The organism is Bacillus sp. EKM208B (genome assembly GCF_011800725.1).
Lineage (GTDB): Bacteria > Bacillota > Bacilli > Bacillales > Bacillaceae > Bacillus > Bacillus velezensis.
This window is the reverse complement of the sequence record NZ_JAANHO010000009.1, coordinates 1-57,671: the sequence shown is the minus strand read 5'-3', so window position 1 is coordinate 57,671 and position 57,671 is coordinate 1. Positions and strand designations below refer to the sequence as shown.

Below are 57,671 nucleotides of genomic sequence, written 5' to 3'. Positions count from 1 at the left end.
ACTTTTGCACCTGCAGATCCGCAAAACGAAAATCGAAGAGCGGGGCCAGGAGTTTTTTTGGAAAATGCTGACCGGCCATATTTATCAGGAAGCCGAGATGGCCGAAGGGTTTCATAAGCTCGGAATGGCGCTGCCGTCCGTGTTCAGCGTCATGATCATCCGTTTACATGATGAGCTGACTGAAAAGACGGAACAGCAGCTGCAATATTTGCAGGAAACGACACAGCAGATTCATGTCATGCTGGCGACTGTTGATTCAAATGAATTAATCTTATTAGCCGCGCCGAAAACCGATCAGCCTTTTAAAGATTTAAAGCACTTCGCCCTTCATATTCAAAAACAGCTGAAGGAACGATATAAAATTGAGGATGCGTCGATTGCGGTCGGCGGTATTTACGAATCGATTTCTTATGTTTACCGCTCCTATCAGGAAGCGCTTTCCGTATTAAAAGCGAAAGAGCGGTTTGTGAGAGAAACCAAACACCTTTTCAGCTTTTCGGAACTCGGCATTTATCAGTACCTGGATGTGTTGGATGAAAAACGCAAGCACAGCGGCTATATGAACTATTCCCTCTCAAAGCTTGAGCAGTATGACAGGGAGCACCAAGCCGATATGGTAAAAACGCTCGAACATTTTATTGATGCCGACAGCAACGTCAACACCGCCGCTAAAGCGCTTAACATCCATGTCAATACATTGAATTACAGGCTGAAAAGAATCAGCCAGATCGCAGAAATCGACTTAAAAAATGCAAATGAAAAGTTTACGATTTACCTTGATATCAAACTTCGCAGCATGGGTTCGTGAAATTTCACAAATCCGTGTTTTTTTATTTTCTGTTTCAAACAAAGAATTTTCGCAAAAATCGCGCTACACTTGAAGCATCACACAAACATTGGGGGAAACAGACATGATTATCGGGGTTCCAAAGGAAATCAAAAACAATGAAAATCGAGTGGCATTAACACCTGGAGGCGTTTCACAGCTTATCGGAAACGGCCATCGGGTTCTTGTGGAATCCGGAGCGGGACTCGGAAGCGGCTTTACAAATGAAGATTACGTATCAGCAGGGGCGGAAATTCTGGAGGACAGAAAGCAAGTATGGGATGCGGAAATGGTCATGAAGGTAAAAGAACCGCTGGCTGAAGAGTATGCGTATTTCCGTCAAGGTCTGGTCTTATTCACTTACCTTCATTTAGCTGCAGAGCCGGAATTAGCTAAAGCGCTTACAGAAAAAGGCGTGACAGCTATCGCGTACGAAACGGTAACGGACGGACGTTCCCTTCCGCTGCTTACGCCGATGTCCGAAGTGGCCGGCAGAATGGCCGCTCAAATCGGAGCTCAGTTTCTTGAAAAACCAAAGGGCGGAAAAGGAATTTTATTAGCCGGCGTACCGGGTGTATCCCGCGGAAAAGTCACGATCATCGGAGGGGGCGGCGTCGGAACAAATGCCGCGAAAATGGCTGTCGGACTCGGTGCCGATGTGACAATGATCGATTTGAACGCAGACCGCCTGCGTCAGCTTGATGATATTTTCGGGCATCAGATTAAAACATTGATGTCAAACCCTGTAAATATTGCAGATTCCGTCGCGGAAGCGGATCTTCTGATCTGCGCCGTGCTCATCCCGGGAGCCAAAGCGCCGACTCTCGTTACGGAAGAAATGGTTAAACAAATGAAACCGGGTTCCGTCATTGTTGATGTTGCCATCGATCAGGGCGGCATTGTGGAAACCGTTGATCATATTACAACCCACGATAATCCGACTTACGAAAAACACGGCGTCGTTCACTACGCTGTCGCCAATATGCCGGGCGCCGTACCGCGTACGTCTACGCTCGCATTAACGAATGTAACCGTTCCTTACGCGCTTCAAATCGCCAATAAAGGCGCGGCACAAGCCATTGCAGACAGCCCTGCGCTTAAAGCGGGCTTAAATACGGCTAACGGACATGTCACGTATGAAGCCGTAGCCAAAGACTTAGGCTATGACTACGTGCCTGCTGAAAAAGCAATGCAAGGTTCGGCTGCAAAAGCTTAATAGATATTGAAGAGGACAGCCTGATCAGCGGGCTGTCCTTTTTTCTTTCTCATAAAAGGAAAAACGGCCCCCTGTCTCGAATATCAATTCATATCCCGGAAGAAAAAGGAGGATTCATATGGCTGTTCAGCACTATGGTGTATTAAAAGGCACTGTGTCAGATATGAAAAGGGAAACAGATGATGATTCTCCGCATTTTCAAGTCGAGGTGCTAGGCGAGCCTGATACGCGCTATCGCTGTGCGATCAATGTCATGTCAAGTTCAAAAGAATCAGAGGTTCTGTATGCGGCACGCGATCATTTTGACGCAAGCGCGATCACCCTGCTGCCCAACATTCCGTATGGATATACCCCAATTGATGAAACCAGCCGTGAGCTGGCGCTGGATTATGTCCGCGGCGGATTGTTTGATCCCCGGAACATGGTGCCCCTCCCGCATGAAGTCACCGGTCCGGATAATGACTTAAATGACTTTATTGAGACGTACATGCAAAAAGCCAAATCAGAAAAAGCCACCGTCTATATTTACGGCTCTAAATTCGGGCCGGAGCCGGGCGCTGATAAGATTTTCGGGTTCAAGCCGACAAACGGCATGCATAATATTCATATGAATCAGGGAAACCCAATTGATACACGCTGGAAGAAGGATAACGGAACGTGGCACGACGGCGGTATTTTAATCCAGTTTGCAGACCAGTGGGCCGCGGTCTTTTTGGCTTTTCTGTCTCAGTCATGGTGCACGAATGAAGAAGGCCACCCTTATACATTTTGTGATCATACACAGCTTAACGGCTGATGTCCGCATAAAAAGCCTGCCGAAATAACGGCAGGCTTTTCTTATTTTTTAGCGGCTTCGGCCTGTTTCAGGCTTTCCGGCCTCATATCACGCCAGTTTGTTTCAATATATTCGAGACAAACGGGGCGGGTTTCATTCGTGAGACGGGTTTCCCAGCCGTCCGGCACATCCAGATAGGCCGGCCACAGTGAGTACTGGCCTTCAGCATTGACGAGCACATGGTATGAGCCGTCTTCCTGTTCAAATGGATTTGTCATATCATCTCTTTCCTTTCTCTACCGGACTGTACGCCGTCCGTTTAATTTCTCTGCCAGAATCGCGCCGATGTCGGCAAGCGGGCCCGGCTGGCACATATCTTTATGGCGGCAGTCTAAGTCATACCGCTCGATTTTCCCCGTAATATACGGTTTCCAAGTATCCGGCTCAATCGGGTCAAACCACTCCGGAATAATCGTGGATCTGAAGAACAGCACATCTCCGTGGAACGGCTTCGGCTTGTATGTTCCTAACAGCCCGACAGAATTAACGTACGTGTCTTTCAGATTCATCATCACTGACTCGTCCAGACTGGCTAATGCGCTTCCCTCACGGCGGAGAATGGTCAGCGCGGTGTCAAAATCAAGCGGCTGATCCCCGAGGCTGTCCGGGTCGTACCCTCCCAGGGCAAGCAGCGCAATAACGGCTTCCTCGTCATCAGGCGCATTTTTTATCGGCAGAAAATGATTCGGATACGCGTCAAGCATCACCAAAAGCGAAACCTCTTCCCCCCGGCTCTGTAATTGTGTCGCCATGGCCTGAATGACATTCCCTCCGAGAGACCAGCCGAGCAGACGGTACGGCCCTTTCGGCTGCACGGTGCGGATTTTTTCAATATAATCCGCCGCCATGTCATCTAAGCTTTGCGGAAGCGGTTCTTTTTTTCCGATGCCTCTCGCCTGTAAGCCGTATATCGGATAATCAGCCTCTAAAGAAGACATCAGCCCGGCATAACACCAGCTGAGACCGCCGGCCGGATGGACACAGAACAACGGTGTTTCTTCTCCTGCCGTTCTGAGCGGAAGAAGAACATCAAGCGCGCTTGTGCCCGTTCCTGACTCAAGTCTTTCAGCAAGGCTTGCCACCGTAGGAGCTTCAAATAATGTTCCGATACTCAGCTCGGCTCCCATCGCTTCCCGAATACGGCTCATTAAATGAACCGCAAGCAAAGAATGGCCGCCTAAATCAAAGAATCTGTCATCAATACCGACACGCGGCAGGTGAAGCACCTCTGCGAACAGCTCACACAGCATTTCTTCCTGCGGCGTTCTCGGTCCCCGGCCGGTGACCTCCGTTTGGAAGTCAGGCGCAGGGAGCGCTTTTCGGTCAAGCTTTCCATTCGGTGTCAGCGGCAGTTCATTCATTTTGACAAAAGCTGACGGAACCATGTAATCCGGCAGGCTTTCTTCGGTAAACCGGCGCATGTCCCCCGTATCCAAGGTGCTGCCGGCAGATCGGACAAGGTAGGCGGCCAGCCGTTTATCTCCCGGCCGGTCTTCACGGACAACTACGGCAGCATCCTCGACATCCGGATGTTTGACGAGAACCGCTTCGATTTCTCCCAATTCAATCCGGAAGCCGCGGATTTTAATCTGGTGGTCCGCTCTGCCCATATAATCAAGAGAACCGTCCGTCCGCAGACGGGCTAAATCCCCTGTCCGGTACATTCTCGTTCCCGGCGGGCCGTACGGATCAGCCACAAAGCGTTCGGCGGTCAGGCTTTGCCGCCCTAAGTAACCGCGTGCCACGCCTCCTCCGGCCACATACATTTCGCCCGTGATGCCCGGAGGCACAGGCTCCAGCCGGTCATCAAGCACATATACGTTCAGATCAGGAATGCCGCAGCCGATGAGGCTGTTTGCCTTCAGTTCGGCAATGTTTTTGTCTAATTCAAGGTAACTGACGTGCACCGTCGTTTCCGTAATCCCGTACATATTCACGAGCACCGGCTGATTGTCTGCGTGGCGGCTGTACCAATCCTCAAGCCGGCTCAGCTCAAGCGCCTCGCCGCCGAAGATGATATATCTGAGTGCGAGCTGACGCCCCAGCTCTTTGTGTTCTTTTTCCGCATGCATCAGCTGGTAAAACGCTGACGGCGTTTGGTTAAGCACGGTCACCCGCTCTTTCACGAGGAGATGTAAAAACGCTTTCGGCGATCTGCTGATGTCATGCGGCACGACGACGAGACGTCCGCCGTGAAGCAGCGGCCCCCACATTTCCCAGACAGAGAAATCGAAAGCGTAGGAGTGAAACATCGTCCATACATCATCAGAATGAAAGTGATACCAATGCCGCGTCGACTCAAACAGCCTGATAACATTGCTGTGCGGAATGATGACACCTTTCGGCACACCTGTTGATCCCGACGTGTAAATGACATAGGCCGGGTGAAGCGGCGACAGCGGACGAATCCGGTCAGCGTCCGCAGGGTTCGTGACGGCATATCGCTCAAGTGTTTCTTTATTCTGCGGGTCATCCAGGATGAAGGCCGGCATGCCGCTTTCGATAGAGAGCTTACTTGCGCCTTCACGGTTGGTGAGCATAAATACAGGCTTGGCATCATGTAACATAAAAGCAATGCGGTCCGCGGGATAATCAGGATCAAGCGGCAAATACGCTGCCCCCGTCTTCAGGACGGCTAACAGCCCGACAATCATATCTAAAGAACGCGGCAGCGCCAGTGCGACAAACTGCTCCGGGCCGACGCCGCGGGCAATCATCATATGCGCGAGCTGATTGGCTCTTTCATTCAGCTCTTTATAAGTGAGCCCGCTCTCTTCAAATACTGCCGCCGTTTCATCCGCTTTTGCGGCGGCCTGTATTTCAAACAATTCAGGCAGTGTCTGCCGAGGCTGAATATGCTGTTTTGCCCGTTTAACCGGCAAAAGCTTCCGGCGCTCTTCATCAGAAAGAATGGTTAAGCTTCCGATCGATTTTTCCGGATGTGATGCAGCATCTTCGAGCAGAAGAAGCAGGCGTCCGGCAAGTGCTTCGGCCGTTTCTTTTCTGAATAAGTCCGTACTGAACTCCAGCAGGCCTTCAATACCGGCAGGCGTGCCGTCGTCATGGCGCTGTTCAGCCAATTCCAGCGTCAAATCAAATTTGGACGATCCGACACTGCTGATTTGCAGGCTTGTTTCCATATCAGGAAGACTGAGTACAGGGTCAGGCGTATTTTGGAATGCGAGCATCACTTGGAACAGCGGATGTCTTGACCGGGAACGAACCGGATTCAATTCTTCCACGAGACGTTCAAACGGCACGTCCTGATGTTCATATGCTGCGAGATTCATTTCCCTGACCCTTTCAAGGAGCTCACAAAAGCTCGGATCGCCAGAGGTATCGGTTCTCAGTACGAGTGTATTAATGAACATACCCACAAGGTCTCCCAATGCGTCATCACTGCGGCCGGCTATCGGACTGCCGATCGGAATATCGGTCCCTGCACCGAGCCGGGTCAGTAACGCGGAAAGCCCTGATTGAAGCACCATAAACAGGCTTACGCGCTGATTTCTGGCAAGTGAGAGAAGACGGGCATGAAGCTCTTGGCCAATGTTGACCGGAATGACGCCGCCCCTGTAGCTTGATTCAGCAGGACGCGGAAAATCAGACGGCAGCTCCAGCTGATCCGGTACATTTTCAAGCGTTTTCTTCCAGAAATCCAGCTGGCGCGCAATTAAGCTCTCAGAATCAGACGCGCTGCCTAAAAGCTGCTGCTGCCAAAGCGCATAATCCGCATATTGAACCGCCAGCGGCGCCCATTCTGCTTTTTTACCTGTTTGCCGGGCGATATAGGCTATGGATAAGTCACGCATGAGCGGATTCAAGGACCAGCCGTCACCTGCGATGTGATGCAGGAGAATCATCAGCGTATACTTGCCGCCACCAAGATCAAACAGCTCAGCCCGGACGGCCGGCTCTTTAGCGAGATCAAACCGATATCGTGCCGCAGCGGCAAGCATGTCTTGGAGCTCGTTTTTGTCCGCACGTGTCACTGTAAACACAGGGCGGGCTTCTTCAGCAGATAAAATGAGCTGATGAGATGATCCCTTATTTTCCGGAAAAACGGTGCGCAAGCTTTCATGACGGCTGACAACATCGTAAAAGGCGTGTTTCAGCGCTGATTGGTCAAGCTTGCCTGACATGCGGACAATCACCGGAATGTTGTAAGTCGGGCTTGGCCCTTCAAGACAGTAGAGAAACCAAAGACGCAGCTGCGCAAATGACAGCGGGATGTGCTCCGGCCGGTCAAACGGCTTGAGCTTAGGCCGCGCACTCTTTGCGGTGTCAAGCTGTGCGGCGAGCCCGGCAACGGTCGGCGTATCAAACAGACGGCCGATGCCAAGCTCTGCGCCCATCGTCTCCCGGACCCGGCTCATCAGGCGTCCGGCTAAGAGCGAATGTCCGCCCAATTCAAAGAACCCGTCATCAATTCCGACCCGCGCGAGACCGAGAACCTCGGCAAACAAATCGCATAATATTTCCTCCTGCGGTGTCCGCGGCCCTCTGTCAGACAGGACAGCGGAAAAATCAGGTGCAGGCAGAGCGCTGCGATCGAGCTTCTTATTCGGCGTCAGCGGCAATTCTTTCAGCTGTACAAACGCGCCCGGCACCATATAATCCGGCAGGCTTTCGGCCATATGTGCACGAAGTCCGCCGATATCAAGGGGCTGATCCGCGACAGTATAAGCCGCCAGCCGCTTATCTCCCGGCTGGTCTTCACGGACAATGACGGCGGCCTGCGAAATACCCGGATATTTCGACAGCACTGACTCAATTTCTCCTAATTCTATCCGGAACCCGCGGATTTTAATTTGGTGATCGGCTCTGCTGATATAATCAAGCGAGCCGTCCTCACGCCAGCGCACGAGATCTCCCGTCCGATACATCCTCGCGCCCTCGGGGCCGTACGGATCGGCAATGAATCTTTCAGCTGTTAAATCAGGACGGTTATAATAACCTCTGGCAAGCCCCTCACCCGCGATATAAAGCTCGCCCGCGATTCCCGGCGGGACGGGCTGCAATGCGGCGTCCAGCACATATACCCGCGTGTTCCAAATCGGCGTTCCGATCGGAGGCGCCCCCGTATGGTCTTTTGCAAGCGGCTGTGCGGCCGACCAGATTGTTGTTTCAGTCGGCCCGTACAGATTCGTCACCGTACAGCCTGATTCAAGCAGAGCATGCATAAGCGCGTTCGGAAGCGCCTCACCTCCGACAAGCACCCGCAGCGCCCGGAGAGAATCCGGTTCATTGGTGACTAATGAATGCCACAATGTCGGCGTTGCCTGCATGATTGAAATACCGTATGAGTGAATCATGTGCGCAAGCGCCCGCGGTTCCTGAATCGTCTCTTTACGTGCGATGACGCACCCCGCCCCGCTGATGAGCGGAAGGAAGAGCTCAAGTCCGGAAATATCAAACGCCGCAGTCGTAACGGCAAGCAGGCGGTCTTGTTCGCCGAGCGGGAACATTTCCCGCATGGATAAGAGGAAATTGCTTACGCTTTTTAATGTGACGACTACGCCTTTCGGTTTGCCCGTTGAGCCCGATGTATAAATGATATAAGCGGGGTGCAAAGGCGAACATTCCGCCTGAGCGGGACAGTCAGCATTTTGAGCGGCAACGGTTTTTACCGTATCCGGGTCATCGAGAATGATCCTTTTTGCATCACTGTCTTCCGGCATGCGGCCGGATAATTCCATCGTTGTAATCAGGCATGCAGGCTGTGCATCTTTGAGCATGTATGTGATACGCTCAGAAGGAAAATCAGGATCAAGCGGCAGGTATGCGGCTCCCGTTTTCAAAACGGCCAGCATGCTCACGGCCAACTCCTGTGACCGCGGAAGCAGCAAAGCGGCAAATTGTTCCGGTCCGAGCCCCTTTTCTTTTAGCATGCCGGCAAGCTGGTTCGCGCGCTTGTTCAATTCGGCATAGCTGAGCTCTTCGTTTTCGGTGATGATTGCCGGCCGGTCCGGTGTTTTTACGGCCTGTTCGTAAAACAGCTCCGGCAGACTTTTCTGCTTCTCGGCCTTGCGCGTGTCATTCCAGCTTTCCAGTACGCGGAGACGTTCACTTTCAAGCAGAAGGTTGAGTGTGCCGATTTTTTGTGTCTGGTCTTTCACAGCGGATTCCAACAGAAGCAGGAATCGTTTTTGATGGTTTTCAATATCTTCGGCGCTGTACACTTCCGGATTCGCATCAAAGTCCACACGCATTCCGCTTCCGTCCGCTCTGTCGTAAACGTTAATTGACAAATCATCAACGGGCCCGGCTGATAAGTTATGAACGGCGCCCGGCGCTCCGGCGAAATCAAGCGCGTAGTCAAACGGCATCACATTGACTTGCGGGCCGAACAGCCTGCGATTTTCTCCGAGCAATTTAAGGTCGCGGCGCATATCTTCATGGCGGTATTTCTGATGGCGCCGGATGTTTCGGATTTCTTTTGCCACTTGGCTGACGGCCTCATGAAAATTCATATCCGGGCGAAGAGAAAGCCGTAAAGGCAGAAGATTCATGACCATACTCGGAATATTCAGTGAAATCGAGCCGATCCGCCCCATCATCGGTAAGCCGAGCACGATATCCCCCGCGTTTGTCATCCGATGGACATATACCGCCGCTGCGGCCGTGACGGCTTCATGCCAGTTCGGAATCGCTTTTACATGCTGTAAAGACGTTTCAGAAAGATAAGCCGTGCTCCTGTGAAAGCTTGTTGACGTTCTCGGCGCTCTTTCCGCCAAACTGACGACATCAGGTTCATCCGCAAATTTCTCCATCCAAAATTCCCGATCTTTCAGGAATTGATCAGACGCGCGGTACTCTTGATCTTCTTTTACCAGATCCTCCAAAGAACCGAAGGAGCGCCCGTTATCCGGACGTCCCTCCCGTATTGCGGTGTACACTTGCGCCGTACGCCGTGCCAGCAGTGAAAAACCGTAGCCGTCTATCGCAATGTGGTGAATGCGCTGATACCAGAAAAAGCGTTCCGGTCCCGCCTGAAATAAAATGTCGCGGAACAAAGGCCCGGCCGCCATATCGACGGGCTCATCCAAATCTGTCTGCATGAGTCTGAGTGCGGCCTGCTTCGGATCAGCTTCTGAACTCACATCTATGACATCGATCGCAGCCTCAAATGGAGGATTGATGATCTGCTTCGGCCCGTCTGCCCCCTCCTCGAAGCGGGCGTGTAATGACGCGGCTTCTGTCAGCACGCGTTCGAGAGCGGTTTTAAATATGTTCACATCGATCGCGCCGTTTATCTCAACGTACTCGCCTGTATTGTAAATCGGATTATCAGGATCAAGCTGCTGCGCAAACCAGATACCGGCCTGTGCGCCTGTCAGAGGCAGCTGTTGTGTATCATGCATTCTATTCTCTCCCTTTATAAATAATCTGCGTTCGGCAAGACTTTTTGAGATCGGGAAGAAAGAAGTCTCCACCACTCTTCCAGCGTCGGGTTCTCCGCCAGTTCCACAAACGTCACTTCAGCTCCGTCACGGCGCCATTGTTCGACAAGGCTCATGATTCTGACGGAGTCAAGACCTCTATCCAGCAGGTCTTCATGATCCGGAATATCAGACGGTGATTCTTGAAGAATCGCCGCAATTTGTTCCCGCACCCGGTCTTTTGTCAATACGGCGGAAGCCTTCTCTTCTCCTTCAGAAACCGGCGCGCCGCCCAGCAGCTCCAGTACTTCGTTTGTCAAAGCCGTGTAAGCGCAGCGCTGAGACGCATATTCGATGGCCATCTTATGTTTTTCCGAAGAAAAATCAGCCACGGCGTCTCCGATAAAGAAGCTTTGGATATCATCCATAAATGCTTCACAGGCTGTGACGAGACAGCCGATGTGTGCATAAATTCCCGTAATCATGAGCTGGTCTCTGCCGCTTTCACGCATGATGTCAAGGAGATTCGTCCGTTTAAACGCGCTGTATCTCCACTTTGTGAGGACAATGTCCTGATCATCCGGGGCAAGCTCCGGAATGACCTTTTCTTCATAAGGCCCGCTTTTTAGCCCCGGCCCCCAAAAATCCGTCAGCAGCGCGCGGTCCGCCGGGTCTTGGCTGCCCGGCTGCGCGGTATACACCACCGGAATGCCGAGTGCTTTGCATTGCTCTTTTATTTTTTTGATATTCTGAGCCGCCTCCGTGATCGGAGCCTCACCTTTCGCAAAAGCATCGACGAAATAATTCTGCATGTCATGGATCAGAAGCACCGCGCGTTTCGGATTCAGCGTCCACGATACTTTATTTTCAGGCATATCTGACGCTGTCGGCAGCGCATATGCGGGAATAGACGGTATAGCCAATGTAAACACTTCCTTTTTTTAAGATTGTTTGATTTCAGCCGGCTTTACTTTTTGGGCGATCGTTTCGCGAAGATCCTTTTTACTGACCTTGCCGACGCCGGTTTTCGGGAAAGAAGCGATAAATTCAATCCGGTCGGGGATTTTATATGCCGCCAATCCGCGCTCACGTAAAAATGCTTTCAGCTCTCCCGGTTTCGGCGCTTCTCCTTTCGGGATGACGAACACACAGGATCTCTCCCCGAGAAAATCATCCGGCATTGAAACCATGGCCGCATCATGAACGGCAGGATGCGCAAGAAGGTGATTTTCCACCTCCTCAGCGGCTATTTTTTCACCGCCCCGATTGATTTGATCTTTCGCACGTCCTTCGACGATGATATAGCCGTCCGCCGTCAGTTTGACGATATCGCCGGTCTGATAAAATCCGTCGGCTGTGAATGATCTTTCATTATGTTCAGGCGCTTTATAATATCCGCGAATCGTGTAAGGGCCGCGTGTAAACAAATGTCCCGCTTCACCGGGGGCGACATCCCGCCCGTTATCGTCTAAAACCCTGACCTCATCAAAAGGTGACATCGGTCTGCCTTGCGTATTGACAATGATTTCTTCAGGATCATCCAGTCTCGTATAATTCACCAATCCTTCCGCCATTCCGAAAACCTGCTGAAGGGTGCATCCGAAAGCGCTCTTTACGCGGCGGGCCGCCTCAGCGCTGAATTTGGCGCCTCCCACCTGCAGCACTTGAAGGCTTGATAAATCATCACTTCGCGAACCGGATGCGTCCATCCACACCATCGCAAGCGGCGGGACGAGCGCTGTAATTGTGACACGTTCTTTTTCAATTAACGGGAAGCAGTCATCCGGACTCGGCGTCGGTGACAGAACAACCCGGCCTCCGGCATATAAAGTTCCCAACACACCCGGCGAGCTGAGCGGATAATTATGCGCTGTCGGCAGAGCGGCCAAATAAACGCTGTGATGATCCAAGCCGCATATTTCCGCGCTGATGCGCAAACTGTATATGTAATCGTCGTGTGTTCGCGGAATCAGCTTGGACAGCCCCGTACTGCCTCCTGAAAGCTGTAAAAAGGCGACTTCCGCCGGGCTTACTTCTTCCAGCTGAACAGGCTCTCTATGCAGGCTGCTCAGTTCTTGAAACTCTTCAGCTTCGCCGGCCACAATGACATGCGCCAAATCCGGAAGTTTGTCTTTCACCTGTCTGGCAAGCGCTCTGTAATCAAAACCTGAATGCATATCAGGAATGATGTATGCTTTCGCCTCTGCAAACTCGCAGAAATACGTAATCTCACTGCTTCTATGAGAAGGCAGTGCGAAAACGGGCAGTGCTCCGAGCCGGAACAGCGCGAAAATCACTTCAAAAAACTCAGCGATATTCGGCAGCTGAACGACAACGCGGTCTTCCTTTTGAATTCCGAGCTTATGCAGTCCCGCCGCTAAACGATCGGCCTTTTCATCTAATTCTTTGTAGCTCCAATGTACATCTTTACACGTCACGGCAGTTTGATTTCCGTATAAAGCCGCGCGCTCTTTCAGCATTCCTCCGAACGTCTCACCCTTCCAGCAGCCGTCTTTTCGGTATTTGTCAGCCCATTCTTCCGGCCATGGCGTAAATCCAGTCAGCACGATCCGTTCCCTCCTTTTTTACAACTCATCTTGGTAAAGCCCCATCGCCCGGAGCATGGTGCGGAATTTGGCCGAGGTCTCGTCCAGTTCATCCTGCGGCTTTGATCCGGCGACAATCCCGGCACCCGCAAAGAGCCGGAGAGACCTTGTTTCCGCTTCGGCGCAGCGGAGTGCGATAATCCATTCTCCGTCACCCTCAGCATCACACCAGCCCGCCATTCCCGTGTAGAAATTGCGGTCAAACGGCTCAATATCCTGAATCGCTTCTCTCGCCGCATCCGTCGGCGTTCCGCATACCGCGGGTGTCGGATGCAGGGCGATGGCCAGCTCAAGTGATGTCGTTGACGGATCACGCAGCTCTCCCTTTACCTCGGTGGACAGGTGCCACATCGCCTCAGTTTTAATGAGTGACGGTTTTTCCGGCACATCAAGCACACGGCAGAACGGTTTAAGGGCGGCGGCCACGGCGGCCACGACTACGGCATGTTCATGCAGATCTTTTGCTGATTGCAGCAGTTCTTCCGCTCTTCTCTGATCCTCGGCGGGATCTGTGCTGCGAGGTCTGGAACCTGCCAGCGGATTGGACAGAATTGATGTTCCGTTTTTGGACAGCAGCAGTTCAGGACTTGCGCCGAAAAGCGTTTTTCTTGTTTCTGACGTTCCCGTCACATCCGCAGCGAATGTATAGCCGCGCGGGTTGTGCTGCGCCAAATGCTTGACGGCCTGAGGAATGTCAATATCCTTTTCAGCGGTCAGATGAAGCGTCCTTGACAGCACGATTTTGCTGAGCGGACCGTCCGTAATGTTGAATACGCCTTGTTCCACACCGCTCATAAAGCCCTCAGGCTCCGGAACGGGACAGATGTCATATGTATTGGATTGCGGCTTTTCTGCGGAAGATACCGCAAACGAAAGCGGGCCTGCCGTATGGACATTCTTCGGTACAAAAAGCCGGGAAGCTTTTCTGCTGTCAAAAGGAATGGCGCCGGCCGCAATCGGATGTTTGATGCCGGCTTGCTTTGCCTCAAGAAGCGTCTGTCTCACGCGTTCAGGCAGTGAATCCAGCTGATTTTCCGCGTCTGTATCAGGCACTTCCGCAAACATTCCTTCCGCAAGCATCGTACTTTTCGGGGAAGCTAAAAAGAACGCCCCGGGCTTGTAAGCGTCCAGCACCTCTTTTGCTGACACTTCCGCCAATAAATGTTGATTTGTCATGTTTGTCCCTCCTTCTCGTTAAATCAAACGCCTAAAGTAGCGCCGCCATCAACGCATAAATCATGCATCGTAATATGGTTTGCCTGTTCAGAAGCCAGAAACAAAACGGCATTTGCAATATCAGAAGGCTTCGCCAGCTTTTGAAGCGGAATTCCCGTTTTATATGTATCAAGCGAACCTCTGATGACGTCCCGGGCTCCGTTCTCGTCCTGCCACAGCGCCCGCTGCATGTCGGTTTCCGTTGAACCCGGAGATACGATGTTGCAGCGGATATGATGGGCCGCAAGCTCCAGTCCGAGGCATTTCGTAAACATGACGGCAGCCGCTTTTGACGCCGCATAAGCCGCCATGGAAGCACGCGGAACGCCGGCTGCATTCGAACCGACCGTAACGATGGCGCCTTTTTGACGCTCAATCATGTACCGGCTTACAGCCCGCGATACATGAAAAACGCCGGTCGTATTAACAGAAAATGTTTGATCCCAATCTTCATCACTGAGGGATTGCACCGGACCCGGCCGCAGCACGCCCGCAACGTTCGCCAATATTTCAATAGGCCCCATGTCGCGTTCAACGGCGGCGATGATATCATTGACAGCCGCACTGTCAGATACATCTGCGGCAAACCCCTGCGCCTGCACGCCTTTTTTCCGAAGTCTGTCAGTAAGCCCGAGAAGCAAGTCTTCATTTGTATCTATAGCTGCCACATTTACGCCTTGTTCAGCAAGGGCAAGCGCTGTTGCTTCTCCGATGCCTTGAGCGGCGCCGGTGACAACGGCCGTTTTCCCTTTCATTCCCAATGCGTCCATATTATCATTCCCTTTCTTTATTGATAATGATTATCATTATCAATTATGATTCAAGACAATCATATCCAAATCAAAACACGCAGTCAATTAGAAAATTAGAATCAGCCGCATTTAGTTCGAAGGGCCTGTTTTTTCTCATACGGGAGAATACGGGGTATGCGGCCCTCCCGGATTCAGGCAGAAACGCAGGGCTCTGCTGATTAAAACGGGCAGGACAGAAATATGGCCTTCTCCTTCAAACTCGCTGTATTCAGCACGGACTCCATCATCTTCAAACCCGGATAATAAAGAGTACAGCGCCTCTGCGTGCTGCGGGATTCTGCTTTTATGTGTTTTTTCAATTTCTCCCGCAGCCAGCAATACGCTGACTTGAAGATTTTCCGCAGAGAGCCGGTCTGACAAACGTTCCGCTTTTTCCTGAATAAAACGCTTGTTCCAGTGAATTGACGGACTCCCGGCAACATAGGTCTGAAACATGTCCGGCCTCGTCAAAAGCACTTGCAGCACAAAAAGACCGCCCAGCGAATGGCCGAAAATCGTCTGCCTGCCTCTGTCGATCGGATAATCCCGCTCCATCGCGGGCTTTACTTCTTCTTCTATAAACTCCAGAAATGCTTCCGCCCCTCCCTGTTCGGGCCATGCCGCGCCGCGCGGATGCACCGGCAGTTCTGATTCAGAAAGCGGCATCGTAAAATCACTGTGACGTTCGGCGGAAAACGGCTGATCTGTCGGGTAGCCGATTCCGACAATCACCGCCGGAACAACGCCTGTTTTTTCAGGCCGTCTGCTTTGCACCCGCAAAGCTTCGGCCATTGTGCCGAATACGGAATTCGCATCGAGCAGGTATATGACGGGGAAACCGGATGCAGGCGGTTCTTCCTGAGGAAAAGAGACAAAGATACGATACGTACGGCCTCCTTTTGAGCGCATTTCTCTTACTTCTGTGCCCGGAACCGCGTATCGGCCGGCCGGCGCGAAACCCCGCTTTATTTGTTTTCCGTCCATTATGTGTTCATCCCCTTTGCGGCAATTGCTTTATTTATGCTTATTGATAATGATTTTCAATATCAAAAGACACCTCAAATAATAGGTTTTTTGCCAAACAAAGTCAATGGATTTTTGATATAAAAAAAGCACCTTATTTCAATAAGGTACCTAAGAACTATATCGTGATAGGAGGCTTAATCCCATGTAAAGCGCTCATTCTTCCATGGATCTCCCCTCATATGGTAGCCGTTTTTCTCCCAAAAGCCGGGGTGGTTTTCCTTTGTAAACTGAATGCCGCGCAGCCATTTTGCGCTTTTCCAAAAATAAAGATGGGGGAAAACGCCTCTTAGCGGATAGCCGTGCTCTGGCGTTAACGGCTCGCCGTTATGCGCATATGCCAGCAGGGATGTTTCCCGCGTAAAATCAGAAAGCGGCAGGTTGGCCGTCCAGCCCTCTTCAGCATGCAGAATGACGAATCCCGCTTCTTTGTGCACGCCCGCTTTCTCAGCGATGTCTTTGGCGCGTATTCCCTTCCAGATATTATCAAGACGGGACCAGCCCGTGACGCAATGAATATCATTTTTCACTTCGGCTTCCGGAAAGGCTTTGATATCTTCAAAGCTTAACAGCATAGGACGGTCAACAAGTCCGTACACTTGCAGATTCCATTTTGACATATCTTCATAATAAGGAACATTTCCGGCGTGAAGCACGGGAAACTTCGTTGTGACATTTTGGTTTGGCGGAATCCGTTCCGACTGTTTTGTTTGTTTCGTTTTCCCGAAAAACATATGGCTCCCTCCATTTAGTAAACCTGCATTAAATCTTTGTTGACAATCAATCACCCTTCGATTACGCTAATCTGGTACAAGTGTAAGGGGGAAAAACAAATGAAACAACGCAACCTTCGTGCGGGCGATATGGCGCTTATCGGCATGTTTGCCGCACTGATGGCCGTCGGCGCCAACATTACATCAATGGCTCCTTTTTTGCAAGTTGCGGGAATTCCGTTATCGCTGCAGCCTTTCTTTTGTCTGTTAGCCGCGATGCTTCTCGGCGCCAGACGGGCAGCCATTGCAATGACGGTATACGCATTGGCCGGACTCGCGGGGGCGCCTGTTTTCGCCCAATTCTCAGCAGGCTTTGCGCCGTTTATCGGAAAGAGCGGCGGATTTATTCTCGCTTACATCCCGGCGGCATTTGCAGCCGGATGGCTGCTGGAAAAAACAAAAAAACCCGGCCGCCTGCATTATGCATGGGCCTCTTTGATCGGTACCGCCGTCATTTATATCATTGGCACGACCTATACGTATATTGCGCTGAAATTATGGCTTCATGCTCCGATCAGCTACGGAATGGCCTGGTTTTACATGATATGGTTTTTCATAAAAGATATCGTTTTAGCACTGTTATTGGCATCAATCGCGCCTGCCGTATACAGGTCTATTCATAAAGCGACGGGGTTCAGCAGAAATCCGGCGTAAGATGTTCTCAGCATACAAAAAGGCTCCCCTTTCCGGGAGCCTTTTTTTTACAGGACAAGCGCGGCAATCCAGCCGAATATCACAAGCGGAATGTTATAGAAAATAAATGTCGGTACGCACGTATCCCAAATGTGGTGGTGCTGTCCGTCGGCGCTGAGGCCTGACGTCGGCCCGAGCGTACTGTCACTTGCAGGAGAACCCGCATCACCGACCGCGGCGGCCGCTCCGATTACGGCGATCGTCGCCATCGGGCTGAATCCGAGCTGAGCGCACAGCGGGACAAATATGGTCGTAATGACGGGTACGGTTGCAAATGATGATCCGATTCCCATCGTGATTAATAAACCGACCACCAGCATCAGGAGCGCGCCTAATGATTGGCTGTGGCCGATAAAGCCTGTTGATGCTTTGACCAAGGAAGCCACATCGCCCGTTTTATTCAATACATTTGAAAAACCGGCTGCAACAAGCATGACAAACCCGATAAAAGCCATCAGAATCATGCCGTCCGTGATCAGCTTATCCGCTTCATTGCGCTTCATGACTCCGCTGATAAACAGCGTAAACAAGCCGGCAAGCGCGCCCATGATCATACCTTCCACTCCGAGCACTTGTGACAGATAGAGCTGAACGGCAAGCGACACGGCAATGGAGATCAAGGCGATGGCAATGCTTTTTTTCGTATAAGGAGAAGACGATAGTCCGGCAATCTCCTTCGTCTCATATTTCTTCGGTTTCCGGAAGACGATGACGGCTAAAATTAAACCGACCGCCATCCCGGCCGTCGGGATGATTAAAGCATACGGGATATCACTGAGCGGCACCTTTAAACCGGCTGACGCCATATTATCTCTCAGCATCCCCTGGAAAATCTGTCCGAATCCGACAGGCAGAACGATATACGGCGCAGTCAGTCCGAATGTCATCACACACGCGATCAGCCTGCGGTCTATTTCAAGTTCGTTAAATATTTTTAAAAGCGGCGGAATCAATACAGGAATAAACGCAATGTGAACGGGCACCACGTTTTGCGAGAAACAGGATATGATTAAAATAATCAGTACGATTAACACTTTTGACAGTGCTTTTTTCCGCGAATCTTCCTTTTTTCCGATTAGTTTGACAGACGCTTCCACCATTGCATCGGGAAGCCCCGTCTTTGTCAGCGCCGCGGCAAATGCTCCGAGCAGCGCGTAGCTGACCGCGACGGTGGCATTTCCGCCGAGACCGTCCGTAAAAGCCTTCACCGTCTCTCCGAGGCCTAAGCCGCCGGTCAGCCCGCCGGCAAGCGCGCCGATCATTAAAGCTATAATAATATTGACACGCAGCAGGCTTAAGACGAGCATAAGCAGTACTGCGACAACAACAGCATTCATTGATGAGTCCCTCCAAAAATCCTTTAGTTTGCTAATGTAGTAGATAATTAAAGTTACCATATATTCTGCGCTTTAGTCAACTAAAGATTTTGGAAATCAAAAAACCCGCTGCATCAAGGCAGCGGGATGCTGTTATCTTTCGGGCGTAAAGCGCTCAGTCAAAACAGCCAACGTCCTTGCCATGACGCCTGTTGCACCGGCAGGGCCGAAGCATGTCGCTTTATTCGCCGTTGCGGTTCCCGCAATATCGAGATGAACCCACGGCGTGTTTTCCGCGAATTCACCAATGAATGCCCCCGCCATAATCGCGTGGCCTTCTCTTCCCGGAGAATTGTTCAAATCAGCCATCTGACTGTTTCTCACCCGTTTTTTATCCTTTTCTGTAATCGGAAGCTGCCAGATCGGCTCGCCGGATTCTTTCGCCGATTCCGCCACCTGTTCATAAAACGCGGCGTGATTAGTCATAGCGCCCGTCATTTCGTTCCCTAAGGCGACAATGACACCGCCCGTTAACGTTGCGACGTCTACGAGTACAGAGGCTCCGTGCTGCTTGGCGTATGTGATGCCGTCGGCAAGCACGAGACGCCCTTCCGCATCGGTGTTCAGGATCTCAATGGTTTTTCCGCTGAGCGAAACGATGACATCATCCGGCTTCATCGCATCGGACGAAATCATGTTGTCCGTAGACGGTATGACAGCGAGCACGTTTTGTTCAGGCCGCAGTTCGCCGATAATCTCCATTGCCCCTAATACCGAGGCGGCCCCTCCCATATCGCTTTTCATGCCGACAATGCCGGTTTTCGGTTTAATTGAATATCCGCCCGTATCAAAGGTAATTCCTTTACCGACCAGGCCGATGACGTCTTCCCACTGATCTTTGCCCTGATACTTCAGAACGATCATTTTCGGCGGTTCGGATGAGCCCTTGTTAACAGCAAGCAGCCCTCCCATGCCGAGCTCTTCCATTTCATCTTTTTCTAAAATTTCACACTCGAAATCGTATTTTGCCGCAAGCTCAGCGGCATATGACGCCAAATCAGTGGCCGTCAGCATATTACCCGGCATATTCACAAGCGTGCGGGCTGAATTCGTCCCTTGGCCGTATGCCGCGCCGACGTTCAGGCCGGCCTGCACTTCTCTCAGGTCTTCTTCGGTCACGGCGCAGACTGATTTCAGTTCCTGATCCGGCTCATTCGATTTATGTTTATAATCCTGCACTTCGTAAACCGCAAGCAGACAGCTTTCTGAAAGCGCATGAGCGGCATCGGCGGCAGGCACTTCACCGGAAACGAATGTATCGAGCAACACGGATACTTCCTGTTTTTTATCTTGATGAACCTGCTGAAATACTCGTGCAAAGCATTCTTTCGTATCTTCAAATGAATAATCCGCTTCTCTTCCCAGGCCGATAAAATAAATACGTTTCATACCGGTCGCAGCCGGAGGGTATACTTTTGATACACGATTGCGTTTGGCGGACACATCACCATCCTTCAACAGTTGGGTCAGATGACCGCCCAATTTATCATCCAATTCCTTCGTAAATCCGTTCAGCGTGCTTTTTTGAAAAAGACCGATGACCAGTGTTTCGGGATGCCGCAGTTGATCAGATGCATAAAACATGAGTACACACTCCTTATGTGGGTATTTGTTATGTAAAGTGGTATAATGAAAAAACATTTTTCATTGATTTTATTTTACCAAACTAAGGGCGTTTTCTGCAGTTTTTCGATACGATCGGAATCAGCAGATACAGAAAGGATGTCGCATATGGATGTACTTATGAATTTTCCTTTACTGGCGAGTTTTGCCGCCATTATTTTTGCCCAAGTTGTAAAAGTGCCTATTCAATTTATCGTATCCAAAAAACTTGACTGGTCTCTTGTGACGAGCACCGGCGGCATGCCGAGCTCCCATTCCGCCGCCGTCACCGCGCTGTCAACCGGAGTCGCTTTGGAACAGGGACTGGACTCGCCCCTGTTTGCAGTCGCCGCGATTTTCGCCGTCATTACGATGTTCGACGCTACAGGTGTCAGGCGGCATGCGGGTGAACAGGCGACGGTCATTAATAAACTGGTCATCGACTTTAATCGGTTTGTCAGCGAAGCGAAGGACTTTCAGAAAGCGGAAGAGAAGGAAAAACAGAAGAAACTGAAAGAACTGCTCGGCCATCAGCCGATTGAAGTGTTCTTCGGCGGCGTCACCGGTATTGTGCTGACATTGATTTTAGATTATTTCTTTATGTAAAAAACGCTTCAGCGGACGCTGAAGCGTTTTTATTCTTTTACCGTTTTGTATTGATTTCTGAACACTTGCAGCGACTTGGTTTCGTTCAGCTTTACAAGTTCGTCCTCGGTCACTGTGCCGTTCCCTTTTTTAACAATGTAGACCTCAAGTGTTTTTTTACCCCAATTGTTATAGACGTCCTTGACGGTGTCAAAGTAGAGGTCAAGGCGGCTGCCTTTAATTTTTGAGCCGGTATCGGCGACAACCCCGTAACCGTAATTCGGTATAAACAGGATCGTCCCGATCGGGAAAACAGACGGATCGGCCGCAACAGTTGAATATAAATCGCGTTTGACCTTCACGCCTGAATATGTAATTCCGTACTGCGGATGCCCGGGAGATTTTCCGGTAGATTCCGCTCCGGCGGTATAACCGGTGGCCGTCACCTTTTGTGACGGATAGCGTTCCCAGTCAAAAGCTTCTTCCAGCGGTTTTACCCTGCCTGATGCCTTCTGATCCGGATGATTCTGTAAGGATTGAAACGGAGTGCCGATGTTTTTCAAAACGGCGCCGCGATGTTCCGTCATCCAATTAGTCAGATCCTTTGCTTCAACACCGGTTATGGAAAAGTATGTCGCATGGCATGCGCCCAAAAAGAGCATGATCATGAATACGCGTCTGATTATCGTCAATCTGAAATCACTCTCCTCCGAGTCATTGTTCCCAACTCAGTGAGGTGCTATACAAAAAGCGCCGCGACACAAAAAAAGCTTTCTCGAATAAGAAAGCGGCTTAAAACATTTGATATCCTCTTTTTCTGAGCGCCTTTATGGCAATGCCTGACATGATGGCTCCCGCCAGTCCGCCCGCCAAAATCACGACATCCGCAACCGCTAATGACATGATGCGCTGAAACAGGCTTTGAAAGGATTCCCCCGGCGCCTGCACGTAACTGATCATCTTTTTATTGCTGATAATGAAAAGGCATACAATCGGATAGACAACAGCCATAATCCACGACATTCTAAGCAGCATGTTCAACAGAAAGCCTATGCCGAAAAACAGTACAAAAAATAGTACGATTGAGATCAGGACAACCGGCAAACTAATCACAAACATCCACCCCCTACAGCACTTTCAGTGTACCTCGGGGGCGGTAAAAAAGTCAACGTCTGGAAAAATCATTGTCTCTCTTTGCCGCTTCCCTGGCAGGAGGGACATGTTTCGGAGCCGCCAAGAAGCAATTGAAAATACCCTTTACCTGAGCAGAACGGACACGCCGCCGTGCTTTTTGCTGTCGTTTTCATGCGGATCACCCTTTTTCTTAATTTTCTGATAATATACCATATTTACTTGTCAAGCACCAAGTCAGAATATGTGACAAATCAACTCATGTAAGCGGAAACATTCATTTTTTTCTCTTACATGCTTTTTATAGCGCTCTTTTCTAAAAAAAGAGAAAACCCGCGGCCGCGGGTTTTCAGAAGAATTTAAACTTCCCTTTTTTCAGCGTCAGGCCCAGTCCGCCGATCATAAAGAGCGAGCGGTTGTCAATGACCTTTTTCATAAAGGACGCCGGCATGCCTTTGAGCTTCCTGCCGTATACGACTCCGACAGCGTTATGCTCACCGAGGGAGGCGACGGTTCCTTTAATGTCAGGCTTGAACTCTTCAAGCTGGCCTCCTTTAATCAAACCGCCCAGATTTTTGGCGACCGTTTCTCCTTGCTGCATCGCGATCTGAGCAGTCGGCGGGTACGGCCGTTCCGTCTCTTCATTGATAAAGAGCGAGCTGTCGCCGAGAATAAAAACGTCATCATGTCCCGGCGCCCGAAGATCAGGGTTGACCTTGACACGGCCGCGCATATTTTCAAAACCCGCTTCCTCCACGATCGGATGTCCGCGCACGCCCGCGGCCCAGACAACAGTCTGCGATTTGATTTCTTCCGGCTCTTCATCTTTCTTGCCGACTGTGACACCGTCTGCGCGGCATTCTTGAACCGCGGTGCCGATTTTAAATTCAACGCCTTTGCTCTCAAGGTATTGAACGGCGTAATCGACAAGCTCCGGATCAAATCCCGGCAAAACCGTCGGGGCGGCCTCGACACAGACGATCCGGACGAGACTTTCATCTATATCATAATATCTGCATAACTCCGGCTTGCGGTTCGCAAGTTCACCGAGAAATTCAATTCCCGTAAAGCCCGCTCCGCCGACAACGATGGTTAAGCGGTCAGGGCGTTTTTCAGCCTCCGTATTGTATGTCGCAAATTGGAGCTCAATATGGTCTTTCAGCTGGCGCGACGTATTAATATTCGCGATCGGAAAAGCGAATTCTTTTAAGCCTTTAATCCCGAATGTTTCAGGGACGGCGCCAAGCCCGATGACAAGATAATCATAAGGGATGTCCCCTTGTGAAAGCGTCACCTTTTTATTTTGCACATCTATCGCTTTTACGGTATCCTGCACAAATTTGACCCGTGATTCATTGATTACATCTTTTATTTGATATCTGCAGCGGTCATGATGCAGCGTTCCTGCGCTCGCTTCATGCATCCATGTCGTTTCATAATGATAATTGTGTTTATTGACCAAAGTAATGTCAGCGTCATTTGCCCCGATATGCTTCGGAAGCCTTGTTACTGTCATTAATCCACCATAACCTGCACCTAAAACCACGATTTTGGGTTTATTCAATGCCATCACATCCACCTTCTTTTTTTTGCTGTTAGACGCATAATCAAATCAACATTTGTATTAGCTTCAGCTTATTGGCGGGATTTTATGAAATGAAATATAAAATTTTTTAGAAAACCGCACATGTCTGCATATCACCATACTATCCGGAAGAATCAGAAAACATTCAGGAAAAAACAGATTGGAATTTGTCCCCATATTAGCGGCGGCCGCAATTTTTTTCAAGAATGAAGCGGCCGGGCGGTTTTCGGCACTCGTCATCCTTTTAAATTGTATGTTATAATTAATAACAATTTTCAATTAGGAGGCAATTTGGTATGCAAGAGGATTCAAAGGTTTATGATATTACGGTCATCGGCGGCGGCCCGGTCGGCCTGTTTACCGCTTTTTACGGGGGAATGAGACAGGCGAGCGTCAAAATCATCGAGAGCCTGCCTCAGCTTGGCGGCCAGCTCAGCGCGCTGTACCCTGAAAAATATATTTATGATGTAGCCGGATTCCCGAAAATCCGCGCCCAAGAACTTGTGAACAACTTAAAAGAGCAAATGGCAAAGTTCGATCAGACCATCTGCTTAGAGCAGGCCGTTGAATCTGTTGAAAAACAGGCGGACGGTGTGTTTAAGCTTGTCACGAATTCAGAAACGCATTATTCAAAAACGGTTATTATTACAGCGGGAAACGGCGCATTTAAGCCGAGAAAGCTTGAGCTGGAATCAGCGGAACAATATGAGGGCAAAAACCTGCACTACTTCATTGACGACCTCAATCAATTCGCAGGCAGACGCGTTGCCGTTCTGGGCGGCGGCGATTCCGCGGTGGACTGGGCGCTCATGCTTGAGCCGATCGCCAAAGAAGTCAGCATCATCCACCGCCGTGATAAATTCCGCGCGCATGAGCACAGTGTCGAAAACCTGCATAATTCTAAAGTCAACGTGCTGACACCGTTTGTTCCCGCTGAACTTGTCGGTGAAGACCGGATCGAACAGCTCGTTCTCGAAGAAGTGAAAGGCGACCGTAAAGAAATCATTGAAATTGATGACCTGATCGTAAACTACGGCTTTGTTTCTTCTCTCGGCCCGATTAAAAACTGGGGCCTTGAAATCGAGAAAAATTCCATCGTCGTCAAAAGCACAATGGAAACGAATATCGAAGGCTTCTTTGCCGCCGGAGATATCTGCACATATGAAGGCAAGGTCAAGCTGATCGCCAGCGGTTTCGGCGAAGCTCCGACAGCCGTGAACAACGCGAAGGCTTACATGGACCCGAAAGCGCGCGTCCAGCCTCTGCATTCTACAAGCATGTTTGAAAAATAATATAAAAAAGAGTCTGTGTCCTGCCGGCACAGACTCTTTTTTATTTAAACATCCAAATATAATTCATGACGGTTCCGACAACAAGCGCAATGACAAGCGCCGACACGACCCAAATCGTGCCTAAAATAATCCGGTCCTGAATTTTTTGGGCTTTCGGGCTGTGCCCGGGCTGTTTTTGTTCCACACCGGCCCCTCCCTTCTTCTGCAAATCTATCTATCGTAACAAATGTCTTACAACACCCAATACTACTATGATAACCAAACTGCAAATGGATGACAAGCTGACCGCATATGAGGCGGCATGAAATCATTTGACATTCCTGACAAAACAAAGTACATTATAAAAAGACGAACATTTTAATTTTATTTAATTCTATTATTCGCTTTTAGGGGTGTTATATATGGAAAATGTATTTGATTACGAAGATATTCAGCTGATTCCTGCAAAATGCATTGTTGAAAGCCGATCTGAATGTGATACATCAGTTACGTTGGGCGGACACACGTTTAAACTTCCGGTCGTACCGGCCAACATGCAGACGATTATAGATGAAAACATCGCGGCCTGGCTCGCGGAAAACGGGTATTTTTATATCATGCACCGCTTCGAGCCGGAAAAACGCCTGGCTTTTGTCCGGGATATGAAAGGGCGCGGACTGATTTCTTCCATCAGTGTCGGCGTGAAGGAAAATGATTATGAATTCATCCGGGAGCTGAAAGCACAGGAGCTTGTGCCGGATTATATTACCATTGATATCGCACACGGCCATTCCAATGCCGTGATCAGCATGATTCAATTTATTAAAGAACATGTCCCGGAAAGCTTTGTCATCGCAGGGAATGTCGGAACGCCTGAAGCCGTAAGGGAGCTGGAACGCGCGGGCGCTGACGCGACAAAAGTGGGAATCGGCCCCGGGAAAGTCTGCATCACCAAAATTAAAACCGGCTTCGGAACCGGCGGGTGGCAATTAGCCGCGCTTCGCTGGTGCGCAAAAGCGGCGAGCAAACCGATCATTGCTGACGGCGGCATCCGCACGCACGGCGATATCGCGAAATCCATCCGATTCGGCGCATCCATGGTCATGATCGGATCATTATTCGCCGGCCACGAAGAATCACCGGGACAAACGATCGAAATCGATGGAAAGCTGTACAAAGAATATTTCGGCTCCGCTTCTGAATTTCAAAAAGGCGAAAAGAAAAACGTCGAAGGCAAAAAAATGCATGTCGAACATAAAGGGTCTTTACAGGACACACTGATTGAAATGGAGCAGGATCTGCAATCTTCCATCTCTTACGCCGGCGGCAATACACTCGAAGCCATCCGCAATGTCGACTACGTGATCGTAAAAAACTCTATTTTCAACGGCGACAGATTTTAACACGCAGCATAGCCGCTCGAAGATAAAAAAAATGACATTCAATATGAATGTCATTTTTTTATTAAATACCGAAATAAAGAGCCGCACTGGCTAACAGATTAATCACAAAAATAAACAAAAAGATGTAACGAATGAATTTATTTTGCACCGGAGCAAATATAAAGAGATATAGTCCTGCCACCCCAAAAGTAAGAACAGGAAACAGCCACTCAAAGGATAAAGAAATGATATAACCGATAATCATAACAATCGGCACACCGATTAATGATAATTTACTTCTCATATGATTTCTGCCCCTTTTACTTAAAAATTGGTGTGATGTAAGCTTCAATAATGGCAGCGGCGATCAGCAGACAAATAATAAGCAGCACCAATATTCCAATATGCCTGAACATTGAAGCGATTATCTTTTTTTCCTTAGAAAAACACAGCCTGATGACCAATTCAACGCCCTTAAAACCAATGGCGCCACTTAATAATAACGCGGGAACTTCAAATATACCATGAGGAATTAGCAGTAAAAAAATCTGATAAAAAGGAACCCCGCTATGCACATTTTCTATAATAGAGCCGCTTAAAATAAACCCGTTGGTGAATAAATAAAAGATTGAGGTCAATCCAAAGGTAAAAAAACCCGCGGCTAAAAACAGACAAGCGATTGCATTGTTTTTCAGCAGTTCAACCGCGCCTGACGAGCCGTTGTAAGACGCTGATGAAACAAAGTGATCGGAAAAAAACGCAGCGATCACACCGCCTGAAAAAAACAGCAATGACGCGGTTAACGGAATGGCGGACGTCCTGATTGCCGGCAACATGCGGTTCATCATGTATAGATACTCTCAGCCAATTCTTCAATCTCTTCTAATGAATGCTCGGATGACTGATACTCCGCCGCAAAAACGCCCTCATGTATAATACCGATCGTATCGCACAGCGAATGTGCCAGCTCCAGCAGGTGAGTCGATAACAGGACCGTATTTCCCTGCTTGACGTACTCCTTTAATAACGTCCGTATCGTTTTACCGCTGATTAAATCAATGCCCGTCAGCGGCTCGTCAAGAATTAATATCTTTGGCTGATGAATGAGCGCGGCCGCAATTGATAATTTTTGTTTCATTCCGTGTGAATATGTTTTAATCAGCTGATTTCCGTCTTGAGCAAGCTTCAGCGTCTCTAACATATTCTTTATATAATCATTTGTCCGCTGAGACGGCACTTGAAACATCTCCGCTGTAAAACGCAAGTATTCGACTCCCGTTAAGTAATCATATAAAAAAGCATGGTCGGGCACAAAACCGATATCAGCCGATAGTTGCCCCCCCTCTTCTGAATCCAGTTCCTTGCCGTCAATCATGACGCGGCCTGAAGTCGGTTTAAGCAGGCCCGAAATGATTTTCAAAGTCGTTGTTTTCCCGACTCCATTAGTCCCCAGCAAAGCATAAATTGAGCCTTTTTTCACCTCAAACGAAATATCTTTCAACACCTGTTTTTCACTATAGTTTTTTTGTATATTCACTAATTTAATCATTGTTCGCAAACCTTTCCGCCATATTGATTCTGCGAAGAAACAGAAACATGACTCCATAGTTTAATAGTGTGAACAGGACAAAAATACCTGATGCAGAATGAATAAGCATCGTTTCAAGTTCCGGCTTTTTATAGATAAAATACGATGTGATCGCAGCGATTTGAAGCGACACAATGAAAATGAAAGAACTGTATAAGTTGTTATACGTCTTTGCTTTCCCCGCTTCTCCAATTTCGTACAGATGCTCCCAGTTTTTCTTAGGATACAGGGCGGTGCTTGAAATCTGGACAAGACTGTATAAAAAACCCGAACATAAAAACACAATAAACAAGTAGATCGTCAGCGCCGCAGAAGACGGAAAAAACACCGTAATCAAAATGGTGATGATGAACGAATAGATAAGAGCGGCGAGATTATAAATACATACTTTCGGAAACACCAGCTGCCACGCATGTTTGATATTCCGGTGAAACAAATGCTGATTTTTTATTTCCCCGTCCACTGATAATACTGTTTTGAGCGCATCTCCGACGAGCTGATACGAAAAGTTCGCAATGATAACCGCCGCAGACACGATGGCGGCTGCCGAATACCCGATAAAGTGATGCGATAAAAGCGGAATACAAAAACCTAAAAACAGCATGAACAAATACAGCATACTGCCGAAATTCCTGATAAAAAACCCGTCAATTCTCGATAAGAACAGGAGGTCCTTTTGAAAAACGGCATGAAATATTTTGTTATTTCTATATAATTTCAGCTTTGGCGCAAAATCTGCGTTTGTCAAAAACATATAAGGAATAAGGTCCATTTTCTTCAGGGTGGCCGACCACAGTTTAAACATTCCCGCCGTTAAAAGGACGCCGGCCGCAAACACCGCAGCGAAAACGAGCACGGAATGTGAGCGGAATGCTAACCATACATACGGCGTATTCATGAGGATGTTCCGGAAAGCCGGTGACTCCGTAAAGCTAGAAATATCCTTTGCGGTATACTCCCCAAACACGAGAAGATAAACGGCATACCCGACTGCAAGCGGAACCAGCAGGCTGACGCTGAATAAAATGCCTTTCATGATTTTCAAGTAAAACAATTTGCTCCACATATTTGTAAGAAGATAAACAACATAAGAAAACAGCATAGATAAAAATAAATTGAGAAGAAAATAAACGAAGCCCAAGAAAAATACGATGATCGCCGCAGACCCGGTCATGCCTGCGCTTGATAAAAACAAAAAGACCGGAAAAACAAAAAGATACCATACGAAAATGGTTTTTTTGATCGCCTGGCCGGCAAAAACAGAAAACAGCTGTAAAAAACGAACCTTTTTTAATTGATGAATAACCTTGCGCGTATCCAGCAGAAAGGCATTGTGATGTTCTTTAAAGAAGCCGGCAGCCCAAAAAAGCTGCTCAAGTGAAACGGCGATTAAAACAAATTGCCCCCATGCGCTGAGGGGCAGCTGAATCAGTTTTGTCCCGAATACAACACCGCATCCCAGGAAAACGAGATATAAACATAACAGAGAAATAATAATGGCAGACAGCAGTTTGCTGTTGAGTTGAGGAATGCCCCAATCTTCCTTTCTTTTTCGAAACGATGACAGGGTATTATATTTGATAAGAGCCGCAATTTGTTTGACTATCATACTTTCAATCCTTACATATGTATTTGGGAGAGAGGCTCTTTTTGCAGCTTGTACAAAAAGAGCAATTATTTATTGATCGATTTTACCAAGCAGCTGCGTATTTTTTGCCGTATTTCTTAATCATTGTTTTTGCTGTTGCAACGATTGCATAAGAAATCGCGCCTGCGCCTGTAACGATACCGATAAGAGAAATGATAGAAGCAATTGTTGATGCCGCATCAATAATATCAATTGCTTTTTTAGCTGCTGCTGTAGAGATGCCGAGAGTAGAAGCTAATTCAGCATTGGCTGAGAATGCATGAGCCGCCGCCACGTTTAATTCAGTTCCCGTTAATAATAGTGCATAAACCAATGTTGCTGCAGCAAGAGCCGCGCCAAACAAAATGAAAGACTTTTTATTAGATTTTACTAAGTTCATCATAACATCTCCCTACTCTGTTTTTTTAATTTATAATAAAATTCAGCTTAATTGACTCTCTCCCGAGCTAAATTTTATCCGCCATAAAATAGTTTAAAAAAATAGTAAAGAGTTTTAGTAAAACAAAACATCCAGTCAAAATGATTCTCTTGCCTTTACTGAGATCGGTCAGTTTTCCTGCGGCAGCATAAAGAGCCGCGATTGATATGAGCAGAAATGGGTCCAGCAGCTGCAGACTCAAGCTGGTGCCGCCGGCAGAATATATAAGCGAGGAATCAGCCGTTAAGTAGTTAACAACTGAAAGAATCAACATTTTAAATGCCGAGATTAAAGAAGTCAGCGTATATAGAAGCAAATAATTTTTTTTCGGTTTCTTTGTGCCGAGAATAAAAGCGGCAACGAATAACAGAAATCCGCCTATCAGAATTTCCACAAAAGTTGTGAAGATCATAAATCCTTGCAGAAACATGACAATCGTACGAACACTTTTCTCCCCGATATCGTAGGTACTTTCTCCGACGGAAGAATAATACGACTGCAGAACTTTATCTGAAATACTGAATTGGAAGAGTAATGAACAGATCAAAATGATGAAAAAAGAACTTAAAAATATTTTTTTATTGCTCAATTGACCTATCATATTATCATCCTTTTCTTACAAAATAAATTAACTATTCTATACTTTTACAATTTAGTTTAATCCTATCAAAAAATCAATATCCTTTCGAAAAATATGACTTTAGAACGTGTTGACAATGAGCACATCTTTCAGAGTTTTCAGTTCTATATACCCTTTATTTTTTTTTGAATTTGCAAATAGTATGATTCAAACAATTGATTTGAAGTTTTAGGAAGAACCTGTCGAAAGAGACGAAGGATATAAAAAAGGAGGATATCGTCATGTATCCTCCGGATGTATGATCGCCAGCACCTGATGATCTTCCCATTTTCCATTTATTTTTACATTTTTTCTCGCAATGCCTTCTTTATGAAAGCCAGCTTTTTCGAGCACCCGGATTGACGCCTTATTGTGCGGCATGACTCCGGCTTCTATCCGATGCAGTTTCAGCTCATTGAATGCATAATCGACTGCCAGCTTGACAGCCTTCGTCGCATAGCCTTTCCCGTTATGTTTGCCATCTAAAAAATAACCGATAAAAGCGCTTTGGAGGGAACCCCGAACCACCTGAAAAAGGCTGATCGTGCCAATCAGGGTCTGATCCTGAAGAAAAATGCCGAAGCTGTATTCTGTGTCATTTTCCGCATTCTTCAGTGATTGTTCAATTCGTTTTTTCCGGCCTTCCAGCGTATAAAAATCCTCTTGTCTCGACATGGCAAACCGTTCAAAAAACATGCGGTTTTCCGTCTGCAAAACCAGTTCCTGCTCTGCATCATTCAGGCTGAGCGGCCTGATATCAACGCTGTTTCCTTCCTGCACATGTATCGCCGTCCTTTTGTTTTGGTTTTTTAATTGCCTCTCACCCATGTGATACGGTACGCTTTATTGCATCAATAAAATTCCAAGACTTTACATTCACCTTTCCTTTCGTGACCTATGTCTGATGTGAGTAACCGAAACGGAATCACAAGGTTCTTTTGTTGACTTAAACCGTGCTTTAAGCCGTATCATCATATTGTGACGAGGAAAGAATAGTTTTGGCGGGTTTCCCGATGATCTAAAAATCAATTTTACAGAATCACTGCTGTCTTATTTCATGCCTATTTGCGGGATGAATATATTGATTGGATCAAAGCTGAAATGTTATCTAAGAAGTATGAAACAATCGGAAAAGAGGAGTTAATATGAAACTGACGGGAAATACAATACTGATTACAGGCGGAAATGCCGGAATAGGATTGGCTTTCGCAGAACGGTTTTTAAAAGCGGGAAATAAAGTCATTGTGACCGGACGGCGTGAGCACGCTCTTCAAAAAGCAAAGGAAACATTCCCGGATCTTATTACATATGTCAGTGATTTGAGCATTCCATCTGAACGTATATCACTGTTTGATTGGGTGAAAGAAAATTATCCGGAAGTGAATGTGTTAGTAAACAACGCGGGGATTCAACAACGTTTTCACGTGCTGAAAGCGGATGCGAAGGACAATTGGGACTATTTCAATAAAGAAATCACAACGAACATTGAAGCTCCCTTCCACCTGTCTATGCTGTTCGCTCCGTTTTTTGCCGAAAAAAAAGATGCGGCTGTCATTAACGTCTCTTCGGGATTGGCTTTTACACCGCTTGCTATTGCACCGATCTATTCAGCAACGAAAGCAGCGCTTCATTCATTTACAATGAGTCTGAGACATCAGCTTTCTGATTCATCTGTAGAAGTGATTGAAGTTGCGCCTCCGGCGGTGAATACAGATTTAGGCGGAGCAGGGCTGCATACTCAAGGAGAACCGCTGGATGAATTCGCTGATGGGATTTTTAAAGGACTGAAAGAGGGCAAACTAGAAATCGGATATGGTTCTTCAGCGGAACGGCTGCGCATGTCACGGGATAAAGCCGATGAACATACGGCAAATATGTACAATGCAATGAAACATACAATTGAATAACATCTTTAAAAAAGCAAAACCCGCTTCTGTTGAGCGGGTTTTATTTTTATTAAACAGATAAACGCCTTTCTTAACAATGGTGCAAGCGCCATCGAAAAGAAAGACGTCTTATTTTTTCATCCTAAGAATGGCGGGTTGACCCTTAGCACTCTTCCGGCGTACCGGCGTTTTTGGCCGTGCGGAAAGATGAACCGCAGCCGCAGGAAGCGATGGCGTTCGGGTTGTCAATGGTGAAACCGCCGCCCATCATGGACTGTTTGAAGTCAATGATCGTGCCGGTCATGATATCGAGGCTTTCGCTGTCGACCAAGACGGTGATTCCGTGCTGTTCAAACATGCTGTCTTTTTCGCCTTTTTCATGCTCAAATCCCATCCCGTAAGACAGGCCGCTGCAGCCGCCGCCTTTTACGCCCACACGAAGGAACGCGTTTTCTTCTTCATGCTCTTTCATCATATCTTTTATATGCAAAGCCGCTGCTTCAGTGATGGTTACTGGAACACTCATAGGTAGACCTCCTTTTTTAAAAACAATGCTGATATCTATTATAAACCTTGAGGAGAGTATTTCTCAAACGAGCTGTTTACAAATAAAAGACGCCGCTGCATACGGTTTCGGCGGGTCCCGTCATCAGCACGTGCCCGTTGTCCTGCCAATTAATCACAAGGTCGCCTCCCGCTAAATGAACGGTGATATCCCGGTTTCGTTCGGAAACACCGTTCAATACGGATGCGACAGCCGCCGCACAGGCGCCTGTTCCGCAAGCCTGCGTAATGCCGGAGCCGCGTTCCCATACGCGGAAATGAAGTTCATCGGCGCTGACGGTTTCCACAAATTCGACATTGACGCCTTCCGGAAATCTCGGGTCTTTTTCAATGACGGGGCCGAGCGTTGTAAGAGGCGCTTGATTGATATCCGCAACCGGAAAAACAATATGAGGGTTTCCCATTGATACGGCTGTTCCGGAAAGCTCCGTTTCTCCAAAAACAAAGGTTTCATCGATCGTCCGCTCATCTTCATTGCCGAGCATCGGCAGCTCTTTTTTGGTGAGGCGCGGTTCGCCCATATCAACGGCGACTTCACGCACAATCCCGTTGTCCTCTGTAATGTCTGCTTTCACAAGACCTGAAAGCGTCTCAATGAAAAAGGACGTTTTTTCTGTCAGCTTATGTTCGTATGCGTACTTTGCCACACAGCGAAGGCCGTTGCCGCAATTTTTCCCTTCTGAGCCGTCATTATTAAAAATCCGCATTTTGACGGGCGCTTTTTTTGACGGACAGATGAGGATCATTCCGTCAGAGCCGATGCCCGTGTGAATGCTGGACACTTTAACGGCAATCTCAGCCAGCCGTTCTTCCGGCAGCTGTTCTTCAAATTGATTTACATATATATAACTGTTTCCAAGACCGTGCATCTTGGTAAAACGGAATGAATTCATATCGGCCTCCAACTTTTTTTCTTTTACTTAGTATAAAAGCTCTTCTGCTCGGACACAATACAAATATCCCCCGTTTTTCATACATAAAAGCTCCCTGCATATGCAGGGAGCTTTTATCGTTTACTAAATAAACATGCCGGCAATCGCCGCGCTGAGAAGGTTTGCGAGTGTTCCCGCAATAACCGCTCTTAATCCGAGGCGCGCAATGTCCGAACGGCGGCTTGGGGCCAAACCGCCCAGTGTGCCGAGCATAATCGCAATCGAAGAGAAGTTGGCAAATCCGCACAGCGCAAAGCTGATAATCGTAGACGTTTTTTTAGAAAAGTCCGCAATATGCGGCCCGAAGTTTGAATAAGCGACAAACTCATTCAGCACAAGTTTCTGTCCGATATAGCTTCCCGCTCCGAGCGCTTCATGCCAAGGAACGCCGATTACAAATGCGATCGGTGAAAACACGTAACCGAGAATGGATTCTAATGTAATATGTTTGAAACCGAACCAGCCGCCGATTCCGCCGAGAATTCCGTTCACTACGGCGATGAGCGCGACAAACGCAAGCAGCATGGCACCGACATTTAGAGCAATCTGAAGGCCAGTGGACGCGCCTTTTGCCGCTGCATCAATCACGTTAGCGGCGCCTTCGCCTTCTTCGTCCATATTAAAATCGCCTTTTATCGTCTGCGTTTTTTCCGTTTCAGGTATTAAAATTTTTCCGAACACGAGACCGGCGGGAGCCGCCATAAAGCTGGCCGCCAGCAGGTATTCAATCGGAATGCCTAACAGGGCGTAACCGAAAAGCGTCGAACCCGCTACAGCCGAAAGGCCGCTCGTCATAATCGTAAACAGCTCGGAACGGGTCAATCCCGCAATCAGCGGTTTAATGGCAAGCGGTGATTCAGACTGTCCGACAAAAATATTCGCAGCCGCCGCAAGCGATTCCGTTCTGCTTGTCCCAAGAAGCTTTGACAGTCCGCCTCCGATGACGCGAAAGATGAGCTGCATGATTTTCAAGTGATACAAAACGGCAATCAGCGCTGAGAAAAAGATAATGACCGGCAGAACGCTCAGCGCAAAAGCCGGGCTGCTGCCCACTTTTAACAGCGGGCCAAAAATAAAGCTGATGCCTTCGTTCGCATAATCAATGAGAAGCTGCACACGGCTTGAGAACCATAAAAATACGGCCCGGCCGGCGTCCCACTTTAATACGATGAATCCGAAGGCCATTTGTAAACACAAACCGACAATGACGGTTCGCAGGTTAATTTTGCTTTTCTTCTCTGATAACAAAAAAGCAATGGCTAATATAGCAACTGCCCCGAGCAGCCCCCAAACGATATTCAATGAATCCACCTCTAAAATTTTATTTAAAAAAAGCCTTTATTAAGATAACAATATTTATTTTTGCTGTCTACAAATTTTTTATTTTGCCAAAACCCGGGGCGCAATAAAAAAGAGACCCCGTTCGGAGCCTCTGATTAAAACATCGGATTTTCTTCTATGAATGTATATATGTTGTCAACCAGTTCAGCAGGCGTGCCTCCCGTGACCACTTCGCCGTTAACCAGGGCGAACAGGGACTCCATGCATTTTCCGCAATAGCTTAAACAGCCGTATTCAAGCACGTCCAAGTTCGGATCCTTCTCTAAGATCTCAAGTGCTTCCTGGGAACCGCGCGCTAAATTGCTGACACAGAATTCAATCATCGGATTCATGCGGTTTCACCTCACATATGTACCTTATCCTAACGGAATTTCCTCTATTCGTCAAAGATCCGGTTTCACGCTCAATGTTATCGTAACATATTAATTCAGGTTAAAGGTTTTACTATTATGTGTTTTCTGGTCAATTTGTAGGTTATTTTAAAACTATTATTGTGGTTTTAGGTCAAATTCGATATAATTCTAGATGTTATTTTACATAGTTCGTTATTTTGTAACAACATTGACTACCATATTTTTCGGGCAAAAGGGGAATCATTATGAAAAAATTGGTCTTGATCGGCGGGGGTTACGGAAACATGCGGGTGCTGCACCGCTTACTGCCGAACCAGCTTCCGTCAGATATATCCATCACGCTGATTGACAGAAACCCGTATCACTGCTTAAAAACAGAATATTATGCGCTCGCCGCCGGCACGATTTCTGATCATCATATCAGGGTGTCTTTTCCTGAGCATCCGAATCTGGATGTTCAATACGGTGAGGTGGCTTCCGTCGACACGAAAAACAAACAGGTTCTGTTTCATGACCGCGAACCGATTTCTTACGATGACGCGGTGATCGGACTGGGCTGCGAGGATAAGTATCATAACGTGCCCGGCGCGCCGGAACATACTTACAGCATTCAGACCATTGATCAGTCACGCGAGGCCTATCAAAAGCTGAACAACCTCGGCGCCAATGCATCTGTCGCTATCGTCGGAGCGGGATTAAGCGGCGTGGAGCTTGCCAGTGAATTAAGAGAGAGCCGTGACGATCTGAAGATTATGTTATTTGACCGGGGCGACCTGATTTTATCAAGCTTTCCGAAAAGACTCAGCAAGTACGTTCAGAAATGGTTTGAAGAACACGGCGTCACCATTATCAATAATGCGAATATTACAAAAGTGGAAGACGGGATCGTTTATAATCATGATGAAGGAATACCGGCCGATGCCATCGTGTGGACGGCGGGAATTCAGCCGAATAAAGCCGTCAGAGAAATGGACGCTGAAAAAGATCCGCAGGGCCGCATCGTTTTAACACCGCACCACAATCTTCCGGGCGATGAGCATGTTTACGTCGTGGGTGATTGCGCGAGCCTGCCGCATGCGCCGAGCGCCCAGCTGGCTGAAGCACAAGCGGAACAAATTGTGCAGATCCTCCTGAAACGCTGGAACAATGAAGAGCTGCCGGAAACAATGCCGCAATTTAAGCTGAAAGGCGTTCTCGGTTCACTCGGAAAAAAAGCGGGCTTCGGTCTTGTCAACGACCGTCCGCTCATTGGGCGTGTGCCCCGTTTATTAAAATCAGGCCTTTTATGGATGTACAAGCATCATAACGGCTGATAAGAAAAAAGCCGCTGATTGCGATCAGCGGCCATTTTTAAGAGCCCGCCACATAGCCGCGCTTTTCCATTTCTTCATATATATCTTTTAAATGCGGATTCCCTTCCCCCACAATGACATCCTCCACCAGCACGAGCGGATAGAAAAATTCATCGTTTCTGATGCGCTCCGCAAGCTCTTCTGTCTCCTTTTGCTGAGGCGGTGCGTCAATATCAATATACCGCATGTTAAAAGGCTGCTCCGGATATTTCCGTTTCAGCGCCGCCTCCAGCCATTCAAACGTATCTTTGGCGCTCGGCATATTCACGCAGCTTGCGCAAAGCGTTTCAGCGCCGTAAACACTGAGCGTAACCGGCTTTGTCATGTATATCATCCCCTTTACACCAGTATACAAAGGACGGGGCAGCTTTTGTATAAAAAACGGTTTTTATGTTCAAGTTTAAATATGCTATAATGGAGAAAGCAGCTTTGCAAACCAAACATTAGATTTTTACCGTTACTGTGAATATAATGGTTTTATGTATATGAAAGGAGCGAATCTCATGACTGAGGTTGAAATGAAAGAGCAAGTACAGGAAGTATTGGATAAATTACGTCCGTTTCTGCTTCGTGACGGCGGTGACTGTGAGCTTGTTGATGTAGACGAAGGCATTGTAAAGCTTCGCCTCCTTGGCGCATGCGGCAGCTGCCCAAGTTCAACGATTACGCTGAAAGCCGGAATCGAACGCGCCCTTCTTGAAGAAGTACCGGGTGTCGTTGAAGTAGAACAAGTATTTTAATCATAAAACCAGGCTGCATGACAGCCTGGTTTTTTATTTTTTACAAATAGTCATCAAACCATGAACAAATATAACGGATGCGTTTCATCCGCTGTTCCGGATGGCCGCTTCTCGACAGCTCATGCGTGGCTTTCGGAAATCGGATGAACGACGTCGTTTTGTTCAGTTTCTTCAACGCGGTAAAAAGCTGCTCGGCCTGCTCTATCGGACAGCGGTCATCTCGCTCACCGTGCAGAATCAAAAGCGGCGTCGAAACGCGGGACGCATATTTTACAGGAGAACGATCCCAAAGCTTATCCGCTTCCTCAAACAAATCATGTCCGAGCTGCCAGTCGGTAAAAAAGAAACCGATATCGCTGACACCGTGGAAGCTGAACCAATTTGAAATGGAGCGCTGCGTGACGGCTGCTTTAAAACGGTCTGTCTGCCCGACAATCCAATTCGTCATAAACCCTCCGTAGCTTCCGCCCGTCACACCGAGACGGCCGCTGTCAATAAACGGATACGCCTGAACGGCTTCATCCACCGCCTGCATGACATCACGGTAATCTCCGCCTCCGTAATCACCCCTGACACGATTGACAAAATCCTGCCCGTAGCCTTGGCTTCCTCTCGGGTTGACATACACGACAGCATATCCTTGTGCGGCCAGCACTTGGAATTCGTGAAAATACGTATGGCCGTACATCATGTGAGGCCCGCCGTGTATGTATAGAATGAGCGGATAAGTTTGATCCTCTTCAAAAACGGCGGGCTTTAAAAACCAGCCGTTTACCGTCAGCCCGTCCTTTGTTTCATATTGCAGCTTTTCCGGCACGGATATGATGCGCTCCTCAATAAACCGATCATTGTTGAATGTCAATTGCTTCTCTTCCCCATCTTCGAGCGAAATGCTGTAAAGCTCGGAAGGCTGTGCGGGTTTGGCAATGACAGCGATACAGCTTTTCTGATCAGGATGAAAAGCAAAACCGTTCACATACTCTTCTTCTAATCGGATCGGATATACGAGGCCGTCAATCGAGATATAATAAATACCGGTGCTTCCCTGCTCGCTCCCGAGAACGTAAAATCCCTGCCCGTCGTTTGTCCATACCGGCCGGGGCGTCACTCCCCCTATGATTGAATCCGCAATCAGCGCATCGCTCAAATGAACATCCAGCATGTCGGTCAGGCAGGTGAGCCGCTCAGTTTTCACGTCGTACAGCCACGCTTTTTCTAAAGTCGCATTGCGAAATTCATTTTCATGGCCCAGCATCGCGATATAAGAACCGTCCGATGAAAACACGCAGGAACCGAAAGAACCGCGGTGCGGCGTAATCTGCTTCAGGCTTCCATCCGCCAGATTCATCAGATAGACATCGCTCGGCTTTCCGGCGTCACCCGGCTCGCATAAATTGGCGGTAAACGCAAGCTGCCTGCCATCCGGTGAAAAGGCCGCGTCATAATGATCCGCTTCATGATCCGTCAGCTGCTGAATCTCCCCCGTTTCAAGATGAATCAGCACAAGCTGGGCCCAGCTTCCGTTCAGCAGGCCTTTCCCGTCACGTTTATATGTTAATGACTGAATGTCAACCGGCTCATACTCGTCATGCTTCTTTTTTTCTTTCTCATCGGCGCGCTCCGCTGATGTCAGACTGACGGACACAAGCACGGATCTGCCGTCGGGCGCCCATATCGGATCTGATACGCCCCAAGGAATATCGGCCGCCTGTTCCGCCTCTCCGCCGGCAGCGTCGATGATGTACAGCTGAGGGACGCCGTTCTCCCTGTCAGAAACAAAGGCGAGGCGCCGTCCATCAGGCGACCACCGCGGACTTGTATTTCTATTGTCCCCGAAAGTCCACGGGTTTGAGATGCCGGATTCTGTGTCATATACCATAATGGCTGAGGAATAGGAATCACGCTTATGATTGACTGTTGTCCGGACGTAAGCGGCTCTTCTGCCGTCAGGGGCATATTGCGGGTCTGTCACGGATACGAGTGACGCAATGTCCTCCTCGGTTATGAGTTTTTTCAATCGTATCTCCTCCTTTTCTTTTTTATTTCGCTTCCCTAAATAAAAATCCTTCTCCAGAAAAAGAAAGCGTCCTTCTCTGATGGGAAGAACGCTTTTTTATCATTATACACTTTTCACCTGCTCTAAAGGATTCCGTTCAATTACGCTTCCTTCTGACGGGACGGTAAGCGCCGCAATCTCACAGTGAGGGAAATGCTCAGAAAGCTGTTTTCTCAGCTCTTCTCCCTTTCCTTTTTCAATCAGAACAAGAATCGTCGGTCCCGCTCCGCTCAGCGCCGTTCCGTAAGCGCCTTTCATTTCGGCCGCATGTTCCACCTTTGAAAGCTCAGGAACAAGCATGGCGCGGTACGGCTGATGGAGCATGTCTTTTCTCATCATTTTCCCGGCGAGCGCCCAGTCATTTGACATGATCGCAGCAACGAGAAGGTTGCTGACGGCGCTTGCTTTAACGGCGTGCCGGTACGGCAGCTCTTTCGGGAGCACGTCTCTTGCGTCCCTGGTCAGAACTTCGTAAAACGGAATCACTGCCACAACGTCGATATCCGCTTCGGCAACACGCACGATATGTGTTTCATCTTCTTCGTGAAGGCCGATCACAAGCCCTCCTGCAAGGGAAGCAGCGGCATTATCAGGGTGCCCCTCTTCAAGACTGGCTAAGTGCAGCTTGTCACTTTCCGACAGCTGCAGGCCGCATAACTCATCCGCAAGCTCAATGGCGGCGACGATAGCGGCCGCGCTGCTTCCGAGACCCCGCGCAAGGGGGATGTCACTCCACACTTTGACATGGGCGGGCGGCAGCTCTTTCTGATAGCGGTCAGCCGTCCGTTTGGCGACTTGGTAGATGAGGTTGTCCGTTCCTTGAGGGATGCCCGCGACAGTTTCGGTTTCCGCCGAGAACTGCCATTCATCGTTTCGGAAAACCGAAAGCTTCAAATATCTGCTGAGCGCCATCCCGACGGAATCAAACCCAGGCCCTAAGTTGGCGGTGCTTCCCGGAACCGTAATGGAAAACAGCATCTCCGCCTCATTCATACACGCGCCGCTCCATTTAAGTATTCCAGAATACTGTCCTCATCTGTCGGCAGCGTAATCGGTTTTATGTCAGAAACGTCCACAGCCGTGTTCGGATCTTTCAGGCCGTTTCCGGTCAAAACTGCGACAACCTTGCTGCCTTTTGGAATTTCACCGGATTTCACCTGTTTCAAAACGCCGGCGATGGATGCACAGGAGCCTGGTTCGGCAAACACGCCTTCTTCACGGGCAATCAGCTGATAAGCGTGAAGAATTTCTTCATCTGTGACTTCATCAATTTTTCCGGCTGATTCTTCCGCAGCGAGCACCGCTTTGTCCCAGCTGGCAGGATTCCCGATTCGGATTGCCGTCGCAACGGTCTCTGGATTTTTAATGACTTCGCCGCGGACGATAGCCGCAGAACCTTCCGCCTCAAAACCGCGCATCTTCGGAAGTCCGGTGCCGTTTTTCTCATGGTATTCTTTGAACCCTTTCCAGTAGGCCGTGATATTCCCGGCGTTTCCTACCGGGATCGCCAGAATGTCCGGCGCTCCGCCGAGCTGTTCGCATACTTCAAAGGCCGCTGTTTTTTGCCCTTCAATCCGGTAAGGGTTTACTGAATTCACTAATGCAATCGGTGATTTTTCGCAAATTGACCGGACGATGGCCAGCGCGTCGTCAAAGTTTCCGTCAATCGCAATGATTTCCGCACCGTACATGACGGCCTGCGCAAGTTTTCCGAAGGCGATTTTTCCGTCCGGGATGATGACGATGCATTTCATGCCGGCTCTCGCCGCGTATGCCGCAGCCGCCGCGGATGTGTTGCCTGTAGAGGCGCACATGATGGTATCATTGCCTTCTTCTTTCGCTTTGGCGACCGCCATGACCATGCCGCGGTCCTTAAAGGACCCCGTCGGATTAACGCCCTCTGTTTTCACATGCAGTTCAATTCCGAGCTTTTCAGAAAGCTTCGGCAGGTGAATCAGCGGCGTGTTGCCTTCATGCAATGTCAGGGCCGGCGTCCGATCCGTCACCGGCAGAAATTCTTTATATTGATGGATGAGTCCTTTCCACATTAGCTCCAACCGTTCCCTTCTACGCGATATGTGCTTTTTACTTCTTGTACGACTTCGAGGTCATTTAAGTTTTGCAGAATGTCGCTGAAATCTTCTTCCGATGTGTGATGCGTGACGATGACGATTTCCGCGAGGTCGTCGTGGCCTTTGATCGGCAGCTGCAGAATTTTTTCAAAGCTTACGCCGCGCTCTGAGAAGGCCGATGTGATTTTTGAAAAAGAGCCGACCTGGTCTTTGACGTGAATTCTTAAAAACTGCTGGGCATAGATATCAGACGGCTGCTTCAGATTTCTTTCAAACTGCGGGGCGACAAAGCTGTTTCCGTTTACGCCGAGACGCATGTTTTTCATGACCGCGACCAGATCGGAAACGACCGATGTCGCAGTCGGCATGCTTCCGGCTCCGGGGCCGTAAAACATCGTTTCGCCGACGGCTTCTCCGTACACGTAAACGGCATTAAACTCGTTATGCACCGCAGAGAGCGGATGATGATCCGGCAGCAGTGTCGGCTGAACGCTGACTTCGATTTTATTGTCATCACGCTGGGCGATGCCGATCAGCTTCATCGTATAGCCGAGCCGTTTGCTGAAGCTGATGTCTTCATCCGTGATCCGGGAAATTCCTTTTACTTTGACATCGTCCAGATCAACGTCCATAGAGAAGCCGAGACGGGCTAAAATCGCCATCTTGCGCGCGGCATCGAGCCCTTCTACATCGGCGGTCGGGTCCGCTTCCGCGAATCCGAGATCCTGCGCTTCTTTCAGCACTTCCTCATACGGGCTTTTTTCTTTAATCATTTTCGTTAAGATGAAGTTCGTCGTTCCGTTGACGATTCCCATCATTTTTGTGATCCGGTCAGAGGAAAGGCCTTCTTCGAGCGTGCGTAAAATCGGGATTCCGCCGGCGACACTCGCTTCATAATACAAGTCACAGCCATTTTCCTTTGCGGCGGCTAAAAGCTCTGAGCCATATACGGCGATCAGATCTTTATTTGCGGTCACAACATGTTTTTTCGCTTTCAAGGCATCAAGAAGATATTGCTTCGTCTGTTCGACACCGCCGATGACTTCAATAATCACGTCGACCTCAGGGTCATCGATTACATCATAGACTTCTGTCGTCAGCACTTCTTTCGGCAGGTCTGCGTCTCGTTTTTTATCAATATCTTTAACTAGCACTTTTTTGATCGTCACCGGACAGCCGACCTGGTGCATAAGCTTATCCTGATGATCTTGTATAATTTTGACGACTCCGCTTCCCACGGTTCCCAGTCCTAACAGTCCAATACGAATCGCTTCCAAAGAGAAACTCCACCTTTCTTCCTTTTGTCCACTAGAAAAGGACAATTGTTAACCCTTCACAGACATTTAAGTTACAAATATTATATAAGCCCGCATTTGTTTTGACAAGCGGCTGAATATTGTTTCTTCGGCTATGAAAACGCTTAACACACTGATATGACAAGATTCCCTATTTTCTAAATATTTTTACGTCATATTTTCTTACGAACTGATTCCTTTTCCGAGCCACGCCACAGGCGGGACAAAAACCTGCGCCGACCTGACATTCATCATGTCGTGACATGTCTGTAAAAACTGTTCATAGCGGGTGCAGTCGGCAAGAATGTAGTCAAGCTGCTGTTCGTAAAACTGTTTTTCAGAATCATGAGAAATGTAATAGCTCTCCACCGTCTCGAAGAAATGGAGCGGAAACAGCAGGCGGCTGTAAAACAGGCGCTTGGAAAAGGAGGATAACGGCGTAACTTGCTCATATTCCTGCAGAAACAAAAACCCATTTTTGAGCAGGTCGTCACGATGATACAAATATGTGCTGCGCATATATTCCGCAATATCACGGGCGGCATGGTCGAATACCCAATCGCCCGGAATGCGGATCAATGATTCCTCCGACCAGGTATCCCGTTCCATCCGCTGATGGCAGATTGTCCCCGAGTCCTCTGCGCCGGGATTGTCATCCAGCTCCGTATCCACTAAATATTGAATGGCGTTTTCCGCTAAGCCTGAATAATAAGGAAATGCTTCGATCATTTTCTTTTCGAACGGTTCAAGCGGAGACATATGAATTTTCTGCATCCAGAATGATTCCAGCTGATCCACCCGTTTTCCCCATAAGTCCTTCCATTGGCCGATCCTGCCCGCTTCTTTCACTTCGTACGGAAAACCCCGCCCTTTTCTGTGAAATTCGGCAAGCTCCCCTCCGACAGAAAACGACCGGTTTGAGACGGGAATCGGCGCTTTTAAGAGCGCATACGTTTTGCCTTCGTCCTCAAAGGTCAGTTCTCCTTCCTTCGTAAAGATAAACACTGAAACGTATGGGTCACTTTGTTCTTGTAAATACTGACTCATGTAGTAAAGCTCCGTCAGCTCTGATTGCGAAAACCCGGAGACGGGAATAATAAGAAAGAAGGAATTGGGCGTCTGGAAGCATTGGTATTTCTGATAAACGGAGAGCTGTCTGACGTGGATGCCGTACTTTTCTTTAATGATGCTTTTCATCATAATCACCTGCCTGAAAAATTAGAGCTATTCACATCGTAGTCATACGCCGGCGGAATTATGAATACATATTGTAATCCTTTGAATAAGTGGAGAAACATCGTACACATCGGAAGGATGTTGTATAAACTAGTAAAAAAAGATTGGGTGAAGCAAATGTCAGAAAAGGAACAACTGAATCAGGTGGAAGCTGTCGCCAGGGCGCGTTTAAAAGAACGGGGGGTTGAGACGGACGATATTGCCGAGCTGGTGTATTTCCTTCAAAAAAAATATCATCCTGATTTGACGATGGAGGTATGCAGGCTCAATGTGGACCGTGTCATCGCAAAACGCGAGGTGCAAAACGCCATTTTAACGGGAATAGAATTAGATGTGCTCGCCGAACAAAAAAAGCTGTCTGAACCGCTTCAGACCATTCTGGCGATTGATGAAAGCCTGTATGGGGTTGACGAGGTGCTCGCCTTCTCTATCGTGAATATATACGGCTCAATCGGCTTTACGAATTACGGCTACATTGACAAAGAAAAACCCGGCATTCTCGGGCGGTTAAATGATAAATCTACGGGCGAATGCCATACGTTTCTTGATGATATCGTCGGCGCAATCGCAGCAGCGGCTTCAAGCCGGCTTGCTCACAGCGCCAGAAATACAGAATAAGGACGGCCGTCATGGCCGTCCCTTTTTTTATAGATGTTCAATCCATTCGGTTAAAGAGTCAATCGCATATGTCGGCTTCTGGTCGTAATCTTCCATATGCTCACGCTTTGTCACTCCGGTATGAACCAGCAGCGTATCCATGCCCGCATTGATGCCGGCCATAATATCCGTGGCATAGTTATCGCCGACCATGAGTGTTTCGGAAATATCCGTTCCGAGCACACGCATCGCCTGTTCCATAATAATGGATTCAGGCTTGCCGATAAAGACAGGCTCAACGCCCGTTGACACCGTCAAAACGGATGTGAGCGAACCGTTCCCTGGTAAAAGCCCTCTTTCAGTCGGAATGGCGACGTCGCCGTTTGTTGAAATGAACCGGGCGCCGTTTCTGATCGCAAGGCATCCCGTTGCCAACTTTTCATATGTAATGCCGCGGTCGATTCCCACAACGACAAAGTCCGCGTTTTCTTCTCCCAAGCTCAGCCCGTTTTCTTCAATGGCCTGACGGATGCCTTCTTCGCCGATCACATATACCGACGCGTCTTTTTTCTGCTGGGCGATATGCTGCGCAGTCGCCATGCTCGTCGTGAAGACCTGCTCTTCAGATGCCGGAATGTCAAAGCTCATCAGCTTGTCCGCCACCTGCTTCGGCGTCCGGGAAGAATTGTTCGTCACGAATAAATACGGAATGCCGCGCGCTTTAAGCGTTCTCACGAATTCACACGCTTCTTCGATTTTTTCCGTCCCGTTGTACATTGTGCCGTCCAAATCTATCAAATATCCTTTATAATCCTTCATACTCAACACTCCTGTGGATTTTCTCACTCGTTGTTATTTAAATGCGGAAACAGGCCCTAATTCTGTTTCCAGGTAGGTTCTTACACGGGCCGGAAAGGCTTTCAGCACGTCCCTGTTTGACGTGATCAGCGTTAACAGCTCCTGATGGTCGGCATGCTGATATTCCTGGACAAGCTGCTTTCTGGAAGAGATCAGTTGCTTCAGCTTATTTCCTTCATCCTCAGCTACCACCTTTTCATCCGTCAGAATATCCATGATGTCGTCATAACTCCCCGGATCGCGCATGATAAAGCCGTCAATCATATCATTTCCGACATCGAGAATGCATTCGATCATAAGATGGCTGATCCGCTCAAGCGCCCTTTTTTCGATTTCGCTCTGCCATGCAGGCGTGCTGTCAAACAGCGCCAGCTGGGTCTCAAAAAAACGGAGTGTTTGTTCGATATTATTTCTGTCAACAAAATACACGTGACAGCATCCCCTTCTGCATCAATTATTTTCTGATTCGTTTTAAAACAAAATACGCGCAGCCGAAATTGCAGTATTCGTAAATGTATTCGTCCAATGTGCTGATTTTCGTTTCAAAGGTTGCTTTTTGATTCTGGTCATCAAAGAAGCCTTTGAGCCGCAGCTGACTGTATCCCCAGTCTCCCACAATGTAATCATATTTATTTAATATGTCCGAATAGCGGGCTTTGAACGCTTCTTCATTAAAGCCGTTTTTAAAATCGTGTACGAGTTCAAACTCGGCATTTTGAATAAGAATCATGTCTTCACCTCTTTTATCACTCTTTACTATCATAATTCATTGACTTCTGTCCATCAATTGCAAAATGAGACGGTTCGGACGGACGGAGAATTTTTCCTCTTTATATCCAGTGTAGCGGTTCAGACGATCCTTATTCAAGAATGACTTTTTCCCTGCACAAAAAGCTCCATCACAAAAAACCCAAAACCTGCGGCGTTTTGGGTTTTTTCGGCTTATCTTATGCTTGGGCCTGGCGTTTTTTAGACGCTTCGTTCACTTGTTCATCCGCATGGTAGGAAGAACGGACAAGCGGGCCTGCTTCACAGTGGCTGAAGCCTTTTTGCATTGCGATTTCTTTCAGTTCGGCAAATTCGTCGGGATGATAATATTTTTGGACTTTTAAATGTTTTTTCGACGGCTGCAGGTATTGGCCGATCGCCATGATGTCGACATTGTTCGCAAGCAGGTCGTCCATCACTTCAATAATTTCTTCCTTCGTTTCGCCGAGACCGATCATAATGCTTGATTTCGTCGGGATGTCAGGCTGCATTTCTTTCGCACGGCGCAAGAATTCCAAAGAACGGTCATATGTTGCGCGGGCCCGGACTCTCGGTGTCAGGCGGCGGACGGTTTCAATGTTGTGGTTCAGAATATCAGGACGGGTATCCATTAATGTTTTCAGGTTGTCGTAATTTCCGCCCATATCGGATGGCAGCACTTCAATTGTCGTGAACGGGCTTTTTCTGCGGATCGCCCGGACCGTTTCCGCAAAGACGCCTGCTCCGCCGTCTTTCTGATCATCGCGCGCGACGGCCGTGATGACGGCGTGTTTTAAATTCATCAGCGCGACGGAATCAGCTACGCGTTCCGGTTCCTGCAGATCCAGCTCAGTCGGCAGACCCGTTTTTACAGCGCAGAAGCGGCATGCTCTCGTACAGACGGAACCGAGAATCATGAACGTCGCCGTACGTCTGACAGCCCAGCATTCATGGATGTTCGGGCATTTTGCTTCTTCACATACGGTATGCAGATTATTTTCACGCATTAATTTTTTCAGACCCGTATAGTTTTCATTCGTGTTCAGCTTTATTTTGAGCCATTCCGGCTTTCTCAGATGCTCGTCTTTCTTTGCCATTTCCCCATCATCTCCATTATCCCTTTATTCATGTTCGTGTGCGAAAAATTTCTATTTCACGATGGATATAAAACTTGCGGATTTCTATTCAATAGTCACTTTAACATAGGAAAAATTTCTCGACAAGGGAAGAGAATTACTTACATTTTCTCGGATTGTTGCCGCAAACTATTTGTATTCAATCCTGAAAGGAGATCATGTTGTGAAAGTTCTGTTATCTGCTCTTCTCCTTTTATCAGTTTTCTGTCCGGCTGCAAGCGGGAAAGAACAATCGGCTCCTGTTTACGGCGAACGGATGCAGTTGTACCGCAAAGCCGAAGCAGTCACGCAGATTCCTTGGTATGTGCTTGCGGCGGTTGACCAATATGAAGAAAATGTCCGCTCGAACCGAAAGGATCTGCCGGAAAAAGCGGGAATCATCAGCATTTATATTCCGGATCATTTGTGGAGCGGCCCTGAAAATCCAAATCCTAAGGACGATGCGCCCCTCAGCATTAAAGTATTTGACGGGATCGGCCTGGACGGCGACGGCGACGGAAAAGCCGAGGTAAGCAATGATGAGGATATCCTTTATACATTTGCTCAGTATTTAGCGGGATTCGGAACGGATCTTGACCATATCCGCATCGGCCTCTGGAATTATTACCGCCGTGATCAGACGGTCGGCATTATCACCGAATTCATGACACTGTTTAAAACGTTCGGCCGCCTTGATCTCGGAGAGCACGCTTTTCCGCTTCCCGTGAAGACGGACTACAGCTACCGCAGCACATGGGGCGCCGCACGGGGTTTCGGCGGGCGCCGGATTCACGAAGGAACGGATCTGTTCGCTCATTACGGGCTCCCCGTCAGATCGACCTGCTACGGTATTGTTGAAATGAAGGGCTGGAACCGTTTCGGCGGCTGGAGAATCGGCATCAGGGATATCAATAACACGTATCACTACTTCGCTCACCTGAACGGCTTTGCAAAAGGTGTGCATAAAGGCCAGATCGTCAAACCCGGAGAGGTGATCGGCTCTGTCGGCAGTTCCGGATACGGACCGCCGGGCACCGCGGGAAAATTTCCGCCGCATCTTCACTACGGGATGTATAAAGATAACGGCAGATCGGAATGGTCTTTTGACCCGTATCCTCATTTAAGGGCATGGGAACGAAAAGAAATCCGCAGGAAAAAGTAAACACACAGCCGCCAGGAAAGATTGCGGCTGTGTGTTTTTATTTATCTTTCTTCTGTTTTTCATTCGGCAGCTGGACGGAAGGCGTCACACCTGACCCGCCGCTTCCGTTATAAAACTGCGGCACCTCTCCTTGAATCGCTTTAATGGAGACCGGAATATTATTTGTCACGACTGATGTCTTACTGGCAAACGGAATAATGACCTTCACTTTTATTTCCACAAAGATGCTGATATCGATCAGGGCATTGTTAATGCCGTACGGCTTTATTTTTGTTTTCACATCAGTTAACGCATCGCCGATCAGGTTAAAGCGCACGGGGATTTTCGGCCCCAGATTTCCGAGAATGCTGTTTCCCGTGACCTGCCCTAAAGGGATGCTAATCATAATTTCATCGGCCGTTTTCGCGTCTTTTTCCGTTTCATGCTGCTTATTGTTCGACTCCGCTTCCTTCAGATGAGCCTGAAGCTGCTTTGTCACTTTCGCCTTCATGCTGTTGACCATTTGTGTATTAAAATCCATCGTTGTGACTTTTCCGTTTTCATCCGTTTTCATATCGACCATATCTTTCACATTGTCGCTGTGAGACATGTATTCTTCAATGGATTCCGTAATGACCTCTGTCGCCACCCGTTTGGTTTCCATTTCTCCTATGTTCATCAGCACCGGTTTGATTGAGGAGTTGATCATCCAAAGGCTGATGACCGTCGATATGATAAAAAAAGCAAACGACAGAAGAAGCACATATCGAAAAGGCAAAGGCCCTCTCTTGCGAAGAGCGCTCCGGTATCTAGGCAAGAAAAATCCCCCCTTACATATCACAATGTATGCTTGTAAGAGGGGACATAGTATTTTATTTTTACTCTTAAAAAGTCCCGCTTACCTTTACTCGAATGAGATGGAACGGCGGGCAGCTATACGACATTACGGCTGCCGCGCGAGCTTCCAGGCGAGCAGATCCCTTAAAAACTCAGGCATAAAGTATTGTTTTTCTTTTGAATCGCGGATGTAAGGGAACAGCTTTCCGAGTGTAAACATATCGAGAACGGCAACCGAGTATATCCGCTCCGGATCAATCTCTTCTCCGTTCACTTTCACATTGAGGAGATGCGTCACACCGTCTTCAAGAATGCCGGCCTCTGCCTCCGCTCCGGCATATACCATCCTGCCCATCACTTCCCCGCGGAAGCCGAGACCTTTTATCCGCAGCTGCTCCATTTGTTCCGAGGCGGCCTGGCTGATTGTTTCCTGGAGTTCCCTGCCTGAAAGACGAACGGCCACCGGATTGATCGGATGAGGGCAGATGCGGTGCAGGTCAAGCTTTGTGACAGGCCCCTTCTGTAAAGGCCCCAAAATGACGCCTGAATTCACCATGCTGACTTCACAGCCGCACCAGCTTTTCAGCGCTTCGGCTAATAGAAGCGGGAGCGGCGATTCCTCGAACCACTTCACGCCGGCTTCTTCATTCAGATTGGCGACTTGTTCGGAGAGCAGGTTTTCCGCTTCCCGTTCTTTCTCTTTCAGAAAAGCCGCCGTATCTTCAGATTCCCCGTGCCAATCAGCCATTTTCTGTACAGATGCCTGTTTGCTGACAATGGTTCGTGATTCACTTTCTATCGTCAGCTCGACACAGCCGACATAGTTCCCGTATTTCTCCGCACATGCAAGCAATACACCGTTTATGTCCTGTCCGTCCTCAAGAAGGTGGTGCGTATGTGATTCAAGAATGACATCGATGTCGGGAAATTTTTCCGCTGCGGCCCGGTCATCGATCAAGCCTAAATGAGAAAGCAGAATGATGATATCCGCTTTGCCCTTGATATCGTCAAGTGATTCTTGAATGCTTTTTTCCGCATCCGTCACCGTCCAGCCGAGTTTTTGATAGACGGGATAATACGGCACCGTGACGCCGAGTATGCCGGCGGTCATCCCGTTTTTCAGCGTTTTAATCACGTAGGGCTCGGCCCATTCCGGCCGCTGTCCGTCTGCGTCAAACAGGTTGGACACAATGACGGGAAACGCGGCATGGGTATATAAATCCGCCAGCTCATCGTGAGGCAGCGTAATTCCTTCATTATTCCCGACGGCAGCCGCATCGATCTCAAGCCGATTTAACAAGTCGACATTCGCTTTGCCGAAGGTCGCTTCCGTTATCATTTGAAATCGGTCCATATGATCGCCGATGTCGAATACGAGTGTTTCCTCCCCGTCTTTTTCATGTTCATTTCTCTTCTGCTCAATATAATGTACGATTTTCGGCCAATTTTCGAAATGGCTGTGCAAATCATTCGTATGATATAAACGGAGCTTCTCTAACATACCATCTCTCCTACCTTTTAGCTGAATATCCCTTGATAAATCAATTCACAGCCGATCAAAATCAAGACGACCCGCATGAAAAGCACGATCGTTTTCGTCTGCACCCGCTTATTGACCCACGCGCCCATTTTGCCGCCGAACCACGCGCCCGGAACGAGGCACAGCGCATACAGCCAATTGACATGGCCCTCTGCGATATGTGACACGGAACCCGTCACGGAGGATAAGAAAATAATGAGCATTGACGTCGCCACAGCCACTTTCGGCGGGAACAAAAATAACAGCATCATGGCCGGAACCATAAGAGAGCCGCCGCCAATGCCGAAAAGACCGCCCAATAAACCGACGAAAAAGGCAATCACGATACCGGTGAAAATACGGTACGAATATGTATAAAGCTCACCCGATTCATCCTCATATGTCCGGATCATGCCTTTATGCGCTTTATTGACCGGTTTTGCTTTCGCCTTCAGCATTAATGTAATGGAAATCAAAATCATAAAAAGTCCGAACCAGACGGAAAACGTATGCGCATTAAAAAGTTTAGACAAATACGCGCCGATGATGCTTCCCGGGCCGGAGCCGATAAAAAAGATCAGTCCGCTTTTGTAGTCAACGGTTTTATATTTCATATAGGCCAGAGTTGATGACAGGCCCGTAAAAATAATCACCAAAAGGGACGTGCCGATGGCAGTCTGCGGTGTTACGTCATGAAAAAACGGAGTCATCGTGCTTAAATAGAGCATCGCCGGCACGATGATAATTCCTCCCCCAAGCCCGATCAGGCTGCCGACCGTTCCCGCGATAAATCCTAATATGATCAAAATAAGATAAGACATGTGTCTTGAAACCTCTTTTCTAGCTGAATAGGTCGAGCTGCTTCGGAGCAAGCCCGGTATATGAGATATCTAACATTTCAAGCATCTCAAGCCCGTTATCGGCGGCGTCTCCGCCTGAGTTATTGTTGAAGAGCACATACAGATTGCGCGACTGCTTTTTCAGCTCCTGAAGATTGTTTTTCCAATCTTTGAGCTCCTGTTTGTTATAGCGGTATAAATATCTGACTTCACGCCAGTTTTGTCCGCCGTCTGGTTTGATCCAGCCCTGCTTGTTCCGTCCGTGAAAACGGACAAGCGTTTTTTCTTCATCCGTTGCTTTCAGGACGGTCGGAATGCTGCCCTCGCCGATTTGCGGCTCGTCACATATGCTGTGAATCCAGCCTTCCTCCTTCATAAAGGAAAGCGTCTGCTCGTAAAATGGCGGGGAAAACCAAGACCGGTTGCGGAATTCAAGCGCGCACGGAATATCGCCCATCTGCTGCCTGCACCATCTTAAATATGCGACGTTTTCTTTCTTGCAGTCAAACCACGGCGGGAATTGGAACAGCACCATGGCAAGCTTTCCATGCTCTATATACGGCGATAATGACAGCTTAAACGCCTCAAACATTTCTTCCTTCGATTCAAAGGGAATATCGCCGCGCTGATGGCCCGTCATTCCTTGATATGCCTTAATGACAAATTGAAAAGATTCCGGCGTCTCTTTGACCCATCTTTCGTTATTGCGGGCGGGCTGTATCGCGTAAAAGCTCGCGTCCAGTTCAACGATGGGAAAATGGGAGGAATACGCCTGCAGTTTTTGCGGGCCCGCCGTTTTAGGCGGATAGATGCTGTCATGATCCCCCCACCCCGTCAGTCCGATATAAATCACAATCCTTCACCTCTCACTCTAGTTTATCACAGGTGTTTTTCTCTTTCCGTTTCCATGTTTTTTCTGAATGCACTTTTCAGGAACCGGTATTGATGTTCATTGGTGTCCGAAAATGCCTCATCTCTGGAAGAAAGAATGTGCTGATAGACGATCGGCTCTGAAAACTGACCGCTCGTGAAATCATATATCTCCCCGTCTATTCGGTTATAAAAATGCCAGCTTGTGCCGGTTTTTGTTTTGAGAATGTCACCGCCGTAAACATCTTGGATGACTAAAGCCGTCACGCCGCACTGGCCTTTGGCCGGGCAATCTTCCGTCCATTTTGTACTAGTCTTGCGCGACCACGATGCCGTTAATATGTTCAAGATTTGATCATACAATGTGTTTACTCCTTTTTATAAAAAGATACCACGAGACCCGCTTTCCAAACGACAAAAAAAGCCGATTCTCATCAGAGAATCGGCTCTTTTATTTCAGAAGGCTTCAGGAATGTTCCGAAAGCCCCGCTCTGCTTACGACCGCCATCCTGGTACACACAGCGCCCCTTGCTGTAGGTCGCAGCAATTCGGTATGGAAAGGTGCGGCCTTCATACAGGCTTTGCTTATGTTTGGAAAACATCGTTTCTTTTGTGACGGTAAAAGGTTCCGGCCGAACAATGGCAAAATCAGCGTCAAATCCTTCTTCAAGCCGTCCTTTATTCGTTAAACCGAAGCGCTCGGCCGGTGCTTCGGCCGTCCATCGGGCCACATGTTCAAACGGAATCCCATGATCGATCGCTAATTGAATCATGCCGAGAAGCGTAAATTGGCCTCCGCTGATCCCGCCCCACGACAGAAACATATTATCCTCGCGTTTCAAAGACGGATGACAGGGAGAATGATCCGAAGACACCATATCAATCAGGCCCTCAGCCAAAACCCCGATCAATTCCTCTTTATCAGCCTCTGAGCGGAGCGGCGGAGCGCATTTGGCAGCCGCCCCTTTTTTGAGGAAGTCTTCAAAGCTGAATAATAAGTAGTGCGGACACGTTTCAACGGTGACATCCAATCCGTCTTTTTTCGCCTGCTGAATGGAGAGCACGGCCCGTTTCGTGCTGATATGTACAAAATGAAGCGCGCATCCCGTCGCTCTTGCATACTCAATCGCCCGCTGCACAGCCTCGCATTCGGCCTCTTCCGGACGTGAGGAAGCGTAAGCGCGGGCATCAATTTTCCCTTGGAGCGCGTACTCGGCTTCAAGGAATCGGGTGAGGGCGTCGCTTTCTGCGTGCAGAGCCAAAACCTTGCCGCACGCCGCGATTTCCTTCATTCCCTTTAAAAGAGTCCGTTCATCGGCTGATTGAAATTCATCCGTTCCCGATTTAGACAGAAACGCTTTAAACCCGATTGCCCCCGCTTCTGCCATCGGCCGGATATGTTCGGTATATCCGGGCATCAAACCGCCCCAAAGCGCAAAATCAACCGCTGACTTTCGTTCGGCGATTTCCGCCTTTGCCAGCAGGTTTTCAGCAGTTACCGTCGAAGGGATGCAGTTAAGCGGCATATCAAAATAAGACGTACAGCCGCCGGCAGCCAGCATGTTTGAGCCGGTTTCAATGCCTTCCCATTCTTCGCGGCCGGGTTCATTGAAATGCACGTGACAATCGACCGCTCCCGGAAACACATACATGCCGTCCGCCTGCACCACTTGTTCCGCCTTTTCGTCAATGCCGGGCCCGATTAAGGCAATTTTCCCGTCCTTGACGGCGATATCAACCCGCTCTGTTCCGCCTTTTCGCACAGCTTTCGCACCCTTTACAATTACGTCATAGGCCATTTTATCTTCCTCCCTGTAAGGATGACGATTTTCTGTCAGTTTTTATCACAACATGCGTCTATGATTGCCAGTTTACTGCTACTATGATCGTAATACATCAGCAAAACCGCTATAATTTTTGATGATTTTTATTCATATTAACCAATGGTTGTCTTTAGAACCTGAAAGGAGATTGACTGATGAATATTTATGATGTGATGAAGATTCCCGCTTATGAGCGGGCCGCATTAATCGCAGGCAAATCCGGCGGCTGGAGGGAGGTGCAGCACGTCAACATGATGGATGCGCCGGACATCGCTGATTTTTTACATAAAAACGAATTGCTCGTCACCACGGCTTACCACTTGAAGGACCGCCCGCAGCTGTTGAAAGATTTGATCCGCCTCATGGCAAAACGGGGCTGCGCGGGACTGGGGATCAAAACGAAACGTTATCTTAATGTCATTCCGAAAGATGTTGCGGAGCTTGCCGACCGGTATGAATTTCCGATTATTGAGCTGCCGGAAGACATCAGGCTCGGAGATATCGTCAACGCCACACTGAGCCATATTCTTGATATGCGTTCAAATGAGCTGCAGCAGGCCATTTACGCCCATAAAAAATTCACAAACCACATCATGAGCGGCAAGGGGCTTCAATCCCTGCTTAAGAAGCTCTCAGACATTCTCCGGCTTCCCGTGCTGCTTTTGGATCAGCATACAAAACTCTTATCATCGTCCCACCGCATACCCATTGACACGTCTGTATTGAAAAACATCTGTTATTCCCTTTCCGGGCCTTATTTCACCTGCTTTTCCATGCTGTCTGACAGAAAGGCGTATTCTGTCCTTCCGATTCTGAATGTTGAAAAAAACTGCGGTTATCTGGTGATTCCGGAGCTGGTGCAGACCGCTGATAAAGGCATGATTTTGACAATTGAACAGGCGGCCAACGTCATTTCCTTTGAACTGCTGAAAGAAAATGCCGTCAAACAATTCGGCAGACGGGCGCGCAATGAATTTTTCAGCAATTTCATCGACCGCTCGTTTACCGGCCATGAAGAAATCAAAAGCCGCGCCAAAGAATTCCGGCTCCGCTGGGATCAGAAATACATGTGCATTTGCGGAAAACTTGACCGAAATGAGAATACGATCAGCTTTACCGAAAATCAGCTCGTTTCCGATCATGTATTTGATCTGCTTGAAGGAGAGCTGTCATCCTTTCCGTTTCCCCCTCATCTCTTTATTAAAGGAAATGTCGGTATTCTTTTAATTGAAGCGACAGACAGCTGGAATGAAATGCACGCGTCTGTCATCAGCTTTTTGGAGCAGTTTCAAAAGCAGGTCCGGACGCAGTTTAAACGGACTGTCTCCTTCGGCATCTCAAACATATGCCAAAAGCTGATCGACGTCCCTGACGCTTTTACCGAGGCTTCAGACGCCATTTCATCCGGGCATTTGTCCAGAAGCGCGGAGTTTATTCAAATCTATCATGCCAAAGACGTGCCGGAGCTGCTCCGCCTGCTTCCGGCGGAAGATGTGAAAAAGTTTTACGAAGCCACCCTCCAAAGCCTGGCCGACCGGCAAAAGGAGGACCAGAGCCTGCTTCATACGCTGTCTGTTTATCTGGAGACCCACTGCCAGATTTCAGAAACGGCTAAGCGCCTGTACGTCCATCGAAATACGGTGATCTATCGTTTAGAAAAATGCGAGGAACTGCTCGGCAAAAGCTTAAAAGATCCGGAAACGACGATGCGCCTGCGGCTCGCGCTGAGAATGCAGCGGCTGATCGGTTAAGAAATAGTTAGAGACACGGATGCGGGTGTTCTCCCGCATCCTATTTAAGGGGGATTCATTCAGCTACATTCTCAAAATGCTGCCATCAAAATCTGTTTCCGTTGATATCATCAGCCGTTAGTTATGATTTTCAGCAGACTCTAATCTAAACTAAAAAAGCCTTTCCCGAAGAAAAGGCTTTTGCTGTTCAAGTCTGAAAACGATCCGAAGCAGTTTGAAAGGTATCATGTGTTTTTTCCACTGTGTTCACACCCAATCCGCATATCAAAGATAACGACAGACCCATAATAATGAAGATGCTTTTTTTCATACTGGCACTCTCCTTCTTAGGTTTGATTACGATCAGACGAAACTTGATATGATCCATCAAATGAAACAGCCGATGTTGCTAGACCGACCCCTGACATTAAAACGACAGCCGACACAATGATAAATACGCCTTTTCTAAAATTCATACAGGCATTCTCCCCTCTGAATTTGTTTTTGCGTTTGAATCATTTTTTGATGATAAAAATAAGATTTGTCATATTGCTTTGACTCTGCATAAACAGCAGCCGTATCAAGAGCAATATCTTCTACATACGAATAGTTTTTATTTTTCTCAAGGTAATCAATTGTTTTTTTAATTCCCATTTGGTCTATTGCATTAATATATAAAGCCTCCAAATATTTTTGCAGAGATTCAAACAGCTTATCTCCTTGAAATATCGCTGATGAAAGTCCCTTTTTGCTGATTTGAATCGCCTCGGTTGTTTTCCCTTGTTTAAATAGAAGCTTTGCGTATGTAAACAAGGAATGCGGAAGGTTACCCAATTTATACTTCTCAGATATCTCCGCTGCTTTTTTTAAGTAGATTTCAGCTTTATTGTATTCTTCTAAGTCTCCGTAATTCTTTCCTATGTTGTAATAAGCAGAACTGAGCAGCCTTTCATTATTGTTTACTTGTTTCGACAACTCTAAAGCTTTCTCTAAATGCGGCAAGCTTTTTTCATAACGTTTAAAGTCTACATAGTTCCCTGATATGACAAATAGACATTGAATTTTCCGGACCTTATACAACTCATACTGATCGTAAATATCGAGCGCTTGCTTTACGTGATGCATGGAGACGTGGCTTTGTTTCATACCGTAATATGCTTCAGCCAGTTTAAAATGAAACTCCGCTCTCTCAATTTCATCATG

The 57,671-nt window shown here is 48.2% G+C and carries 57 protein-coding genes (1 of these 57 running past the window's edge); 13 read left to right on the top strand and 44 right to left on the bottom strand.

Annotated elements, in window-relative coordinates; all coding sequences use genetic code 11:
* The 3 genes from G9F75_RS15745 to G9F75_RS15735 form a co-directional block, all read left to right on the top strand.
* Nucleotides 1–808: the 3' portion of a sporulation transcriptional activator AdeR gene (locus tag G9F75_RS15745; RefSeq protein WP_167409225.1), read on the top strand. Its footprint begins 422 nt before the window's first position; the window shows 808 of its 1,230 coding nt (coding positions 423–1,230); its start codon lies beyond the left edge, outside the window; it ends in the stop codon at nt 806–808.
* 103 nt (nt 809–911) lie between these two features.
* Entirely contained in the window at nt 912–2,042 is a 1,131-nt protein-coding gene (ald, locus tag G9F75_RS15740) for an alanine dehydrogenase (protein ID WP_003152011.1), read from the top strand.
* Nucleotides 2,043–2,160: 118 nt separating this feature from the next.
* Nucleotides 2,161–2,838 carry a YukJ family protein gene (locus G9F75_RS15735; protein ID WP_007613467.1) on the top strand — a complete coding sequence of 226 codons (678 nt, stop codon included), beginning with the start codon at nt 2,161–2,163 and terminating at the stop codon, nt 2,836–2,838.
* Nucleotides 2,839–2,879: 41 nt separating this feature from the next.
* Here G9F75_RS15735 and G9F75_RS15730 read toward each other — a convergent pair whose 3' ends face one another.
* The 8 genes from G9F75_RS15730 to G9F75_RS15695 all read right to left on the bottom strand — a co-directional run bounded on the left by G9F75_RS15730 (nt 2,880) and on the right by G9F75_RS15695 (nt 16,628).
* Nucleotides 2,880–3,095 carry an MbtH family protein gene (locus tag G9F75_RS15730; RefSeq protein WP_022553715.1) on the bottom strand — a complete coding sequence of 72 codons (216 nt, stop codon included), beginning with the start codon at nt 3,093–3,095 and terminating at the stop codon, nt 2,880–2,882.
* A gap of 18 nt (nt 3,096–3,113) precedes the next feature.
* Nucleotides 3,114–10,241 carry an amino acid adenylation domain-containing protein gene (locus tag G9F75_RS15725; RefSeq protein ID WP_167409224.1) on the bottom strand — a complete coding sequence of 2,376 codons (7,128 nt, stop codon included), beginning with the start codon at nt 10,239–10,241 and terminating at the stop codon, nt 3,114–3,116.
* A gap of 14 nt (nt 10,242–10,255) precedes the next feature.
* The gene (locus G9F75_RS15720) at nt 10,256–11,182 is read right to left on the bottom strand and encodes an isochorismatase (RefSeq protein ID WP_021495375.1); all 927 of its coding nucleotides are present in this window, start codon (nt 11,180–11,182) and stop codon (nt 10,256–10,258) included.
* 18 nt (nt 11,183–11,200) lie between these two features.
* Nucleotides 11,201–12,826, bottom strand: coding sequence for a (2,3-dihydroxybenzoyl)adenylate synthase (locus G9F75_RS15715; protein WP_021495376.1), 1,626 nt, complete (start codon nt 12,824–12,826; stop codon nt 11,201–11,203).
* A gap of 18 nt (nt 12,827–12,844) precedes the next feature.
* On the bottom strand, nt 12,845–14,041 hold the full coding sequence (dhbC, locus tag G9F75_RS15710) for an isochorismate synthase DhbC (RefSeq protein WP_021495377.1): 1,197 nt from the start codon (nt 14,039–14,041) through the stop codon (nt 12,845–12,847).
* A gap of 23 nt (nt 14,042–14,064) precedes the next feature.
* On the bottom strand, nt 14,065–14,850 hold the full coding sequence (locus G9F75_RS15705) for a 2,3-dihydro-2,3-dihydroxybenzoate dehydrogenase (protein ID WP_014418780.1): 786 nt from the start codon (nt 14,848–14,850) through the stop codon (nt 14,065–14,067).
* 135 nt (nt 14,851–14,985) lie between these two features.
* Nucleotides 14,986–15,855 carry an alpha/beta hydrolase gene (locus G9F75_RS15700; protein ID WP_021495378.1) on the bottom strand — a complete coding sequence of 290 codons (870 nt, stop codon included), beginning with the start codon at nt 15,853–15,855 and terminating at the stop codon, nt 14,986–14,988.
* A gap of 176 nt (nt 15,856–16,031) precedes the next feature.
* Nucleotides 16,032–16,628, bottom strand: a complete 597-nt coding sequence (locus tag G9F75_RS15695) for a sulfite oxidase-like oxidoreductase (protein ID WP_029973805.1) — start codon at nt 16,626–16,628, stop codon at nt 16,032–16,034.
* A 99-nt stretch (nt 16,629–16,727) separates the two neighbouring features.
* Here G9F75_RS15695 and G9F75_RS15690 point away from each other — a divergent pair, with 99 nt between their 5' ends.
* Nucleotides 16,728–17,321 (top strand): biotin transporter BioY, encoded by a 594-nt coding sequence (locus G9F75_RS15690; RefSeq protein ID WP_007408702.1) that lies wholly within the window; start codon nt 16,728–16,730, stop codon nt 17,319–17,321.
* Nucleotides 17,322–17,368: 47 nt separating this feature from the next.
* Here the strand turns inward: G9F75_RS15690 and G9F75_RS15685 are convergent, their stop codons facing one another.
* Together G9F75_RS15685 and G9F75_RS15680 are read right to left on the bottom strand one after the other, a co-directional pair.
* The gene (locus G9F75_RS15685; protein ID WP_007613482.1) at nt 17,369–18,697 is read right to left on the bottom strand and encodes a Na+/H+ antiporter NhaC family protein; all 1,329 of its coding nucleotides are present in this window, start codon (nt 18,695–18,697) and stop codon (nt 17,369–17,371) included.
* 132 nt (nt 18,698–18,829) lie between these two features.
* Nucleotides 18,830–20,320 (bottom strand): leucyl aminopeptidase, encoded by a 1,491-nt coding sequence (locus G9F75_RS15680; RefSeq protein ID WP_167409223.1) that lies wholly within the window; start codon nt 20,318–20,320, stop codon nt 18,830–18,832.
* A gap of 147 nt (nt 20,321–20,467) precedes the next feature.
* Between G9F75_RS15680 and G9F75_RS15675 the strand changes: the two genes are divergently transcribed.
* Nucleotides 20,468–20,944, top strand: coding sequence for a divergent PAP2 family protein (locus tag G9F75_RS15675; RefSeq protein ID WP_021495380.1), 477 nt, complete (start codon nt 20,468–20,470; stop codon nt 20,942–20,944).
* A 29-nt stretch (nt 20,945–20,973) separates the two neighbouring features.
* Here G9F75_RS15675 and G9F75_RS15670 read toward each other — a convergent pair whose 3' ends face one another.
* The 4 genes from G9F75_RS15670 to G9F75_RS15655 form a co-directional block, all read right to left on the bottom strand.
* Nucleotides 20,974–21,615, bottom strand: a complete 642-nt coding sequence (locus G9F75_RS15670; RefSeq protein WP_167409222.1) for a 3D domain-containing protein — start codon at nt 21,613–21,615, stop codon at nt 20,974–20,976.
* Between the two features lie 100 nt (nt 21,616–21,715).
* Nucleotides 21,716–22,036 (bottom strand): YuiB family protein, encoded by a 321-nt coding sequence (locus G9F75_RS15665; RefSeq protein ID WP_003151989.1) that lies wholly within the window; start codon nt 22,034–22,036, stop codon nt 21,716–21,718.
* Nucleotides 22,037–22,104: 68 nt separating this feature from the next.
* Nucleotides 22,105–22,230 (bottom strand): YuiA family protein, encoded by a 126-nt coding sequence (locus G9F75_RS15660; protein WP_167409221.1) that lies wholly within the window; start codon nt 22,228–22,230, stop codon nt 22,105–22,107.
* A gap of 173 nt (nt 22,231–22,403) precedes the next feature.
* Nucleotides 22,404–23,624 (bottom strand): NAD(P)/FAD-dependent oxidoreductase, encoded by a 1,221-nt coding sequence (locus G9F75_RS15655; protein WP_007408709.1) that lies wholly within the window; start codon nt 23,622–23,624, stop codon nt 22,404–22,406.
* A 311-nt stretch (nt 23,625–23,935) separates the two neighbouring features.
* Between G9F75_RS15655 and yumC the strand changes: the two genes are divergently transcribed.
* Nucleotides 23,936–24,931, top strand: coding sequence for a ferredoxin--NADP reductase 2 (yumC, locus tag G9F75_RS15650; protein ID WP_007613496.1), 996 nt, complete (start codon nt 23,936–23,938; stop codon nt 24,929–24,931).
* Nucleotides 24,932–24,971: 40 nt separating this feature from the next.
* Here yumC and G9F75_RS15645 read toward each other — a convergent pair whose 3' ends face one another.
* Nucleotides 24,972–25,115 (bottom strand): hypothetical protein, encoded by a 144-nt coding sequence (locus tag G9F75_RS15645; RefSeq protein WP_003151982.1) that lies wholly within the window; start codon nt 25,113–25,115, stop codon nt 24,972–24,974.
* Between the two features lie 217 nt (nt 25,116–25,332).
* Here G9F75_RS15645 and guaC point away from each other — a divergent pair, with 217 nt between their 5' ends.
* Nucleotides 25,333–26,313 (top strand): GMP reductase, encoded by a 981-nt coding sequence (gene guaC, locus G9F75_RS15640; RefSeq protein WP_167409220.1) that lies wholly within the window; start codon nt 25,333–25,335, stop codon nt 26,311–26,313.
* A 61-nt stretch (nt 26,314–26,374) separates the two neighbouring features.
* Here guaC and G9F75_RS15635 read toward each other — a convergent pair whose 3' ends face one another.
* The 7 genes from G9F75_RS15635 to G9F75_RS15605 form a co-directional block, all read right to left on the bottom strand.
* Nucleotides 26,375–26,596, bottom strand: coding sequence for a DUF5970 family protein (locus G9F75_RS15635; RefSeq protein ID WP_003151978.1), 222 nt, complete (start codon nt 26,594–26,596; stop codon nt 26,375–26,377).
* Nucleotides 26,597–26,612: 16 nt separating this feature from the next.
* A complete protein-coding gene (locus G9F75_RS15630; protein WP_167409219.1) occupies nt 26,613–27,140 on the bottom strand; it encodes a stage II sporulation protein M in 528 nt (175 codons plus the stop codon).
* Nucleotides 27,137–27,841 (bottom strand): ABC transporter ATP-binding protein, encoded by a 705-nt coding sequence (locus tag G9F75_RS15625; protein ID WP_017419446.1) that lies wholly within the window; start codon nt 27,839–27,841, stop codon nt 27,137–27,139. The genes G9F75_RS15630 and G9F75_RS15625 overlap by 4 nt, the downstream gene beginning before the upstream one ends.
* Nucleotides 27,834–29,489, bottom strand: coding sequence for a hypothetical protein (locus tag G9F75_RS15620; protein WP_014418787.1), 1,656 nt, complete (start codon nt 29,487–29,489; stop codon nt 27,834–27,836). Before G9F75_RS15620 ends, G9F75_RS15625 begins: the two co-directional genes overlap by 8 nt.
* 82 nt (nt 29,490–29,571) lie before the next feature.
* On the bottom strand, nt 29,572–29,907 hold the full coding sequence (locus G9F75_RS15615) for an uberolysin/carnocyclin family circular bacteriocin (RefSeq protein WP_003151973.1): 336 nt from the start codon (nt 29,905–29,907) through the stop codon (nt 29,572–29,574).
* A 67-nt stretch (nt 29,908–29,974) separates the two neighbouring features.
* Nucleotides 29,975–30,547 carry a hypothetical protein gene (locus G9F75_RS15610; RefSeq protein ID WP_021495383.1) on the bottom strand — a complete coding sequence of 191 codons (573 nt, stop codon included), beginning with the start codon at nt 30,545–30,547 and terminating at the stop codon, nt 29,975–29,977.
* Between the two features lie 258 nt (nt 30,548–30,805).
* Complete coding sequence (locus G9F75_RS15605; protein ID WP_052018772.1) at nt 30,806–31,393, bottom strand: GNAT family N-acetyltransferase; 588 nt, start codon at nt 31,391–31,393, stop codon at nt 30,806–30,808.
* A 317-nt stretch (nt 31,394–31,710) separates the two neighbouring features.
* Between G9F75_RS15605 and G9F75_RS15600 the strand changes: the two genes are divergently transcribed.
* Entirely contained in the window at nt 31,711–32,472 is a 762-nt protein-coding gene (locus G9F75_RS15600; RefSeq protein WP_017419451.1) for an SDR family oxidoreductase, read from the top strand.
* Nucleotides 32,473–32,614: 142 nt separating this feature from the next.
* On the opposite strand, the gene G9F75_RS15595 is transcribed toward G9F75_RS15600, so the two are convergent.
* The 4 genes from G9F75_RS15595 to G9F75_RS15580 form a co-directional block, all read right to left on the bottom strand.
* The gene (locus G9F75_RS15595; protein WP_003151967.1) at nt 32,615–32,977 is read right to left on the bottom strand and encodes a HesB/IscA family protein; all 363 of its coding nucleotides are present in this window, start codon (nt 32,975–32,977) and stop codon (nt 32,615–32,617) included.
* 76 nt (nt 32,978–33,053) lie between these two features.
* Nucleotides 33,054–33,908: a diaminopimelate epimerase gene (gene dapF, locus G9F75_RS15590; RefSeq protein WP_167409218.1), complete on the bottom strand. Its 855-nt coding sequence runs from the start codon at nt 33,906–33,908 to the stop codon at nt 33,054–33,056.
* Between the two features lie 123 nt (nt 33,909–34,031).
* Complete coding sequence (locus tag G9F75_RS15585; protein ID WP_012118346.1) at nt 34,032–35,249, bottom strand: NupC/NupG family nucleoside CNT transporter; 1,218 nt, start codon at nt 35,247–35,249, stop codon at nt 34,032–34,034.
* A gap of 134 nt (nt 35,250–35,383) precedes the next feature.
* On the bottom strand, nt 35,384–35,620 hold the full coding sequence (locus G9F75_RS15580; RefSeq protein WP_007408721.1) for a YuzB family protein: 237 nt from the start codon (nt 35,618–35,620) through the stop codon (nt 35,384–35,386).
* A gap of 266 nt (nt 35,621–35,886) precedes the next feature.
* Between G9F75_RS15580 and G9F75_RS15575 the strand changes: the two genes are divergently transcribed.
* Entirely contained in the window at nt 35,887–36,954 is a 1,068-nt protein-coding gene (locus G9F75_RS15575; protein WP_014418791.1) for an NAD(P)/FAD-dependent oxidoreductase, read from the top strand.
* A 37-nt stretch (nt 36,955–36,991) separates the two neighbouring features.
* Here G9F75_RS15575 and G9F75_RS15570 read toward each other — a convergent pair whose 3' ends face one another.
* Complete coding sequence (locus G9F75_RS15570; RefSeq protein ID WP_017419453.1) at nt 36,992–37,318, bottom strand: YuzD family protein; 327 nt, start codon at nt 37,316–37,318, stop codon at nt 36,992–36,994.
* 79 nt (nt 37,319–37,397) lie between these two features.
* On the opposite strand from G9F75_RS15570, the gene G9F75_RS15565 reads away from it, so the two are divergent.
* On the top strand, nt 37,398–37,733 hold the full coding sequence (locus tag G9F75_RS15565; RefSeq protein ID WP_169510385.1) for a NifU family protein: 336 nt from the start codon (nt 37,398–37,400) through the stop codon (nt 37,731–37,733).
* Between the two features lie 40 nt (nt 37,734–37,773).
* Here the strand turns inward: G9F75_RS15565 and G9F75_RS15560 are convergent, their stop codons facing one another.
* From G9F75_RS15560 to cotNH, 5 genes are all read right to left on the bottom strand, one after another.
* Nucleotides 37,774–39,750 carry a S9 family peptidase gene (locus tag G9F75_RS15560; RefSeq protein WP_167409217.1) on the bottom strand — a complete coding sequence of 659 codons (1,977 nt, stop codon included), beginning with the start codon at nt 39,748–39,750 and terminating at the stop codon, nt 37,774–37,776.
* 102 nt (nt 39,751–39,852) lie between these two features.
* A complete protein-coding gene (gene thrB / locus G9F75_RS15555) occupies nt 39,853–40,782 on the bottom strand; it encodes a homoserine kinase (protein ID WP_014418794.1) in 930 nt (309 codons plus the stop codon).
* Entirely contained in the window at nt 40,779–41,837 is a 1,059-nt protein-coding gene (gene thrC, locus G9F75_RS15550) for a threonine synthase (protein ID WP_014721762.1), read from the bottom strand. The genes thrB and thrC overlap by 4 nt, the downstream gene beginning before the upstream one ends.
* The gene (locus G9F75_RS15545; protein ID WP_007613551.1) at nt 41,837–43,138 is read right to left on the bottom strand and encodes a homoserine dehydrogenase; all 1,302 of its coding nucleotides are present in this window, start codon (nt 43,136–43,138) and stop codon (nt 41,837–41,839) included. Before G9F75_RS15545 ends, thrC begins: the two co-directional genes overlap by 1 nt.
* A gap of 201 nt (nt 43,139–43,339) precedes the next feature.
* Entirely contained in the window at nt 43,340–44,356 is a 1,017-nt protein-coding gene (gene cotNH / locus G9F75_RS15540) for a spore coat-associated protein CotNH (RefSeq protein ID WP_031304103.1), read from the bottom strand.
* 153 nt (nt 44,357–44,509) lie between these two features.
* On the opposite strand from cotNH, the gene G9F75_RS15535 reads away from it, so the two are divergent.
* Complete coding sequence (locus G9F75_RS15535) at nt 44,510–45,010, top strand: phosphatidylglycerophosphatase A family protein (RefSeq protein ID WP_003151934.1); 501 nt, start codon at nt 44,510–44,512, stop codon at nt 45,008–45,010.
* A 27-nt stretch (nt 45,011–45,037) separates the two neighbouring features.
* On the opposite strand, the gene G9F75_RS15530 is transcribed toward G9F75_RS15535, so the two are convergent.
* The 4 genes from G9F75_RS15530 to lipA all read right to left on the bottom strand — a co-directional run bounded on the left by G9F75_RS15530 (nt 45,038) and on the right by lipA (nt 47,691).
* The gene (locus G9F75_RS15530; RefSeq protein ID WP_110124331.1) at nt 45,038–45,808 is read right to left on the bottom strand and encodes a TIGR01457 family HAD-type hydrolase; all 771 of its coding nucleotides are present in this window, start codon (nt 45,806–45,808) and stop codon (nt 45,038–45,040) included.
* Nucleotides 45,809–45,841: 33 nt separating this feature from the next.
* The gene (locus G9F75_RS15525; protein ID WP_017419457.1) at nt 45,842–46,276 is read right to left on the bottom strand and encodes a DUF86 domain-containing protein; all 435 of its coding nucleotides are present in this window, start codon (nt 46,274–46,276) and stop codon (nt 45,842–45,844) included.
* A gap of 25 nt (nt 46,277–46,301) precedes the next feature.
* Nucleotides 46,302–46,577, bottom strand: coding sequence for a YutD family protein (locus G9F75_RS15520; RefSeq protein WP_003151928.1), 276 nt, complete (start codon nt 46,575–46,577; stop codon nt 46,302–46,304).
* 217 nt (nt 46,578–46,794) lie between these two features.
* Nucleotides 46,795–47,691, bottom strand: a complete 897-nt coding sequence (gene lipA, locus G9F75_RS15515; protein ID WP_003151923.1) for a lipoyl synthase — start codon at nt 47,689–47,691, stop codon at nt 46,795–46,797.
* 202 nt (nt 47,692–47,893) lie between these two features.
* Here lipA and lytH point away from each other — a divergent pair, with 202 nt between their 5' ends.
* Nucleotides 47,894–48,871 (top strand): L-Ala--D-Glu endopeptidase, encoded by a 978-nt coding sequence (gene lytH, locus G9F75_RS15510; protein WP_032876720.1) that lies wholly within the window; start codon nt 47,894–47,896, stop codon nt 48,869–48,871.
* Between the two features lie 37 nt (nt 48,872–48,908).
* Here lytH and yunB read toward each other — a convergent pair whose 3' ends face one another.
* From yunB to G9F75_RS15480, 6 genes are all read right to left on the bottom strand, one after another.
* Nucleotides 48,909–49,667, bottom strand: a complete 759-nt coding sequence (yunB, locus tag G9F75_RS15505; protein ID WP_110124332.1) for a sporulation protein YunB — start codon at nt 49,665–49,667, stop codon at nt 48,909–48,911.
* 126 nt (nt 49,668–49,793) lie between these two features.
* Nucleotides 49,794–51,188: a bifunctional metallophosphatase/5'-nucleotidase gene (locus G9F75_RS15500; protein ID WP_014418801.1), complete on the bottom strand. Its 1,395-nt coding sequence runs from the start codon at nt 51,186–51,188 to the stop codon at nt 49,794–49,796.
* A gap of 17 nt (nt 51,189–51,205) precedes the next feature.
* A complete protein-coding gene (locus G9F75_RS15495) occupies nt 51,206–52,027 on the bottom strand; it encodes a sulfite exporter TauE/SafE family protein (protein WP_007613562.1) in 822 nt (273 codons plus the stop codon).
* 19 nt (nt 52,028–52,046) lie between these two features.
* Complete coding sequence (locus G9F75_RS15490; protein WP_014418802.1) at nt 52,047–52,898, bottom strand: DUF72 domain-containing protein; 852 nt, start codon at nt 52,896–52,898, stop codon at nt 52,047–52,049.
* 26 nt (nt 52,899–52,924) lie between these two features.
* Nucleotides 52,925–53,278, bottom strand: a complete 354-nt coding sequence (locus G9F75_RS15485; RefSeq protein ID WP_007408736.1) for a YunG family protein — start codon at nt 53,276–53,278, stop codon at nt 52,925–52,927.
* Nucleotides 53,279–53,349: 71 nt separating this feature from the next.
* A complete protein-coding gene (locus tag G9F75_RS15480; protein WP_014418803.1) occupies nt 53,350–54,714 on the bottom strand; it encodes an allantoinase in 1,365 nt (454 codons plus the stop codon).
* Between the two features lie 179 nt (nt 54,715–54,893).
* Between G9F75_RS15480 and G9F75_RS15475 the strand changes: the two genes are divergently transcribed.
* Complete coding sequence (locus G9F75_RS15475) at nt 54,894–56,489, top strand: PucR family transcriptional regulator (protein ID WP_167409216.1); 1,596 nt, start codon at nt 54,894–54,896, stop codon at nt 56,487–56,489.
* Nucleotides 56,490–56,676: 187 nt separating this feature from the next.
* Here the strand turns inward: G9F75_RS15475 and G9F75_RS20145 are convergent, their stop codons facing one another.
* Both G9F75_RS20145 and G9F75_RS15470 read right to left on the bottom strand, forming a co-directional pair.
* Entirely contained in the window at nt 56,677–56,799 is a 123-nt protein-coding gene (locus G9F75_RS20145; RefSeq protein ID WP_258030523.1) for a hypothetical protein, read from the bottom strand.
* Nucleotides 56,800–56,933: 134 nt separating this feature from the next.
* On the bottom strand, nt 56,934–57,671 hold a 738-nt coding region (locus tag G9F75_RS15470), incomplete at its 5' end, for a tetratricopeptide repeat protein (protein WP_167409215.1).

Coding starts and splice junctions, on each gene's coding strand:
- ald (WP_003152011.1), top strand. CDS start 912: ATGATTATCGGGGTTCCAAAGGAAATCAAAAACAATGAAAATCGAGTG.
- G9F75_RS15735 (WP_007613467.1), top strand. CDS start 2,161: ATGGCTGTTCAGCACTATGGTGTATTAAAAGGCACTGTGTCAGATATG.
- G9F75_RS15730 (WP_022553715.1), bottom strand. CDS start 3,095: ATGACAAATCCATTTGAACAGGAAGACGGCTCATACCATGTGCTCGTC.
- G9F75_RS15725 (WP_167409224.1), bottom strand. CDS start 10,241: ATGCATGATACACAACAGCTGCCTCTGACAGGCGCACAGGCCGGTATC.
- dhbC (WP_021495377.1), bottom strand. CDS start 14,041: ATGACAAATCAACATTTATTGGCGGAAGTGTCAGCAAAAGAGGTGCTG.
- G9F75_RS15705 (WP_014418780.1), bottom strand. CDS start 14,850: ATGGACGCATTGGGAATGAAAGGGAAAACGGCCGTTGTCACCGGCGCC.
- G9F75_RS15700 (WP_021495378.1), bottom strand. CDS start 15,855: ATGGACGGAAAACAAATAAAGCGGGGTTTCGCGCCGGCCGGCCGATAC.
- G9F75_RS15695 (WP_029973805.1), bottom strand. CDS start 16,628: ATGTTTTTCGGGAAAACGAAACAAACAAAACAGTCGGAACGGATTCCG.
- G9F75_RS15690 (WP_007408702.1), top strand. CDS start 16,728: ATGAAACAACGCAACCTTCGTGCGGGCGATATGGCGCTTATCGGCATG.
- G9F75_RS15685 (WP_007613482.1), bottom strand. CDS start 18,697: ATGAATGCTGTTGTTGTCGCAGTACTGCTTATGCTCGTCTTAAGCCTG.
- G9F75_RS15680 (WP_167409223.1), bottom strand. CDS start 20,320: ATGTTTTATGCATCTGATCAACTGCGGCATCCCGAAACACTGGTCATC.
- G9F75_RS15675 (WP_021495380.1), top strand. CDS start 20,468: ATGGATGTACTTATGAATTTTCCTTTACTGGCGAGTTTTGCCGCCATT.
- G9F75_RS15660 (WP_167409221.1), bottom strand. CDS start 22,230: ATGAAAACGACAGCAAAAAGCACGGCGGCGTGTCCGTTCTGCTCAGGT.
- G9F75_RS15655 (WP_007408709.1), bottom strand. CDS start 23,624: ATGGCATTGAATAAACCCAAAATCGTGGTTTTAGGTGCAGGTTATGGT.
- yumC (WP_007613496.1), top strand. CDS start 23,936: ATGCAAGAGGATTCAAAGGTTTATGATATTACGGTCATCGGCGGCGGC.
- guaC (WP_167409220.1), top strand. CDS start 25,333: ATGGAAAATGTATTTGATTACGAAGATATTCAGCTGATTCCTGCAAAA.
- G9F75_RS15635 (WP_003151978.1), bottom strand. CDS start 26,596: ATGAGAAGTAAATTATCATTAATCGGTGTGCCGATTGTTATGATTATC.
- G9F75_RS15630 (WP_167409219.1), bottom strand. CDS start 27,140: ATGATGAACCGCATGTTGCCGGCAATCAGGACGTCCGCCATTCCGTTA.
- G9F75_RS15625 (WP_017419446.1), bottom strand. CDS start 27,841: ATGATTAAATTAGTGAATATACAAAAAAACTATAGTGAAAAACAGGTG.
- G9F75_RS15620 (WP_014418787.1), bottom strand. CDS start 29,489: ATGATAGTCAAACAAATTGCGGCTCTTATCAAATATAATACCCTGTCA.
- G9F75_RS15615 (WP_003151973.1), bottom strand. CDS start 29,907: ATGAACTTAGTAAAATCTAATAAAAAGTCTTTCATTTTGTTTGGCGCG.
- G9F75_RS15610 (WP_021495383.1), bottom strand. CDS start 30,547: ATGATAGGTCAATTGAGCAATAAAAAAATATTTTTAAGTTCTTTTTTC.
- G9F75_RS15605 (WP_052018772.1), bottom strand. CDS start 31,393: ATGGGTGAGAGGCAATTAAAAAACCAAAACAAAAGGACGGCGATACAT.
- G9F75_RS15600 (WP_017419451.1), top strand. CDS start 31,711: ATGAAACTGACGGGAAATACAATACTGATTACAGGCGGAAATGCCGGA.
- G9F75_RS15595 (WP_003151967.1), bottom strand. CDS start 32,977: ATGAGTGTTCCAGTAACCATCACTGAAGCAGCGGCTTTGCATATAAAA.
- dapF (WP_167409218.1), bottom strand. CDS start 33,908: ATGAATTCATTCCGTTTTACCAAGATGCACGGTCTTGGAAACAGTTAT.
- G9F75_RS15580 (WP_007408721.1), bottom strand. CDS start 35,620: ATGAATCCGATGATTGAATTCTGTGTCAGCAATTTAGCGCGCGGTTCC.
- G9F75_RS15575 (WP_014418791.1), top strand. CDS start 35,887: ATGAAAAAATTGGTCTTGATCGGCGGGGGTTACGGAAACATGCGGGTG.
- G9F75_RS15570 (WP_017419453.1), bottom strand. CDS start 37,318: ATGACAAAGCCGGTTACGCTCAGTGTTTACGGCGCTGAAACGCTTTGC.
- thrB (WP_014418794.1), bottom strand. CDS start 40,782: ATGAATGAGGCGGAGATGCTGTTTTCCATTACGGTTCCGGGAAGCACC.
- thrC (WP_014721762.1), bottom strand. CDS start 41,837: ATGTGGAAAGGACTCATCCATCAATATAAAGAATTTCTGCCGGTGACG.
- cotNH (WP_031304103.1), bottom strand. CDS start 44,356: ATGATGAAAAGCATCATTAAAGAAAAGTACGGCATCCACGTCAGACAG.
- G9F75_RS15535 (WP_003151934.1), top strand. CDS start 44,510: ATGTCAGAAAAGGAACAACTGAATCAGGTGGAAGCTGTCGCCAGGGCG.
- G9F75_RS15530 (WP_110124331.1), bottom strand. CDS start 45,808: ATGAAGGATTATAAAGGATATTTGATAGATTTGGACGGCACAATGTAC.
- G9F75_RS15520 (WP_003151928.1), bottom strand. CDS start 46,577: ATGATTCTTATTCAAAATGCCGAGTTTGAACTCGTACACGATTTTAAA.
- lipA (WP_003151923.1), bottom strand. CDS start 47,691: ATGGCAAAGAAAGACGAGCATCTGAGAAAGCCGGAATGGCTCAAAATA.
- G9F75_RS15500 (WP_014418801.1), bottom strand. CDS start 51,188: ATGTTAGAGAAGCTCCGTTTATATCATACGAATGATTTGCACAGCCAT.
- G9F75_RS15495 (WP_007613562.1), bottom strand. CDS start 52,027: ATGTCTTATCTTATTTTGATCATATTAGGATTTATCGCGGGAACGGTC.
- G9F75_RS15480 (WP_014418803.1), bottom strand. CDS start 54,714: ATGGCCTATGACGTAATTGTAAAGGGTGCGAAAGCTGTGCGAAAAGGC.
- G9F75_RS15475 (WP_167409216.1), top strand. CDS start 54,894: ATGAATATTTATGATGTGATGAAGATTCCCGCTTATGAGCGGGCCGCA.
- G9F75_RS20145 (WP_258030523.1), bottom strand. CDS start 56,799: ATGAAAAAAAGCATCTTCATTATTATGGGTCTGTCGTTATCTTTGATA.